Source organism: Nautilia sp. PV-1, assembly GCF_004006315.1.
Taxonomy (GTDB): domain Bacteria; phylum Campylobacterota; class Campylobacteria; order Campylobacterales; family Nautiliaceae; genus Nautilia; species Nautilia profundicola_A.
On record NZ_CP026530.1, the window covers coordinates 1,600,001 to 1,656,654 of the forward strand.

The 56,654-nt window shown below is 32.1% G+C and carries 72 protein-coding genes and 1 pseudogene (2 of these 73 running past the window's edge); 1 reads left to right on the plus strand and 72 read right to left on the minus strand.

The features are described 5' to 3' along the window. The 33 genes from secY to C3L23_RS08510 form a co-directional block, all read right to left on the minus strand. Window positions 1–1,184 carry the 5' portion of a preprotein translocase subunit SecY gene (gene secY / locus C3L23_RS08350; protein WP_127681703.1) on the minus strand. The gene continues 76 nt to the left of window position 1, outside the view, so only the first 1,184 of its 1,260 coding nucleotides appear in the window; its start codon is at window positions 1,182–1,184; the stop codon falls past the left edge of the window. 4 nt (window positions 1,185–1,188) lie between these two features. Next, window positions 1,189–1,581 (minus strand): 50S ribosomal protein L15, encoded by a 393-nt coding sequence (gene rplO, locus C3L23_RS08355; protein WP_127681705.1) that lies wholly within the window; start codon window positions 1,579–1,581, stop codon window positions 1,189–1,191. 2 nt (window positions 1,582–1,583) lie between these two features. Continuing rightward, window positions 1,584–2,060, minus strand: a complete 477-nt coding sequence (rpsE, locus tag C3L23_RS08360; protein ID WP_127681707.1) for a 30S ribosomal protein S5 — start codon at window positions 2,058–2,060, stop codon at window positions 1,584–1,586. Between the two features lie 9 nt (window positions 2,061–2,069). Next, window positions 2,070–2,435: a 50S ribosomal protein L18 gene (gene rplR, locus C3L23_RS08365; RefSeq protein ID WP_127681709.1), complete on the minus strand. Its 366-nt coding sequence runs from the start codon at window positions 2,433–2,435 to the stop codon at window positions 2,070–2,072. 9 nt (window positions 2,436–2,444) lie between these two features. Then, entirely contained in the window at window positions 2,445–2,981 is a 537-nt protein-coding gene (gene rplF, locus C3L23_RS08370) for a 50S ribosomal protein L6 (RefSeq protein WP_127681711.1), read from the minus strand. Window positions 2,982–2,992: 11 nt separating this feature from the next. Further along, complete coding sequence (gene rpsH, locus C3L23_RS08375) at window positions 2,993–3,388, minus strand: 30S ribosomal protein S8 (protein ID WP_127681713.1); 396 nt, start codon at window positions 3,386–3,388, stop codon at window positions 2,993–2,995. Between the two features lie 12 nt (window positions 3,389–3,400). Next, entirely contained in the window at window positions 3,401–3,586 is a 186-nt protein-coding gene (locus tag C3L23_RS08380) for a type Z 30S ribosomal protein S14 (RefSeq protein WP_007475795.1), read from the minus strand. A gap of 1 nt (window position 3,587) precedes the next feature. After that, window positions 3,588–4,133 (minus strand): 50S ribosomal protein L5, encoded by a 546-nt coding sequence (gene rplE / locus C3L23_RS08385; RefSeq protein ID WP_127681715.1) that lies wholly within the window; start codon window positions 4,131–4,133, stop codon window positions 3,588–3,590. A 4-nt stretch (window positions 4,134–4,137) separates the two neighbouring features. After that, complete coding sequence (gene rplX, locus C3L23_RS08390) at window positions 4,138–4,389, minus strand: 50S ribosomal protein L24 (protein WP_127681717.1); 252 nt, start codon at window positions 4,387–4,389, stop codon at window positions 4,138–4,140. Further along, on the minus strand, window positions 4,389–4,757 hold the full coding sequence (gene rplN, locus C3L23_RS08395) for a 50S ribosomal protein L14 (RefSeq protein WP_127681719.1): 369 nt from the start codon (window positions 4,755–4,757) through the stop codon (window positions 4,389–4,391). The genes rplX and rplN overlap by 1 nt, the downstream gene beginning before the upstream one ends. Before the next feature lie 2 nt (window positions 4,758–4,759). Then, a complete protein-coding gene (rpsQ, locus tag C3L23_RS08400; protein WP_127681721.1) occupies window positions 4,760–5,005 on the minus strand; it encodes a 30S ribosomal protein S17 in 246 nt (81 codons plus the stop codon). Further along, complete coding sequence (rpmC, locus tag C3L23_RS08405; protein WP_127681723.1) at window positions 5,005–5,211, minus strand: 50S ribosomal protein L29; 207 nt, start codon at window positions 5,209–5,211, stop codon at window positions 5,005–5,007. Before rpmC ends, rpsQ begins: the two co-directional genes overlap by 1 nt. After that, window positions 5,198–5,623 carry a 50S ribosomal protein L16 gene (gene rplP, locus C3L23_RS08410; protein WP_127681725.1) on the minus strand — a complete coding sequence of 142 codons (426 nt, stop codon included), beginning with the start codon at window positions 5,621–5,623 and terminating at the stop codon, window positions 5,198–5,200. Before rplP ends, rpmC begins: the two co-directional genes overlap by 14 nt. Beyond that, window positions 5,601–6,323 (minus strand): 30S ribosomal protein S3, encoded by a 723-nt coding sequence (rpsC, locus tag C3L23_RS08415; RefSeq protein WP_127681727.1) that lies wholly within the window; start codon window positions 6,321–6,323, stop codon window positions 5,601–5,603. Before rpsC ends, rplP begins: the two co-directional genes overlap by 23 nt. Next, a complete protein-coding gene (gene rplV, locus C3L23_RS08420; RefSeq protein WP_012663770.1) occupies window positions 6,323–6,643 on the minus strand; it encodes a 50S ribosomal protein L22 in 321 nt (106 codons plus the stop codon). The genes rpsC and rplV overlap by 1 nt, the downstream gene beginning before the upstream one ends. A gap of 9 nt (window positions 6,644–6,652) precedes the next feature. Continuing rightward, window positions 6,653–6,934: a 30S ribosomal protein S19 gene (gene rpsS, locus C3L23_RS08425; RefSeq protein ID WP_015902442.1), complete on the minus strand. Its 282-nt coding sequence runs from the start codon at window positions 6,932–6,934 to the stop codon at window positions 6,653–6,655. A 9-nt stretch (window positions 6,935–6,943) separates the two neighbouring features. Then, entirely contained in the window at window positions 6,944–7,768 is an 825-nt protein-coding gene (gene rplB, locus C3L23_RS08430) for a 50S ribosomal protein L2 (RefSeq protein WP_127681729.1), read from the minus strand. 9 nt (window positions 7,769–7,777) lie between these two features. Then, complete coding sequence (locus tag C3L23_RS08435) at window positions 7,778–8,059, minus strand: 50S ribosomal protein L23 (protein ID WP_127681731.1); 282 nt, start codon at window positions 8,057–8,059, stop codon at window positions 7,778–7,780. Window positions 8,060–8,062: 3 nt separating this feature from the next. Beyond that, window positions 8,063–8,644 (minus strand): 50S ribosomal protein L4, encoded by a 582-nt coding sequence (gene rplD / locus C3L23_RS08440; protein ID WP_127681733.1) that lies wholly within the window; start codon window positions 8,642–8,644, stop codon window positions 8,063–8,065. Then, window positions 8,641–9,216, minus strand: a complete 576-nt coding sequence (gene rplC, locus C3L23_RS08445; RefSeq protein WP_127681735.1) for a 50S ribosomal protein L3 — start codon at window positions 9,214–9,216, stop codon at window positions 8,641–8,643. Before rplC ends, rplD begins: the two co-directional genes overlap by 4 nt. A gap of 10 nt (window positions 9,217–9,226) precedes the next feature. Then, window positions 9,227–9,535: a 30S ribosomal protein S10 gene (gene rpsJ, locus C3L23_RS08450; protein ID WP_012663777.1), complete on the minus strand. Its 309-nt coding sequence runs from the start codon at window positions 9,533–9,535 to the stop codon at window positions 9,227–9,229. 124 nt (window positions 9,536–9,659) lie between these two features. Beyond that, on the minus strand, window positions 9,660–10,325 hold the full coding sequence (locus C3L23_RS08455) for a TIGR00730 family Rossman fold protein (RefSeq protein WP_127681737.1): 666 nt from the start codon (window positions 10,323–10,325) through the stop codon (window positions 9,660–9,662). Next, complete coding sequence (locus C3L23_RS08460; protein WP_168175732.1) at window positions 10,318–10,782, minus strand: PIN domain-containing protein; 465 nt, start codon at window positions 10,780–10,782, stop codon at window positions 10,318–10,320. Before C3L23_RS08460 ends, C3L23_RS08455 begins: the two co-directional genes overlap by 8 nt. Then, on the minus strand, window positions 10,724–10,993 hold the full coding sequence (locus C3L23_RS08465; RefSeq protein WP_127681741.1) for a hypothetical protein: 270 nt from the start codon (window positions 10,991–10,993) through the stop codon (window positions 10,724–10,726). Before C3L23_RS08465 ends, C3L23_RS08460 begins: the two co-directional genes overlap by 59 nt. A gap of 118 nt (window positions 10,994–11,111) precedes the next feature. Beyond that, window positions 11,112–12,191 (minus strand): ABC transporter permease, encoded by a 1,080-nt coding sequence (locus tag C3L23_RS08470; RefSeq protein WP_127681743.1) that lies wholly within the window; start codon window positions 12,189–12,191, stop codon window positions 11,112–11,114. Beyond that, a complete protein-coding gene (locus C3L23_RS08475; protein ID WP_127681745.1) occupies window positions 12,188–13,291 on the minus strand; it encodes an ABC transporter permease in 1,104 nt (367 codons plus the stop codon). Before C3L23_RS08475 ends, C3L23_RS08470 begins: the two co-directional genes overlap by 4 nt. Beyond that, window positions 13,288–14,886: an ATP-binding cassette domain-containing protein gene (locus C3L23_RS08480; RefSeq protein ID WP_127681747.1), complete on the minus strand. Its 1,599-nt coding sequence runs from the start codon at window positions 14,884–14,886 to the stop codon at window positions 13,288–13,290. Before C3L23_RS08480 ends, C3L23_RS08475 begins: the two co-directional genes overlap by 4 nt. Window positions 14,887–14,977: 91 nt before the next feature. Further along, complete coding sequence (locus tag C3L23_RS08485; protein ID WP_127681749.1) at window positions 14,978–16,087, minus strand: HlyD family secretion protein; 1,110 nt, start codon at window positions 16,085–16,087, stop codon at window positions 14,978–14,980. Further along, a complete protein-coding gene (locus C3L23_RS08490; RefSeq protein WP_127681751.1) occupies window positions 16,077–17,411 on the minus strand; it encodes a TolC family protein in 1,335 nt (444 codons plus the stop codon). The genes C3L23_RS08485 and C3L23_RS08490 overlap by 11 nt, the downstream gene beginning before the upstream one ends. Next, window positions 17,408–18,934 carry a DHA2 family efflux MFS transporter permease subunit gene (locus tag C3L23_RS08495; protein WP_127681753.1) on the minus strand — a complete coding sequence of 509 codons (1,527 nt, stop codon included), beginning with the start codon at window positions 18,932–18,934 and terminating at the stop codon, window positions 17,408–17,410. The genes C3L23_RS08490 and C3L23_RS08495 overlap by 4 nt, the downstream gene beginning before the upstream one ends. Then, window positions 18,924–19,280, minus strand: a complete 357-nt coding sequence (locus tag C3L23_RS08500) for a four helix bundle protein (RefSeq protein WP_127681755.1) — start codon at window positions 19,278–19,280, stop codon at window positions 18,924–18,926. Before C3L23_RS08500 ends, C3L23_RS08495 begins: the two co-directional genes overlap by 11 nt. A gap of 2 nt (window positions 19,281–19,282) precedes the next feature. Next, window positions 19,283–20,404 carry an HlyD family secretion protein gene (locus C3L23_RS08505; protein WP_127681757.1) on the minus strand — a complete coding sequence of 374 codons (1,122 nt, stop codon included), beginning with the start codon at window positions 20,402–20,404 and terminating at the stop codon, window positions 19,283–19,285. A 78-nt stretch (window positions 20,405–20,482) separates the two neighbouring features. Next, window positions 20,483–22,630, minus strand: coding sequence for an STT3 domain-containing protein (locus tag C3L23_RS08510; protein WP_127681759.1), 2,148 nt, complete (start codon window positions 22,628–22,630; stop codon window positions 20,483–20,485). Between the two features lie 55 nt (window positions 22,631–22,685). Here C3L23_RS08510 and C3L23_RS08515 point away from each other — a divergent pair, with 55 nt between their 5' ends. Continuing rightward, window positions 22,686–23,615: an exopolysaccharide biosynthesis polyprenyl glycosylphosphotransferase gene (locus tag C3L23_RS08515; protein WP_246831061.1), complete on the plus strand. Its 930-nt coding sequence runs from the start codon at window positions 22,686–22,688 to the stop codon at window positions 23,613–23,615. Here C3L23_RS08515 and C3L23_RS08520 read toward each other — a convergent pair. From C3L23_RS08520 to panD, 39 genes and pseudogenes are all read right to left on the minus strand, one after another. Further along, on the minus strand, window positions 23,612–24,358 hold the full coding sequence (locus C3L23_RS08520) for a glycosyltransferase family 2 protein (RefSeq protein ID WP_127681763.1): 747 nt from the start codon (window positions 24,356–24,358) through the stop codon (window positions 23,612–23,614). The two genes, C3L23_RS08515 and C3L23_RS08520, sit on opposite strands and share 4 nt — an antisense overlap. Further along, complete coding sequence (locus C3L23_RS08525; protein WP_127681765.1) at window positions 24,348–25,331, minus strand: glycosyltransferase family 9 protein; 984 nt, start codon at window positions 25,329–25,331, stop codon at window positions 24,348–24,350. The genes C3L23_RS08520 and C3L23_RS08525 overlap by 11 nt, the downstream gene beginning before the upstream one ends. Continuing rightward, entirely contained in the window at window positions 25,328–26,257 is a 930-nt protein-coding gene (locus C3L23_RS08530) for a D-glucuronyl C5-epimerase family protein (RefSeq protein ID WP_127681767.1), read from the minus strand. The genes C3L23_RS08525 and C3L23_RS08530 overlap by 4 nt, the downstream gene beginning before the upstream one ends. After that, window positions 26,250–26,798 (minus strand): glycosyltransferase family 4 protein, encoded by a 549-nt coding sequence (locus C3L23_RS08535; RefSeq protein WP_127681769.1) that lies wholly within the window; start codon window positions 26,796–26,798, stop codon window positions 26,250–26,252. Before C3L23_RS08535 ends, C3L23_RS08530 begins: the two co-directional genes overlap by 8 nt. After that, complete coding sequence (locus C3L23_RS08540) at window positions 26,773–27,315, minus strand: glycosyltransferase family 4 protein (protein ID WP_127681771.1); 543 nt, start codon at window positions 27,313–27,315, stop codon at window positions 26,773–26,775. Before C3L23_RS08540 ends, C3L23_RS08535 begins: the two co-directional genes overlap by 26 nt. A gap of 35 nt (window positions 27,316–27,350) precedes the next feature. Then, window positions 27,351–28,220 (minus strand): glycosyltransferase, encoded by an 870-nt coding sequence (locus tag C3L23_RS08545; RefSeq protein ID WP_127681773.1) that lies wholly within the window; start codon window positions 28,218–28,220, stop codon window positions 27,351–27,353. Continuing rightward, window positions 28,213–29,535, minus strand: coding sequence for an MOP flippase family protein (locus C3L23_RS08550; RefSeq protein WP_127681775.1), 1,323 nt, complete (start codon window positions 29,533–29,535; stop codon window positions 28,213–28,215). Before C3L23_RS08550 ends, C3L23_RS08545 begins: the two co-directional genes overlap by 8 nt. A gap of 7 nt (window positions 29,536–29,542) precedes the next feature. Next, a complete protein-coding gene (gene rffA, locus C3L23_RS08555) occupies window positions 29,543–30,673 on the minus strand; it encodes a dTDP-4-amino-4,6-dideoxygalactose transaminase (protein ID WP_127681777.1) in 1,131 nt (376 codons plus the stop codon). Next, on the minus strand, window positions 30,670–31,323 hold the full coding sequence (locus tag C3L23_RS08560) for an RraA family protein (protein ID WP_127681779.1): 654 nt from the start codon (window positions 31,321–31,323) through the stop codon (window positions 30,670–30,672). Before C3L23_RS08560 ends, rffA begins: the two co-directional genes overlap by 4 nt. Further along, window positions 31,320–32,066 carry a hypothetical protein gene (locus C3L23_RS08565; RefSeq protein WP_127681781.1) on the minus strand — a complete coding sequence of 249 codons (747 nt, stop codon included), beginning with the start codon at window positions 32,064–32,066 and terminating at the stop codon, window positions 31,320–31,322. Before C3L23_RS08565 ends, C3L23_RS08560 begins: the two co-directional genes overlap by 4 nt. After that, window positions 32,050–33,174 (minus strand): ATP-grasp domain-containing protein, encoded by a 1,125-nt coding sequence (locus C3L23_RS08570; RefSeq protein ID WP_127681783.1) that lies wholly within the window; start codon window positions 33,172–33,174, stop codon window positions 32,050–32,052. The genes C3L23_RS08565 and C3L23_RS08570 overlap by 17 nt, the downstream gene beginning before the upstream one ends. A 66-nt stretch (window positions 33,175–33,240) precedes the next feature. After that, entirely contained in the window at window positions 33,241–34,983 is a 1,743-nt protein-coding gene (locus C3L23_RS08575; protein WP_127681785.1) for a P-loop NTPase fold protein, read from the minus strand. Between the two features lies 1 nt (window position 34,984). Continuing rightward, window positions 34,985–35,974 (minus strand): TDP-N-acetylfucosamine:lipid II N-acetylfucosaminyltransferase, encoded by a 990-nt coding sequence (locus tag C3L23_RS08580; protein ID WP_168175734.1) that lies wholly within the window; start codon window positions 35,972–35,974, stop codon window positions 34,985–34,987. Between the two features lie 11 nt (window positions 35,975–35,985). Further along, window positions 35,986–37,002: a dTDP-glucose 4,6-dehydratase gene (gene rfbB, locus C3L23_RS08585; protein ID WP_127681789.1), complete on the minus strand. Its 1,017-nt coding sequence runs from the start codon at window positions 37,000–37,002 to the stop codon at window positions 35,986–35,988. Continuing rightward, window positions 36,999–37,871 carry a glucose-1-phosphate thymidylyltransferase RfbA gene (gene rfbA / locus C3L23_RS08590; protein WP_127681791.1) on the minus strand — a complete coding sequence of 291 codons (873 nt, stop codon included), beginning with the start codon at window positions 37,869–37,871 and terminating at the stop codon, window positions 36,999–37,001. Before rfbA ends, rfbB begins: the two co-directional genes overlap by 4 nt. Continuing rightward, window positions 37,872–38,921, minus strand: a complete 1,050-nt coding sequence (locus C3L23_RS08595) for an NAD-dependent epimerase (RefSeq protein WP_127681793.1) — start codon at window positions 38,919–38,921, stop codon at window positions 37,872–37,874. After that, window positions 38,918–39,211, minus strand: coding sequence for a nucleotidyltransferase domain-containing protein (locus C3L23_RS08600; RefSeq protein WP_127681795.1), 294 nt, complete (start codon window positions 39,209–39,211; stop codon window positions 38,918–38,920). The genes C3L23_RS08595 and C3L23_RS08600 overlap by 4 nt, the downstream gene beginning before the upstream one ends. Next, the gene (locus C3L23_RS08605; RefSeq protein ID WP_127681797.1) at window positions 39,174–39,647 is read right to left on the minus strand and encodes a hypothetical protein; all 474 of its coding nucleotides are present in this window, start codon (window positions 39,645–39,647) and stop codon (window positions 39,174–39,176) included. Before C3L23_RS08605 ends, C3L23_RS08600 begins: the two co-directional genes overlap by 38 nt. Before the next feature lie 19 nt (window positions 39,648–39,666). Beyond that, on the minus strand, window positions 39,667–40,860 hold the full coding sequence (locus tag C3L23_RS08610) for a nucleotide sugar dehydrogenase (protein WP_127681799.1): 1,194 nt from the start codon (window positions 40,858–40,860) through the stop codon (window positions 39,667–39,669). Window positions 40,861–40,888: 28 nt separating this feature from the next. Further along, window positions 40,889–41,260, minus strand: coding sequence for a four helix bundle protein (locus C3L23_RS08615; protein ID WP_127681801.1), 372 nt, complete (start codon window positions 41,258–41,260; stop codon window positions 40,889–40,891). A 40-nt stretch (window positions 41,261–41,300) separates the two neighbouring features. Continuing rightward, window positions 41,301–41,537, minus strand: coding sequence for a DUF655 domain-containing protein (locus C3L23_RS08620; protein WP_127681803.1), 237 nt, complete (start codon window positions 41,535–41,537; stop codon window positions 41,301–41,303). Window positions 41,538–41,588: 51 nt separating this feature from the next. Then, window positions 41,589–42,773 carry an ATP-binding protein gene (locus tag C3L23_RS08625; RefSeq protein ID WP_127681804.1) on the minus strand — a complete coding sequence of 395 codons (1,185 nt, stop codon included), beginning with the start codon at window positions 42,771–42,773 and terminating at the stop codon, window positions 41,589–41,591. Window positions 42,774–42,835: 62 nt separating this feature from the next. Next, entirely contained in the window at window positions 42,836–43,852 is a 1,017-nt protein-coding gene (gene galE / locus C3L23_RS08630) for a UDP-glucose 4-epimerase GalE (protein WP_127681806.1), read from the minus strand. 78 nt (window positions 43,853–43,930) lie between these two features. Continuing rightward, a complete protein-coding gene (locus C3L23_RS09725) occupies window positions 43,931–44,245 on the minus strand; it encodes a type II toxin-antitoxin system PemK/MazF family toxin (RefSeq protein ID WP_371264363.1) in 315 nt (104 codons plus the stop codon). A gap of 21 nt (window positions 44,246–44,266) precedes the next feature. Beyond that, window positions 44,267–45,712 (minus strand): annotated as a pseudogene (gene cysN / locus C3L23_RS08635) (sulfate adenylyltransferase subunit CysN); the annotation flags it as partial. A gap of 76 nt (window positions 45,713–45,788) precedes the next feature. After that, the gene (gene cysD / locus C3L23_RS08640; protein ID WP_127681810.1) at window positions 45,789–46,700 is read right to left on the minus strand and encodes a sulfate adenylyltransferase subunit CysD; all 912 of its coding nucleotides are present in this window, start codon (window positions 46,698–46,700) and stop codon (window positions 45,789–45,791) included. After that, window positions 46,690–47,298, minus strand: a complete 609-nt coding sequence (gene cysC / locus C3L23_RS08645) for an adenylyl-sulfate kinase (RefSeq protein ID WP_127681812.1) — start codon at window positions 47,296–47,298, stop codon at window positions 46,690–46,692. Before cysC ends, cysD begins: the two co-directional genes overlap by 11 nt. Further along, window positions 47,299–48,162, minus strand: a complete 864-nt coding sequence (gene cysQ / locus C3L23_RS08650; RefSeq protein ID WP_127681814.1) for a 3'(2'),5'-bisphosphate nucleotidase CysQ — start codon at window positions 48,160–48,162, stop codon at window positions 47,299–47,301. Window positions 48,163–48,242: 80 nt separating this feature from the next. Continuing rightward, window positions 48,243–48,614 (minus strand): hypothetical protein, encoded by a 372-nt coding sequence (locus C3L23_RS08655; protein WP_246831062.1) that lies wholly within the window; start codon window positions 48,612–48,614, stop codon window positions 48,243–48,245. Between the two features lie 80 nt (window positions 48,615–48,694). Then, window positions 48,695–49,135 carry a Sua5/YciO/YrdC/YwlC family protein gene (locus C3L23_RS08660; protein ID WP_127681816.1) on the minus strand — a complete coding sequence of 147 codons (441 nt, stop codon included), beginning with the start codon at window positions 49,133–49,135 and terminating at the stop codon, window positions 48,695–48,697. Beyond that, window positions 49,122–49,544, minus strand: a complete 423-nt coding sequence (locus tag C3L23_RS08665; protein WP_127681818.1) for a flagellar export protein FliJ — start codon at window positions 49,542–49,544, stop codon at window positions 49,122–49,124. Before C3L23_RS08665 ends, C3L23_RS08660 begins: the two co-directional genes overlap by 14 nt. Then, window positions 49,541–50,782 carry an adenylosuccinate synthase gene (locus C3L23_RS08670; protein WP_127681819.1) on the minus strand — a complete coding sequence of 414 codons (1,242 nt, stop codon included), beginning with the start codon at window positions 50,780–50,782 and terminating at the stop codon, window positions 49,541–49,543. Before C3L23_RS08670 ends, C3L23_RS08665 begins: the two co-directional genes overlap by 4 nt. Beyond that, on the minus strand, window positions 50,775–51,590 hold the full coding sequence (locus tag C3L23_RS08675; protein ID WP_127681821.1) for an ATP phosphoribosyltransferase regulatory subunit: 816 nt from the start codon (window positions 51,588–51,590) through the stop codon (window positions 50,775–50,777). Before C3L23_RS08675 ends, C3L23_RS08670 begins: the two co-directional genes overlap by 8 nt. Beyond that, on the minus strand, window positions 51,587–52,684 hold the full coding sequence (locus C3L23_RS08680; RefSeq protein WP_127681823.1) for an alanine--glyoxylate aminotransferase family protein: 1,098 nt from the start codon (window positions 52,682–52,684) through the stop codon (window positions 51,587–51,589). Before C3L23_RS08680 ends, C3L23_RS08675 begins: the two co-directional genes overlap by 4 nt. Next, window positions 52,681–54,537, minus strand: coding sequence for a transketolase (gene tkt / locus C3L23_RS08685; protein WP_127681825.1), 1,857 nt, complete (start codon window positions 54,535–54,537; stop codon window positions 52,681–52,683). The genes C3L23_RS08680 and tkt overlap by 4 nt, the downstream gene beginning before the upstream one ends. A 19-nt stretch (window positions 54,538–54,556) precedes the next feature. After that, on the minus strand, window positions 54,557–55,396 hold the full coding sequence (locus tag C3L23_RS08690) for a polyprenyl synthetase family protein (RefSeq protein ID WP_127681827.1): 840 nt from the start codon (window positions 55,394–55,396) through the stop codon (window positions 54,557–54,559). A gap of 3 nt (window positions 55,397–55,399) precedes the next feature. Next, window positions 55,400–56,299 carry a hypothetical protein gene (locus C3L23_RS08695; protein WP_127681829.1) on the minus strand — a complete coding sequence of 300 codons (900 nt, stop codon included), beginning with the start codon at window positions 56,297–56,299 and terminating at the stop codon, window positions 55,400–55,402. Next, window positions 56,296–56,583, minus strand: coding sequence for a YbaB/EbfC family nucleoid-associated protein (locus C3L23_RS08700; protein WP_127681831.1), 288 nt, complete (start codon window positions 56,581–56,583; stop codon window positions 56,296–56,298). The genes C3L23_RS08695 and C3L23_RS08700 overlap by 4 nt, the downstream gene beginning before the upstream one ends. Next, window positions 56,583–56,654: the end of an aspartate 1-decarboxylase gene (panD, locus tag C3L23_RS08705; protein ID WP_127681832.1), read on the minus strand. Its footprint extends 303 nt past the window's final position; only the last 72 of its 375 coding nucleotides appear in the window; the start codon falls outside the window, past its right edge — the gene reads right to left on this strand; it ends in the stop codon at window positions 56,583–56,585. The genes C3L23_RS08700 and panD overlap by 1 nt, the downstream gene beginning before the upstream one ends.

Below are 56,654 nucleotides of genomic sequence, written 5' to 3' on the forward strand. Positions count from 1 at the left end.
GCAACTTGGACAACGATAAGTACAGCTGTACCACCAAAATAAAAATTAATACCTATAAGTTTTACAAGCAGCCAAGGCATTACTGTAATTGCACCTAAGTACAGCGCACCCCAGAATGTAAGTCTGCTTGCAACTTCATTCAAAAATTTAGCAGTTTGTTCTCCAGGTCTGATCCCAGGTATAAATCCGCCCTGTTTTTTTAAGTTTTCCGCGATTTCTTTTGCATTAAATACAATAGAAGCATAAAAATAAGCAAAAAATATAACGAAAGCAAACAATAATACATGGTATAAATATCCGTTTGGATTTAAATAATCTCTAATTGTTACTAATACCGGATTGGATACTCCACTTAAAACAGTTAGAGGAAACATTAATATCGCACTAGCAAAAATTGGAGGAATAACACCACTCAAGTTTACTTTAATAGGAATATAATTCATAACTCTTTTAAATTTATTTTGCATTAATACTTTTTTCTGATATGAAATCGGTACTCTTCTCTCAGCAAGTTCAACATATATAATAAACGCTATTGTTCCTACTACGATTAACAGAATAAAGATCAGCCCTATAACAGACAATTCTCCTACGTCTACGAGGTTAAGGGTGCCTACAATCGCTGCCGGAATTCTACTCACTATTCCTGCAAAGATAATTAAACTGATACCGTTACCTACACCTCTTTCAGTAATCTGTTCACCGATCCATACAAGAAGCATTGTACCGCCCATCATAGAAAATGCGGTTAATATTACAAATGTAGATGTGTCGATCATAACTGCAGATTCACCTGCTTTGCCTGTTAAAGATGTAAGACCGATTGCAATACCGATAGCCTGTACAAAAGCAATTGCTACCGTAGAATATTTAACTATTTGCATATATTTTTGAAAGCCTTGAGAATCTTTTTTCATCTCGCCAAGTTTTGGGAATGTTGCTGCAAGAAGCTCCATAATAATTGACGCAGTAATGTATGGCATAACACCAAGAGCAATAATACTCATTCTGCTCACAGCATTACCACTGAACATATTAAGTAAACCTAATGCATCGTGCTGATGTCCTGAAAAAAAGTCTTTAATTACATCTATATTTACCCCTGGTACCGGGACATATGCTAGAACTCTATAAATGAGAAGGAAACCAAGGGTAATTAAGATTTTTTTTGCTATCGGATTCATACCCTTACTTTCCAGATGTAGTTATGTTAGCATCTTTTATTTTATCTTTAAGCTCTTTAGCTTTTGTTCCAATAAGTTTTACTTTTTTTGCTTTAATTTTTACAATGTTAGCTAAAGCTTCCATTGTAATTTCTTCAAGTTCTACAATTGCAGGAAACTTGTCCACGTTAATCGCCTGAGGTTTTACCACTCTACTTTTAAATCCAACTTTTGGAAGTCTTCTTTGAAGCGGCTGTTGACCACCTTCAAATCCTCTTTTTTGTGAATAACCAGTTCTTGATTTCTGACCTTTTTGTCCTCTGCTACTAGTTTTTCCGTATCCTGAACCTGCTCCACGTCCTACTCTTTTTGTTTTATGAGTAGAACCGCATGCCGGTTTTAAATTATTTAACGCCATGATTACGCCTTTTTGCTTTTAATCATTTTTAGAGCTTCTACTGTAGCTCTAACTAAGTTGTGAGGCTCGTTTGAACCTAATGATTTAGAAAGAATATCTTTAATACCTACAAGTTCAAGTACCGGTCTCACCGCACCACCGGCGATTAGCCCTGTACCCTCACTTGCCGGTTTAAGTAAAATTTTAGATGCATTATATTTAGCTTGTACGTCATGATTAATTGTATTACCGTGAATACCGTTAATTTCAACTAAGTTTTTAAATGCATCGTCAATTGCTTTTTTGATAGCATCAGGAACTTCTTTAGCTTTACCAGTTCCGATTCCAACAATACCTTTTTTGTTTCCAACAACTACCAAAGCGTTAAATCTGAATCTTCTACCACCTTTAACAACTTTAGTAATTCTTCCAATGTTAACAACTACTTCTTCAAAATCTTCTCTGTTATAATCTCTAATTACTTGAGCTTTTTTAGCCATTTGCCTTCCTTATAATTTTATACCGTTTTCTCTAAGAGTATCTGCAAACGCTGCAACTACACCGTGATATTTGTATCCATTTCTGTCAAATCTAACAGCATCAATATCAGCTGCTTTTAATTTTTCAGCAAAAATTTTAGCCGCTTCTTTTGCACCGTTAATGTTTGACGGTAATTTGTTTTCTAAATGAGCAGTATTTAAAAATGCCAATGTGTTACCAGCAACATCATCAATAGCTTGAATAACTAAGTATCTGTTTGATTTAAAAATAGTTACTCTAGGCATATCAGCAGTACCGCTGATTCTACCTCTTACTCTTCTTTTTCTTTTTAATCTTCTTAAATCTCTTTTAGCTAATGCTTTACTTCTTCTCATCTCTCACCCTTATTTTTTAGCTGTTTTACCAGCTTTTCTGATAATATGTTCATCAACATATTTAACACCTTTACCTTTGTAAGGCTCAGGTTTTCTAAAGCTTCTGATTTCTGAAGCAACTTGACCAACTTGTTGTTTATCGCTACCTTTTACTGTAATAATATTTTTTTCAACAGTAATAGTAATTCCTTTAGGAATTTCATAATTTATAGGGTGTGAATATCCAAGTTGTAATTCTAAAATATTACCTTTTACAGCTGCTCTGTAACCAACACCGTTGATTTCAAGTTTTTTCTCAAATCCTTGAGTTAATCCGATAACAGCATTATTAGCTAAAGCTCTTACAGTTCCCCACATAGCTTTTGCGAATTTAGTTTCTTCTACCGGTTCAAAAGTTAATTCATCACCGTTAATATTAACTTTTACAACACCTTTAGTGTCGATTTCTTTTGAATCTTGGCCTTTTTTAATAATTAATTTATTCCCTTCAAGTTTAGCTTCAAGGCCGGAAGCTAACTTTACGGGTTGTTTACCTATTCTACTCATAAATTATCTCCTTACCAAATACTACAGATTACTTCGCCGCCTACTTTTTCTTTGTAATCTTCGTCATTAGGTAAAACGCCTTTGCTAGTTGATACTACTAGAGTACCGTATCCGTTTTTAAATCTTTTAATGTCTTCGTATCCTTTATAAACCCTTCTACCAGGTTTAGACACTTTTTTAACTTCTCTGATAACAGAGTTGCCGTTTTCATCATATTTTAAAGTCACGTTGATGAATTTTTTGTTACCATCTTCAATTACTTTAAAACTTTCAATATAACCTTTTTCTTCAAAAACTTTCAATACCGCTTCCATAAGTTTAGAGTGATTAAGTTTAGTCACTTCTAAACCTCTCATAGCGGCATTTCTGATTCTTGTTAATCCGTCTGCAATAATATCGTTCATCATCTTGGCATCCTTTTACCAACTTGCTTTTTTAACACCAGGGAGTAATCCCTCGTTTGCCATTTTTCTTAGACAAATTCTACAAATACCAAAATCTCTGTAAACAGAGTGAACTCTACCACAGATAGAGCATCTTGTATATGCTCTTACTTTGAATTTTGGTTTTCTTTTAGCTTTAGCTATCATACTTTTTTTCGCCATATTACTTTCCTTTTGTGAATGGGAATCCGATAAGTTCTAGCATTCTTTCAGCCAGTCTATCGTCTTCAGTTGTTGTGGAAATATTAATATTCATACCATGTACTCTGATAATACTGTCGTAATCAACTTCAGTAAACACTAACTGTTCTGTAAGACCGAAGTTAAAGTTACCTCTTCCGTCAAAACCGTCTCTTTTTACACCTTTAAAGTCTCTAACTCTCGGTAGTGCGATTGAGATAAGTTTTTGAAGGAAATTCCACATCATTTCACCTCTAAGTGTTACTTTAACACCTACAGGCATACCTTCTCTTACTTTAAATCCTGCAACTGATTTTTTAGCAGGTGTAATTACCGCTTTTTGACCAGTAATAATTGTTAATGTATCAGCTACGCTTTGAAGGAATTTTTTATCTTTGCTTCCTTCACCAACACCAGCACTAACAACGATTTTTTCAATGTTAGGAATCAGCATAGGGTTTTTAATATCAAACTCTTCTGCAAGTTTTGCCCTAACTTCGTCTTTATATTTTTTTTGTACTTCAAACATCTTCTCAGCCTTCTACTTTTTTTACATTTGAGATGTGAATTGGTCTTTCAACATATTCAAATCCACCTTTTGGATTTTGCTCAGTAGGCTTAACAGCCTTTTTAACTACGTTCACACCTTTAACAAGTACTTTTGAATCTTTAACAAGTACTTTTAAAACTTCACCAGTTTTTCCTCTGTCATCTCCTGCGATAACTTTTACGCTGTCGCCTTTTTTAATTTTGAATTTAGGAGGTAAATTTTTTCTAGCACCCATTATAGCACCTCCGGAGCAAGTGATGTAATTTTTTGGAAACCTTCGTATCTAACTTCTCTCGCGATTGGTCCGAAAATACGAGTTCCTACAGGTTCTTTTTTAGCATCAATGATAACTGCCGCGTTATCATCGAATCTGATTAGCGAACCGTTTTCTCTTTGAACTTCTTTTTTAGTTCTAACGATTACCGCTTTTACAACTTGACCTTTTTTAATTTTACCGTTTGGAAGGGCTTTTTTTACAGAAGCGACAATAATGTCACCTACTGAAGCATATCTTCTTTTAGACCCTCCCAAAACTTTAATACACATGATTTCTTTAGCACCGCTGTTATCAGCAACTTTTAATCTTGTAAATGGTTGAATCATTCTTATTCTCCTCTCTCAAGAATATCTTTAAGAACGAAAGATTTTCTTTTAGAAATTGGTCTGTGTTCAATTGCGGTAACAACATCGCCAACGTTAGCCGCATTTTCTTCATCATGAACAAGGTATTTTTTAAATTTTTTAACAATTTTATGATATTTAGGATGTAAAACTTTTCTTTCAACCAATACGTTGATAGTTTTATCTCCAGTTTTTTTGATAACTTTTCCAGTAATAATTCTTTTAGGCATTAGTTACCCCTTTTTGCTCTCATCGCAGTTTTAATTCTTGCGATGTCTTTTCTAATTTTTCTAACAAGAGATGTGTCTTGTAGCTGCATAGTTTTTAATTTCATTCTTGTTTCAAAAAGCTCCATTTTTTTCTCTTTTAAAAGATCCTGAAGCTCTTTTTCAGTTTTTTCAATAAGTTCCGCTACGTTAAGTTTAGTATAGCTCATTTTCACTCTCCATGCTTACAATTTTTGTTTTGAACGGCAATTTAGCAGCTGCAAGAGTTAATGCCCTAACGGCAGTTTCATTATTAACACCAGTAATTTCGAAAATAATTCTTCCGGGTTTAATATTCATAACCCACTCTTCAACACTACCTTTACCTTTACCCATTCTCACACCAACAGGTTTTGCTGTTAGAGGTTTGTCTGGGAATACTCTAATCCAGATTTTACCTGTTCTTTTCATAGTTCTTGAAAGCGCAACCCTTCCCGCTTCAATTTGTCTTGAGTTGATTCTTCCAAGTTCTACGGCTTTAAGACCGTATGTTCCGAATGACAGAGTACTACCTCTGTAGGCTTTACCTCTGTTTCTACCTTTTTGTTGTTTTCTGTATTTAGTTCTTTTTGGCATTAACATTTCTGCGTCCTTTTCTTCTTCTTGGAGCTTTTCTTTCTGGCGCTTGAGTATCGTCAGAATTCATTTTTCTTTGAAGAACTTCACCTTTGAATATCCATACTTTAACACCGATAATACCATATGTAGTTAAAGCTTCAGCAAAACCGTAATCAATTTTTGCTCTTAATGTATGAAGAGGAACTCTTCCCTCAAGATACCATTCAGTTCTAGCCATTTCAGCACCGTTAAGTCTTCCTGCAACCTGAACTTTAATACCTTTTGCACCAGATTTAAGTGCTGATTGAATAACTTTTTTCATAGCTCTTCTGAATGCTACCCTTCTTTCTATCTGAGTAGCAACGTTTTCAGCTGCAAGCTGAGCTGAAATTTGAGGTTTTCTTTCTTCTTTAATGTTAAGAATAAGTTCTTTTCCGCCAATTCTTTTTTGAAGTTCAGCTTTAAGAGCTTCTATTTCGCTTCCGCCTTTACCAATGATGATACCAGGTTTTGCTGCAAAAATAGTAATTCTGATTTTTTTAGCTGTTCTTTCAATAATAATATCACTTACACCTGCGTAATAAAGTTTCTTTTTAAGAAATTTTCTTAGTTCATAATCACCTAATACGTTTTCAGGCATTGTATTATAGTTAATGAACCATCTACTTCTCCAGTTTTTGTTTATCCCTAGTCTTAGTCCGATTGGATTCGTTTTTTGACCCATTAGCTTTCCTTTTCAACTTCTACAAAAATGTGTGCTGTAGGTTTTTGGATTCTGCTCGCCATACCTCTAGCTCTTGGTCTGAATCTTTTTAGATACGGACCTCTGTCGATTCTGCATGAAGTAATAACTACTTCATTTGCATCATATCCGCCGTTTGCAACCGCACTTGCAACAACTTTAGCGATAACTCTTGCCGCTTTATTAGGCATAAATTCTAATTTAGCAAGTGCTTCTTCAGCATTCATACCTTGAATTTCTTTAGCAATCAATCTTGCTTTAGTTGGGGATAGTCTTATAAATTTTAATACTGCTTTACTCATCACCTATCCTTACTTACCAATTTTCTTTTGAACAGAACCTTTATGTCCTCTAAAAGTTCTGGTAGGTGCAAATTCACCTAATTTAAATCCAACGTGTCTTTCAGTAACATATACCGGAACGAAATCTCTTCCGTTGTGTACGTTAATTGTAAGCCCGATCATATCAGGCGTAATAGTACTTCTTCTTGACCAAGTTTTAATTGGTTTAGGATTTTTTTCTTCTTTTGCTTTAAGAACTTTTTTCATTAAATGGTCATCTACAAAAGGACCTTTTTTTAAACTTCTAGCCATGAGCTATCCTTATTTCTTTCTTCTTGAGATGATATATTTATCAGATTGTTTTTTCTTTCTAGTTTTGTAACCTTTAGTCGGCATACCCCAAGGTGTAACAGGATGGTTACCTTTACTTCTACCTTCACCCCCACCGTGTGGATGGTCAACCGGGTTCATTGCAATACCTCTTGTCTGAGGTCTGATACCTAGGTGTCTGCTTCTACCAGCTTTACCGATTGTAATATTTTGGAAATCAGCGTTTCCAACAGTACCGATAGTCGCCATACATTCACCAAGAATATATCTCATCTCACCGCTTGGTAATCTTAAGATAACGTATTTACCCTCACGTCCCATGATTTGGCAGCTGTTTCCGGCACTTCTTGCGATTTGTCCGCCTTTACCAGGCTTCATTTCAACATTGTGCACAACAGTACCAACAGGTATGTTTTTAAGTTTCATTGCGTTACCAGGTTTAATATCAAGTCCGGCTTCAGCTGCTAAAACAGTGTCACCTATTTTTAAACCTTCAGGCTGAATGATATATCTTTTGTCTCCATCAACATAGCTGATAAGACAAATTCTACAGTTTCTGTACGGATCGTATTCTACTGTTACAACTTTACCAGGTACTCCGAATTTATTTCTTTTAAAATCAATGATTCTGTAAAGTTTTTTTGCTCCAGCTTCTCTATGTCTAGATGTAATTCTTCCGTGATTGTTTCTACCCGCTTTTTGCGGAAGTTTAATTAATAATTTTTTTACCGTCGGTTTTGAAGTTATGTCACTGTTATCAAGTGTTGTCATAAATCTTCTTGACGGTGTATATGGTTTATAACTCTTTACTGCCATCTTCTATCCTTATACACTTAGGCTTTCAAGTTTTGCATCTTCAGGTAATTTAACATAGAATTTTTTATAATCCGGTCTTTTACCTTCGATTCCTCTAAATCTTTTCACTTTACCTTTTTGTTTAAGTGAATTTACTTTTAGCGGAGTTACTCCGAAATATTCCTTAAAAATCTCTTTAAGTTGATTTTTAGTCACTTTTGGTGTAGTTTGAACTACTAGCACACCCTGCTCTTGAAGGTTAAGTGCTTTTTCTGTATACACAATTGATTTAATATCTGTAATATCCGCCATCGCTTAGCCCTTTATAACTTTTTCGTAAGCCGCTTTATCAAAAATAATGCTGTGGAATACACTCGCATAATAAGCGTTTAATTCTTCTGGTGTAATAATATACACGTTTGGAATATTTCTAAATGCTAAAAATGTTTTTTCATCCATTTCGTCAACTACGATTAAGTAATCTCTTTGGTTTACTTCATTTAGCCATTTAACAGCGTCTTTTGTTTTACCGCTTTCGATTTTAATTGCATCTACAACGAAAAGTTTTCCGTTTTCAGCTTTTTCATTAAGTGCGTATTTAAGCGCAACTCTTTTTTGTTTTTTATTTAATTTTTGAGACCAGTCTCTTTCGTTTCTTGGCCCGTGAGCTACACCACCACCTACGAATTGAGGTGCTCTGATACTACCTTGTCTAGCTCTACCTAGACCTTTTTGTCTGAAAGGTTTTTTTCCACCACCGCTTACTTCGCCTCTAGTTTTTGTATGCGCAGTTCCCGCTCTTTGATTAGCAAGGTATGCTTTTACATACAAATAAAGGTTATGCGGATTGATGTTTTGAAAATCCTCAGGTAATTGCTTAATTACTTCTATACTCATTTCACAATCCTTACTTTTCCTAAACTTCCGTTAGCTCCAGGAACACTTCCTTTAATTACAAGTACACCCATGTTTTCGTCGTACTCTAATACTTCTGCGTTAACAGTAATGTTTTTGTTACCGTAATGCCCAGGCATTTTTCTACCAGGCATAACTCTACCAGGCCATTCACAGTTACCGATTGATCCCGGTGCTCTGTGAAATCTTGAACCGTGTCCGCCAGGTCCACCTGCGAATCCGTGTCTTTTTACAACACCTTGGAAACCTCTACCTTTGCTTTTGAAAGTAAGTTTTACTTTTTTAGCTTCTTTAAGTGGTTCAACACTTAGGTCTCCAGGTTCAGTGTTTGCAACTTTTAATTCAACGAATCTGTTGAATTCTTTGCTTAATCCGTATTTTTTCTGCATACCTTCAATCGGTTTATTGATTTTTTTACCGTTTGCGTATGCAACTAACGCTTTGTCATCTTTTATTTCACAAACTTTAGCCGGAACTACTTTTAATAAAGTTACCGGAATACTTGGGATTCCTACCGTCCTACTCATTCCTATTTTTTCAACTATAAATTCCATTCAATTCTCCTTAACTTAATGCCCTAACTTCTACATCAACCTCTGGTGCCAACTCTAGCTTCATAAGTTGATCAACAGTTTCAGGCGATGCGTTCACAACATCAACAATTCTTCTGTGAATTCTGATTTCAAATTGCTCTCTTGAATCTTTGTTAATGTGAGGTGATCTTAATACCGTATATCTTCTGATTTTTGTAGGTAGAGGAATTGGTCCCTTTACTTCCGCTCCAGTTCTTTTAATAGCATCTGTAATAATGCTAACAGCTTTATCAAGCACTCTATGGTCATATGCTTGAAGTTTGATTCTGATTTTCTCCATAGCCTTCCTTTTTAAAGATCTCGTGGTTTTTCCACGCTTTTGTGGACTGAAATTATAAATGATTTTAATTGTAAATGCAAGATTTTTGGGAGTGTTTTTTCCTTAAAAAAAGGAAAAAGAAAGGTTATTTATTTTTTAGAATCTCCGAAATAGGAGCATTTTGAAAAATATAATCAACAGCCTCTTCCACATCGTCAGTAAGTAAATAAAGATTTTTGTCTTCCGGAGAGATATATTTCATTTCAAGCATTTTTTCATAAAAATCCAAAAGAGGTTTATAAAATTCGCTTCCGAAAAAAACTATCGGAATCTGACTCATTCTCTTTGTCTGAACGAGTGTAAGCACTTCGCTTAGCTCGTCAAGCGTTCCAAAACCTCCCGGCATCATTACCGTTGCAACGCTGTATTTTAGGAATGTTACTTTCCTTGTAAAGAAATATTTAAATTTCAAAGGAATTTTTACATACGGATTTGTATGCTGTTCATGAGGCAGTTCGATATTTAAACCTATACTGATTTTCGCACCTTTATTTGCGGCTTCCATAATCCCGGGTCCCCCGCCTGTAATAATCGCATATCCCTTATCACTTAGGCCTTTTGAAATTTCCGTAGCCTTTTCATAATAATAGTGCCCCGGTTTCTCTCTTGCACTACCGAATATGGAAACTGCAGGAGGAATATCTTCAAGCTCGTCAAACGCATCAGTAAAATCGCTTATTACCCTGAATATTCTCCAAACGTCTTTGTTTATGTTTCTGTTATCCAGAAATTCTTTTTGTATATCACGCATTTTTTTCCTTTAAGAAGCTATCATAATCCATAATCTCAATTCCGCAGTTTACAAATTTTTTATCGTTTGTAATCAACCATTTACACCCATAGTTTTTAGCACAAAAACATTGCATTGCATCTTCTAAATCGGCATTATTTTTCTTGCAGTATTCTATACTTTCTATTATCGTCTTTTTCCCAAAAGCAACAATATTCCATTCTTCCAAAACTTTTTCAAAAAAAGTCAAAAGTTCCGGAATTCCTCTTAACACATAATAAACTGTAGATATCATGTCTTCGCTTATAAAAATCTCATATTCTTTTTCAATTAATTTTACTATTAATTTCTTCGCTTTTAAATGATTTTTTCTGCTTGTATCAATAAAATCGATAATTATATTAGTATCTAAAAAGATTTTATTCATAATATTTTTCTCTTTTTTTTCTTTTAATATCCTGAACGTCCATATCTCCAAATTCTCCGTTGGCAATTCCCGCAAATTTTAAAATACCCTCAATATTTTCTTTTTTGCTCTTTGATAATAAATCTTTCACTTTTTCCGCCGCTTTAGGCGATATGAAGACACCTTTTACCTCATCTGTTTTTTTATCAATTATTTCCACCATTTCCATATTTTGATATTTACTGAAATTTTTCGTAAATTCCCTGACTCCGACTCTCAGCATAGCTGTTCCTTTAATTAATATCCGATATCAGACATTATATGCTAATTACATTCTTATGTCAAATACCATCCGCTAAAAAATCATCAGATTTTTTAGCAATAATTATCCATTCTCAATTCTAAAACAGTCTTCCCATTTTTTTGAATCCAATATAAAACAAAACAACGCCTATAATAATTTCACCGGCAAAATAAGGAAGCAAATTGATAAAATCCGTTCCCCTGAAAAATATAGATTCCGTACCTTCTATAAAATATCTCACCGGAGAAAAAATAGTCAACGTCTGCAAAAACTGATTCATTGAATTTATAGGCGTCCATGCACCGCTTAAAAAGAGTAGCGGCAGCATTACAAGCATACTGACCTGCGACACCTGCATGACACTGTTTGAATATGCAGCTATTACAAGGGCGATGCCTCCGAGAGAAAGGGCGAAAAAGAAACTTAAAACAAAAAACGCCAAAAGGTTTCCGTTAATAGGCACGTCAAAAATACCGAACACGACAATTCCGACGCTTATTACTATACCCACCATTAGCAGTGCGATTTGCGAGAGTACTTTGGCCAGAATAATAACATTGCCGCTAACCGGCATCAAAAGCATAATATCCCATGTCCCAGCCTCTTTTTCTTTTACAAATACAACGGCAATAAGTATCAAAGCCAGCATGGTTATAACGCTCATAAGCTCACTCAGACTCATAAACCATTCTGAATTAGAGTTTTGGTTAAAGAGTTTATGTATTTTTACGTTAAGCGGCATTTTGGTATTGAGCATGGCGTAAAGTATCTGGTTGAGATATATAAGCGTAACCTGTGCCTGGGCTGAAGCCGTGGCGTCTATTAATACGTTTATCTGTGCGGTTTTATGCGAAACAAAATCTTTTTCAAAATTTTTGTCGAATATAATCCCGACCATTATACGTCTGTTGAATATCGCTCTTTTTAAGTCTTTTTCGTTTAAAAACATTTTTGGTTTTTGAAATTCCGGCTGATGAAAATGCGAAATAATCTTTTCCGGAATGACGCTCCCCGAACGGTTGACATACCCAATGCTGACATTTTGCGGTTTAATCTCAATGCCTTTGCCTGCCGTATAAATATCAAACGTAAACATATAAAGTACAAAAAACACCAAACCTATATTTCTTAAAAAAAGCAGTATTTCCTTTTTAAATACGGCCCAGAATCCTTTCATTTTATCGCCTTTTTAAGAAGCGCAGAACCTATCGCTATCAGACCAATGCCGTAAAAAAAGAGAATAATCAGATATTTTATATTAACGGCCGATTCAAATCCCCTGCCGACCAGAAACGTGTCATACACTATGTGATTGTAATACATTACCGGGAAAATATGCGCTTCTATGTAACTCTCCCCCGTCATTGACGAAATAGGCATCATTATGCCCGAATACAAAAATCCCGGAATTACAGTAATGATTACAGAAAGAACAAGCGCACTGACCTGTGTTTTCGTAATAATGGAAACCAGAAGCCCGATACCGACACTAACGAGTATATACAGCTCGCTTGCCAGTATATAAAGCATAAAACTCCCCTTAAAAGGAACCTTAAACCAGTAAACCGCCCATAAAAACAGTATTATGATGTTAACGGAATGCAAAACAAAAGGCGGTGTAAGTTTGGCTATTAAAAATTCGCTTTTTTTAATAGATGTCGAATAAAAATTGAATATCGTTCCGAGTTCTTTTTCTTTTACGATCAGCAAAGCCGCCAAAATCGAAGGCGCTATCAACAGTGCCAAGCCTATAACTCCTGGAATAATAGCGTTTTCATCCCTCATCGATTCGTTGAACAGGTTTCTCTGATTAACCTTAAACGGCATTTTAATCCCGTTTTTTTCTAAAACACTTAAAAATACGCCGTTTACATATCCGTCAAGGGTTGTAGCCCTCAAAGGGAAAGAGCCGTCTATAAAAACCCCGACTTCAGAATTTTTGGAATGAATCAAATTTCTTTGAAAATTATGAGGAATTATTATAAAAAGATCCGCCTTATTCTGTTTTATGAGTTTCAACGCCTGATTATCAGAAATATTAAGCAGTTTCGAATCGAAATATTTCGAATTCGAAAAAGCCCTTACTATTTCAGTTGAAAGTTTCGTATTGTCCCTGTCTATAAGCACGGTCCTTGCGTGAGTTATTTCGAGTTTAAGCCCGTAGCCGAATAAAAATATAATAAGACTCGGCATAAAATAAACCAAAAATATCATTTTCGAACGGATAAGATCAATAAACTCTTTTTTTAAATACGCTTTAACCACTCCTAGTTTCATGCCTTGCCTTCGTAATATTTTATAAATATATCTTCAAATGAAAGTCCCGGGAATTTTTTGTGTAAATTCTCAACGCTGTCATCGATGATTTTTTTACCTCTTTTAAGCACAACCACCCTGTCGCAGTATTCCGCTTCGCTCATATAATGGGTTGTAATTAAAATGGAAATTTTCCATTTATTTTTAAGTTCTCTCAAAAGCTTCCAAAACGTAGCTCTTGCTATCGTATCGACACCGCTTGTAGGCTCATCCAAAAACAGTACCACCGGATCGTGAAGAAGAGCAACAGCCACCGAAAACCTCTGATTGATCCCAAGAGGCACGTCTTTTGGAAATTCGTTCAGATAGTCTTTAAATCCCAAAAGATTGGCAAAAAATTCTTTTTTTTCTTTTATTTCTTTATTAGAAAGAGCATGCATTTTTCCGAAATAATCAATGTTTTCAGATATGGTTAAATCGTCATAAAGAGCAAACCTCTGGGAGACGTATCCGATTTTGCTTTTAAGTTTAATCCTGTCTTTGTATGAATGTATTTTTTCTCCTAAAAGATAAAGCTCTCCCTCGTCTATCGGATAAAGCCCCAGAAGCATTTTCATAAATGTTGTCTTCCCGGCTCCGTTTGCACCTAAAAGTCCTAAAATTTCCCCGCTTTTAAGCTCCAGATCAATATGGTCGTCGGCAATAAACGAACCGAATTTTTTAGTGAGCCCTATCGCTTTTACAACTGTTTCCGGCATTTCCATACTTCTCGGTTCAAGATCTATCTTAATGGACTTTTTACCTTTTTTTATGGCATTAACAAAAAACAACCCTTCAAGAGTCGGTTTTTTATGTTTGTAAGGCAACGGTTTTAGGGAATATGTGGTGGAATTAAAACTCATACACCCCTCACAGTCTATTTCCCCTTCGTAAGTATACTCTTCTATGCTTTTTACAAGCTCCTCATTAGTCCCTGCCGCAATAACTTCTCCTTCGTCAAAAAGCATAACCCTGTCCATAAGTGCGGCTTCTTGCATATATGCGGTAGATATAAGCGCTATAATGTTTTCTTTTTTTCTTATATCATCCACTATATTCCAAAGCTCCCGCCTGCTTATAGGATCCACCCCCGTTGTGGGCTCATCCAAAATAAGAAGTTTGGGTCTGTTTAAAAGTGTGAGGATAAGAGAGAGTTTCTGTCTCATCCCGCCGCTTAAATTTCCGGCAAGCCTGTCCTGAAATTCGTAAAGACCCGCCATTTTTAAAAGTCTCGTTTCATATTCCTCGTCTTTTGTCACCCCTCTTAAACTTCTGAAAAAATCAAAATGCTCTTTTACGCTTAAAAGATCATATAAAACAAGTCCGAGTCCCTGGGGCATAAGTCCTATATGGGTTTTGAGGTTTTCGGCCTCTTTAGGAGAATGGTACGCCACACCGTTATAAACAATTTCGCCTTCAAAACTTTTGACCCCCGCAATAGCGTGTAAAAGCGAACTTTTCCCCGCTCCGTCCGCTCCAATTAAACCGATAATTTCACCCTCTTTTACTTTAAAACTTATGTTTTTAACAGCTGTGACGTTTTTGTATTTTACGGTTACGTTCTTAACTATTAGCATAGTGGTATATTTGTTATTAGTGTATTTGTATATTTGTCATTGGTATAATGGTTTTTTATTTTTAACTTTTCACTTTTCATTTTTCACTTCTTTACAGTTCCGGCAGTTCATTAAGTGATTTAGGCAAACTGCCGTTACCGATAAGTATCACACCCGTAGCCGGAAGTCCGAGTTTTAAATATTTGCACGGTTTTAAAGGTTTTAACCTAACTTCATATACTCTTGTGATCCTGTCACTTCTTACCGCAACGTCTTTAGGTGTGAATTCCGCTTTTTTGGCAATTTTACTTACAACCGCAGGAATTGGTTTATTCGGAAACGAATCCAAAAATATCTCTGCCTTGTCTCCCACTTTTACTTTTCCGTTGTTTATCTCATCAATAAATACGCTTAAATAAAAACTTTCGGGATCAATCACAGACACAACCGGCATACCTGCTCCGAGCACTTCTCCGACATTAGCTATTTTACTGTCAACATATCCGTTTACCGGAGATTTAATAGTTAGATCGTTTATAACGGTTTTAAGTTCTGCTTCTTTTGCTTTGAGAGCATTAATGGAATTTTGCATTGCGGTTATATTTGCTTTTGAAGCAAGTGCGGTATTTAGATCCTTTTTTGAAATTTCAACAGCTATACTCAAAGCTTTTTTCTTTTCTAAAAGGGCTTTGAGTTTATTGATATCAGTTTTAGTTTTAAGTTTCGCCATTTCAAGTTCATGTGGTTTTGCAAGATGTCTGTCAACAAGAGAATATATTCTTTTTTCGTCTTTTTCATCCTGTGCTATTACGGCTTTTAAAGAGTTTATCTGAGGTAACAGCACATTTAGTTCTTTTTGTTTTGCATTTATAGCAAGTTTTGCTTTTTTTATAAGATTGTTAATTTTCTCTTTCGTATAATTAAATTCATTTTCTTTAGCTTTTATTTCATACTTTAAAGCTTCAAGTTTATCTCTGTATTCCTTAGAGTCAAGAACGGCAAGCGTCTGATCCTTTGCAACTTCATCACCGGTATCAACATTTAAAACAAGAACCCGTCCGGGATATTTCGTATTAATATTAATCAAATCACCGTCAATTTTTCCAACCGCTTCTATTAAATAAGGAGGCACTTTTTTCGGATTTAATTTTTTATATATCAAATATCCCGAGATTGCCACAAGTATCAGTATTATTGCCGGGACGATTTTTTTAGAATTCATAATCTCCTCCGTTAATTTTCAGTTTTATATCCAAAAAGAATATTTTCGCAATAATTGCCTCTTTTTTAGCTCTTGCAGTAGCAAGTTTAGCTATTGCGTCATTTAAATCACTGCTGTCCGCAAGACCTTCGTCAAATTTCGCTTTTATATATTCATAATAACTTTCTCTTGCTTTTATCTCTTCTTTTGCAGCATTAAGCTGTGTATAAAGTGCCCTTAAAGTCTGTTTATCGTTTTTATAATCCGTTTTAATTTTGTTCATATAATCATTATAAAAAATCATTTCGGCGTTTTTTGCAAGCTTTGCGGCTTCCAAATCGGCTTTTTTCGCTCCGCCGTCAAAAATATTGAATTTTATTCCAAGAGCTATATATGATTTATCCGTATTTTGATAATCGTTTCTGCTAAGAGCCAGGTTGTCCCCCTCTTTTTTCAGTCCGGCTTCTACTCCTATTTGAGGGTAATATTTTGATTTAGCCAGTTTTATATCGGTATCCGAAATTCTTAATGCTTCTTTTATGGCTTTTACGTCAGGTCTGTTTTTAAAATCAGGCTTATACAAAGTTTTTTGTATATTCACACCGTCTATATCTTTTATTTTTTTATTTAGAAGATAGCTTAACATGTTTATTAAAGAAAGCTTTTGAGACCGGGTTTCTTTTATGGATGCAGTTATTTCATAATATTTTGCATTAATCTCATCTACGCTCGATTTATTTATAAGACCCTCTTTATAAAACCCCATAGCTTTTTCTTTTGCGATTATCAATGCGTCTTTAGCCTTTTGAAGGGCGTAAAGCTTTGCTTTAAGAGCATATATGTCAGAATATATTTCCGCCGCGTTTAAAATAAGCTCTCTTTTAACATTCTGAAGAGTAAGTTTTTCTTTTATAAGTTCAAGTTTGGCTTTGTTTATCATATTACTCAACGCAAAACCAGTAAATAAAGGATATGAATATTTGATAACACCCATAAAATGATTTTTATCCGCCATAGGAAGCTCACTGTTAAAAGTCTGATATACTAAATGTACACCGTCCGGAGCAACTGCAACAGGCTGAACGGTTGTCAGTTTCATAACCGGTCTGTCAAACATATGTACTGCATTATATTCGGCATCAAGACTTCCGAAATTTTTTGCCTGTACGGCTTTTAGTTTCTGCTCGTATATTTTTACTTTTTGAGCTTCCATTTTATATTTTAATGAATTAGTTATATCTTTTTGTATATCACTAAAACTTTCTGCATTTAAAAATAAAGAAAATAACAAAAGTAAAAACAATTTCTTTAATTCTCCATTCTCAATTCTCAATTCTCCATTCATATCGTTCCTTTCACTTTTCTTTTTTTCACAAACAACAGGGCAAAAACAAACAAACTTCCTACAAATCCCCAAAATCCTGCATCAAGCCAGACGTATTTATACCCGTAATTGGCACTCATAAACGATTCGAGCATTCTGAATATCTCTATTCCGGCTTTTCCGAAATAACTCTCAAGTGCAGAAACAAAATCACTGACTATATGGTGATTCTGAATACTTACCATCCCGTCAAACTCTTTATTGCTGTAATATACTAAATTGTTAGTAGCAATAGCAGTTCCGAAACTGCCTCCTATAAATCTTACATAATCCATAGTCATAATACCCTGCTCTATTTTTCCGTTAGAGTTATTCATAACAAGCACGGTAATCGGAGCAAAGAAAAGACCCATTGCTATTCCAAAAGGCATCGTTTTAAGCACAGCTTCATAAAACGGCGTATAATAATTAAGAGTCGGAAAAAGCACAAACGAACTGTAAAGGTATATTACAGCCCCCACAATCAGTACAGGCACGGGAGAGAATTTATCACTTAAAGCCCCGGCTATCATACTAAACACACCTATCCATATACCAAATCCCAAAACACCGAGCCCTGTCTGAATGGAACTCAGCCCTTTAATATGCTCATAAAACATCGGAATCAGATAAAAATACTGATACATTGAAAATCCAAGCAGTACAAAATATATAAGAATTCCCAGAGAATAATTAGGATTTTTAAACAATGTATAATCAAACAGCGACTCTTTAGAATAATATTCGCTCATAATAAAAAATAACGTGCCGAAAAACGTAGCAAAAGCAAGATATACAATTAAAGAAGAATTAAACCATCCATACTGCTGCCCTTTGCTAAGCAGTATCAAAAGTGCCACAGTTGCAACAGTTAAAAACGCGACGGATATGAAATTCAGCTTTTCATCTTTTCTTTCATCCCTGTCCGGAAGAAGGAGTGAACCGAATATAACCAGAACAATACCGATAGGAACATTTACAAAAAATACCGCCCTCCAGCTGAACCATTCCGTCAGATACCCTCCGAGTGTCGGACCTATCGCCGGTGCAAAGGCAACTCCAAGGGCAAATATACCCATGGCAATCCCTCTTTTTTCAGGCGGGAAAAAGCCAAAAAGCATCGCCTGGGCCGTAACCATTATAAGCGCTTCGGCAAACCCCTGAATCACCCTGGCGACTATTATAAAAGAAAGCGAATTTGATATACCGCATAAAAAAGAAGCCACCGTAAAAACACCCACGGCTGTTATGTATATCCACTTGTTTCCGAATTTTTTAATCATCCACTCAACAAGCAAAAGCCCAACCGCAGCGGCAATCATATACGCGGTAATTACCCACTGCACACCGTACATATCGGTTGAGAGCGGCCCCTTAAGACGAGGCACGATAATATCTACGACAGTAGTGTCAAGTACCGCCATGAAAGCACCGACAACAACTAACAACACCCATGTTGTTAAATTGAGAATTGAGAATTGAGAATTGAGAATTTTAGTTTGCATTTTTAACAATTCTGACTAAAATTTTTGTTACTTCTTCTAAAAGCGCTAAAACTTGCTCAGTTTTTTGCTTAGGCAAATAATCACTAGCAATTAATAAATCCGGCCAATACTTAGTTTCCCTTGCCTCCTTTAAAGCAATAGACATTTTATTTCTAAAATCCTTTTTACTGATACCGTCTAACGCTTCAACAACATTTGCTCCAATAGATGTACCGCTTCTAAGCAACTGTTTTGAGAGTACAAATTCTTTTTTTTCATTTAAATACTTATACACTTTTATTATTTTGAGAGAAAGTTCAAACGTTTTGTCTTTAATAATATTTGTTTTTAATTCTCCATTCTCCATTCTCAATTCTCCATTCTTTTAATCTCAACTTCTCCTCCCATTCCTACAAGCACGCCTTGAGGAACTTTATTAAATTTTATTCTTACATAAAATCTCTGAGCTAATTTTGTAAATTCCCCGCTGCTGATATCCCTTGGGACAAGTGCAAAAGTTGCGGCGCTTGCAGGCAGGATTTTACTTACATATCCTTCAAAATCCTTATCCAGCGCGTCTATATGGATTTTAACTTTACATCCCGGCTTGATACCTTTCATTTTTGTTTCTTCCAACAAATCCAAAACATATAAATCTTTAGGATTTACAACACTTAAAACCTTTGTTCCGGCATCTACAACCTCATCGTTATTTGCAAATTTTTTAGCAACCCTGCCATTTATAGGAGAATAAATATATGAATTTTTTATATTTTGATTTACCAGTCCTAATTTGTCATTTAAGGCTTTTAACTGATTTTGCTGAGCTTCTATTGATTTTTGAAGTCTTAAAAGCTCTTTTTTATTGTTTTGTACAAGTTTAATTTTCAGATCAAGCGTTTTGTTATTCAACATCAACGCTTCAAGTTTTCTCTCTTCTGCTTTAATCTGATCTTTTAACGAATCAAAAGCCACTTTTACGGTATCGTATTTTTCTTTTGAAACTTTATGTTCCATGTACAATCTTTTAAATTTTTTATAGTCGTTTTTTAATTTTTGCAGTTTGTATTTCATTGCGTCAATAGAAAATGCCATGGCTTCTATGTTTTTTTGCAATTTGTCTTTTTCATTATTCAAAAGATTTAAATTAGTATTTATATCGTTAGAAAGTTTTTCTTTTTGTATAACGGTCGCTTTTATTTTGTCTTCTAAAGCATTAATGTTATTTTGCAGTTCTTTTTTTTGAAATATAAGCTCTTTTGTTTCAAGCTTAGCAAGAAGCTGTCCTTTTTTAACATTATCGCCCTCGTTGACATATATTCTTTCTATTTTTCCCGGAAGTTTAAAGCTCAAAAAAGTAAGAGAATCCGATTTCACAAATACGGCGTTGCTTTCGGCATAATTTTTGTTAAAAACTATATATTTATACAATCCAAAGACACCTGCAAGTATCAAAATAATAAAAGTAAAAAGTGCTATTTTCTTTTTCATAAACTAACCTTTTCGAGTAATTTAGAGAATTTTAGCAGAGTTGTGTTGATATGTCAATAAAAGAGAAGGGAGAATATTTTATTTTTTTAATTTATATATTCTCACAAAAGGGTTTTCTATTACCGGTTCGAATAAATTCTTGTCATAATTTCCTAAAAAGAACATCTGAACATATGTGGAATTAAATATATTTTTATCTACTATCAGAAGTTTATTTAAAGGTTTATACCATACGATATAAATATTAGAATCAGGATTAAAGCTTTGTTTTAAAAGCCTGAATTTGCCTGTTTTGTCATAGGTACTTATGTAAAACGTATTAATCGGAGCCATTTTATCGCCTATATGAAGCATGCCTCTCATATCCATCCACATACCATTTGCAAACTGGACTCCTTTATTATTGCCGCCTAAAACACTTGAAGGAATAATAAACGGCTGTTTCACTTTCCCGGTATTTAAATCAATATAGCTAAACACTGCAATGGTAGGATAGATATCCGCCATTCTAAACGGCAGATAAAAATAAATATCCCTTGTTTTTTTTGGAAGTTTGAAATTAGGATTGTTTAAAGCGTTTAAGAAATCATTAACGTCTTTATACCCGTATTTTTTCATCATATCAGGCAGGAAGCCTTTTGTTTTAAATTTTTTACCGAGTTCTCTGGCAACTTCTACTTTATCCGTATATTCTACATCTAGTCTTGCAATATTAGCTGCAGCCACCTGATTCCTGGTAAGAGCAAAACTTACAGGGAAATTTACCTCCCCGCTGTGTTTACCTCCGTCAATAAGAGTTTTGGTTCCCGCATAATACCTGATAGGATATCCGTAATCCCACCATGTTACCGTATAATCTTCCCTTGAAGCTATTTTTGAAAGTTTATCTAACGCAGCAACTTCCTGTTTCAAAAACGTAGTAGGAGTTTTATATACCAGTACATGGCTGATATTTGCATACAACGATCCTAGCAAAAACAATGTAATAACAATATATTTAGATACCTTTGCTATTTTATCGTCAATAAACAGTCTTGAAATATATTCAGCTGTTAAAAGAGCCAAATACGCAAATCCAAGAGCAAAAAACGGTACCGCGTAAATTGTAAAACGAAGACCGAGTTTGTGAGCCAACAAACCTATAACTACAGAAGGAAGCGAAATCGCCATTACCGGATATCTGATAATCATAAGCAGATACCCTATGCCCGAAAGTATAAACAGCGACCAGCTGCCGCTTACCCTATGAGCAACTACAGTATATGATATATGTGACGCTTCTCTTATGGTTTTAGCAACATTATAAAAATGCAATCCGCCTAAATCTTTATTCGACCTGTTAAAATAAGCCAAAAATTTCCCAATAAGAAGGTCAAAAGTACCACTGAAAGCCAACAAAATCAATCCAAGTATAAATAAAAACCATATATTTTTTTTAGTAAAAAAAACTTCTTTTTTTAACACAGCAATATACAAAACAATAAATATAAGTAAGTTTATATAATAAGGAAATTTTGAAAGAGTTATCATTACTATTGTTAAAAACAAAAATGACTGTTTTTCTCTTTTGAAAAAGTACGCATATACAAAGGCGAAAGCCACAATAGCAAGCAATACAGTCCTACAGCCTGGATACCAGCCTTCATAAAAAACAACAATAAGTGGAACTATCCACATCATTTTTTTATTATCATTAACAAAAAACTCAACCAGCCCCCAAAATACAAACACAAGCAGAGGTATTACGAGCATATCCGTATCATAATACCCAATCATAGAACGGTTATAATAACTCCATACTATTCCGCCGATCATTGCAGCTATAAATCCTAATATATCGTTTTTCAGACTTCTGCCTATCAAAAACAGCGGGATCACCACCAGCGAACCGAAAACAGTTGGAAGCCAAAGAATAACCTGATCAAGCGTCAAAAACGGGAAAATTTTCACAAATAACGCCGTAATAATACTCGGCAGTGAATGATAAGGGTTAAGATCGCCAATGATATGCGAATGATTTAAAAATTCCTTAGCACCTGCCGCATAAGAATAACCGTCCACATTATTTATCATAAGAGTACCATGCCACAGAAACTCTTTAATATGACTCGCCCAGTTATAATAATAAAGTCTTACAACAATTGAAAAAATATAAGCCGTCAATATCATAAAAAACGCTATTTTATTTGAAAATCTAATTTCCTGAATATTTAAATTTTCTTTCATTCTACCCCTTTTTTTAAATATTTGTTATTATAGCAATAATTTACATATCTAAAGGATGATATTGATAATTTTAGGAGATAAATACAAGCTTAATAAAATTGAATTAAATCAGATTCAAAAAAAATACAGCCCTAATCATATTTCATTAGAAAACAAATCAACTGAACAAATTATTAAAGAATTATCAAAATTATGCAAAAACCAAAAATATAAACTAATTATTTTGAATACCAAAGCCAATATACCGGATGAACTTATAAAATATCTAACTTCACTAGAGTTGAAAGGCATTAAATTCCTTACAATAGAACATTTCCTCGAAAAATATTTAGGCAAAGTATATATCCCGAGAGACGGCAGCAATATTGATTTTTTAGATCAAATCAAATCATATAAACAAAAACAACTTTTAATAAAAAGAATCATAGATTTTTCTATATCCATTCCTCTTGGAATAATTTCTATGCCGATTATGCTTTACGCTGCTTACAGAATCAAAAAAGAATCTCCCGAGGGACCTGTAATATTTAAACAAAAAAGAATAGGTTTAAACGGCAAAGAATTCGTATGTTATAAATTCAGAAGCATGGTACCGGATGCGGAAAAAGGCAAACCAAAATTTGCCAGCAAAGACGATCCTAGAGTATTTAAATGGGGGGCATTTATGAGAAAAACCCGTATTGACGAACTTCCCCAGCTCTGGAATGTCATAAAAGGAGATATGCACCTAATCGGTCCGAGACCAGAGAGAAAATACTGGATTGACATATTTGAAAAAAACATTCCTTATTATAATTTAAGACATATAGTCAAACCCGGTATTACGGGATGGGCACAGGTATGTTATCCATATGGAGCTAATGAAGAAGACGCCTATCAGAAACTGCTTTACGACCTCTACTATATCAAAAACTGGTCATTTTGGCTGGAAATGAAAACTATTTTCAAAACTATATTAGTAATGTTCGGTAAAAAAGGAATTTAATATTTTTTCAACCCATAATACGCATAATTCATAAAATAATACATACTCTGAAATATATTTAATTTTTCCACTTCTCTGTAAATTTTCCATTGATACATCGCGGCTTTTAATTTATTGGAAGAAACGGAATTTTTTCTTATTCTGTAAATTGCAAGTGGTTCTGTTATGCCTTTAGTTGACTTGATTTGCTTTAAAATTTTAAGCCAAAGCCCATAATCTTGCCTTTTTAAAATATTCGGCATATACATTTTTCCTATTTTATTCGTATCGTATATTGCAGTCAAACATCCAATGAAATTAGTTTTTAAAAGAGAACTATAATCAGCTAATACAGGAGGAATAAATACTCCCAAATCATTATCTTCTTCATCTATTAATCTATAAGCGCTATATGTAAAACTCAAATCATTTTCTTTCATAAATAATAACTGCTTTTCAAGTTTTTCAGGAAGCCATATATCATCGGCATCCAAAAAAGCTATAAATCTTCCTTTTGCTTGCTCAATTGCCATATTTCTTGCAATTGCAGGACCAGAGTTTTTTTTCAGTTTTATCAGTTTAATACGTTTTTCTTTTTGCATATAATTTTCAATGATTTCATTAGAATTATCTGGACTACAGTCATCCACGATAATCATTTCCCAATTTTCACACGTCTGATTTATAATCGATTCTATGGTTTTCGCTATAAATTTTTCGGAATTATATGATGGGGTTATTATTGAAACTAAATCATTTTGCATTGTTTAAAACTTCAGAATTTTTTAATATAAAATCATATACGTAGTCCACAGATAAATTTTTCAAACATTCTAAATTTTTACATTTTTTAAATCTGTCTGTTCCATAACAAGGCTGACATTCAAGCCCTAATTTAATAACATGAGCTTTTTTACTATAAGGCTTGGCTTTATAATCTTTTGCGGGTCCAAATATAGTGAAAATTTCTATATTTTCAAAACAGGAAGCTATATGCCCAAGTCCGGAATCAGTATTTATAAAAACATCGCAAACTGAGATTTCTTTCGCCAATCTATTAAACGGTAAATTTAATAATAATTTTGAATTCGTCATTTCAGCTACTTCTTGGCTTTCATTCTGTTCATCGGGACCGGAGAAAATTATTGTTTCAATATTACCGAAATTTGATTTTATTTTATTAATTAATTTTATAAATTTACTTTTTTCCCATCTCTTTTTTTCAAATTGTTTATTAGAACCTATATGAAATCCTATTTTTATATCTTTATTGAATAATTTTTTTTCATTAACCCCACAAATAAAAGGTTTTATTTTCTTTTCTTTACAACCTACTAACATCAAATTGTTTTCAACTCTGTGCAGTTTTTCTATATATTGGACTGTTCGTGTGTAAAATAAATTTTTAAATTTTTTATATTCTCCCACTCTTTCCTTTGCTCCGATTAAAAACGAAAACAAACCTCCTTTTAAAGAAGACGTTCCGCTTGTTACAAATGAAATATCATATTTATTTTTTCTTAAAAAGTAAACAGTCTTAATTATATTTTTTATATTAAAATCTGAAGTATAAATATTTTTAACAAAATCACAATTTTTTATAGGATTTATCGCAAATTTTTGAAAAACTACAAAATCTATTTCAGCTTTTGGATACTTTTCTTTAATTTTTTTTAATGCAGGAGTGAACATTATCATATCACCCATTCCATATGTATGAATAATCAATATTTTCATATTTTTGCCTTAATTTTATTCATTAAAGCCCTTAACGCGTACAATTTATTTTCTTGATAGCTTTTAAATTTTGAATAATATACATCAAATTCATCGTTAAATTCTCTTAAAACTTTTAACTGTTTTACAACTAATCTATGATAAAAGCCACTTGCCACATTGCCGTCTAAAGAATACAAAGACCAATAACCTAAATCATATAAAGATAAAATATTTAAAAGATTATTTATATTTTCATCAAATAAGCGCGTAAAACCACTATCAACTTTACTCAATTCACAAATACCTAAAACAGCTGAAATATATCCATTCAAAACACCGTTTAATTTTTTTGTAGGATATTCCTCATAAACAAACCCTTTTATACCTTTTTTCACAAAATTCCTTTTTACACCGTTACTATTTATGCCAACTTCCAAAAACTCACATGCTTTTATTGCCGAATACAGGTATTTATTTTCATTTGTATAATAATACGCTCTTATTAAGGAAGAGATGGCTAACCCTTGAGCCAATGCGGAAACCCAAGGGGAATTCATGTCTTTATATTTTGGATTTTTATGTTTAATTTTCCAACTTCCATCTTTTTCTTGATTTTTCAATAACCAGTCACAATGTTTTAAAGCTTTTTTTAACCAGATTTCACTTTCAGTCTTTCTCCATGCAATCCAGCAAGCTAAAGAATATTGAGCAATTTCCAATGCATGCATATGATATTTACCATCATAACCTAAAAACAAATAAATACCTTCGTCACTAAATTGACCTTTATATAACATTACCTTCTTTGAAATATCATAAAAATACAAAAATTTGTCTTTTTTAAGATTTTTTGATGATTCTAACGGATACAAAATATGCCAGTAATCCTCTACTTTATCTGTAAAATATTGCAAAACAGTCACTAATTTACCATGACTAAACATTTAAAACCTCATAATATATTTCAGTTATTCGTTTTATTTGTTTTTCTAATTTAAATATTTCTTTTGCCCTTTGTATATTTTTTTCTTTAATAAAAGAAATTTTGTTATTATCGTATTTTGACACTTCTAATATAGCTTTTTTTAATGCTTGAACATCGTTAGGAGGAACAATTATATTTCCATAACCAGTATCTATAATCTCTCTAACACCTCCCACATCACTGCCGATTAAAATTTTCCCTTTTGCAAGACCTTCTATTAAAACCGTTGGCAATGCATCAGCTTCAATAGATGTATGAATAACCACGTCTATTGAATTATAATAATTTTTAATATCATCAATAAAACCTTTAAATATTACCTTATCGGTAATTAACGTTTTGATCAATTCATTATATTTTTTATCGCTGCCTTCTCTCCCAACAAGTTCAAATACACATTTATTGCAATTTATATTATTTACAGCTTTTAAATAAACATCAACACCTTTATTTTTCAAAAAACTCCCCACAATACTAGAAAAAATCATCATCAACTCCATTATATACAACTTCAATTAATTTTTCATTTACACCATGATCAATCCAGTTTTTTTTAACCGCATTTGAAACAACAATAATTTTATCTGAACATAATGCAACATATTTATGTAATAATTTGAATATAAAACCTTCTCTTATCTCATGAGAATGAGCAATAAATTTAATTCCGAATAATTTAGCCCAAAATGCAAAATAAATATTTGAAGTCAATGAATTTGAATGTATCAAATTAATTTTTTCTTTTTTCATATTGTATACTTTTTTACCACTAATCACAAAAAGTTTCAAAGCTTTTAATAATGCTTTTAATCCTCTTTGAAGTTTCATTTGATATTGAGTGTCAAAAACTATCAATTTACACTCGTTACATTTTAAAGTTTCTACAAATTTAGTGTTTTTCGTATACACATAAACATCAAATTTACTCTTATCCAATCCTCTAATAAGTCTTTGTAATACTATCTCCCCACCGCTATATGCATCCATCACATTTATGTATGCTATTTTAATTTTCATAAATTACCCCATTCGCTTATATAAAACAATTATTTTCATTTAATTTTACTTGAATTTGGCTTTAAAATATTTTTTAAAAAATATTTTAAGTTTATATAAATATACAATATAACTATATTTATATTTTTTTTAGGTAAAAACAAAAAAAACTTTTTTAAATTTATTTTTTTCCCTTTAATAAGAAACAATTTGAACAATTGAAATTTTTTTTGATCTATATTCATCAAATGTTTATATTTTTTATAAAATAAAAAATATCCTTTTATTTTTAATTTAGATGAAGAAATTCTTTGCATATTATTGTTTTTATTAATTATCATCAAAGGTCTTTTAACTTTTTGAGCGTAAGGTTTTATTTGTAATAACCTAATCCACATATCGTAATCCTGAGCGGAAGGCAATTTTTCATCATATTTTCCAGCTTTAATTAAATTTTCCTTAGTAGTTAAAACCTGATTTCCCGTAAAATTGACATATAACATATCATTCAATGTCAATATATTTTTAAATTTAGCAAAATCTTTTTTCAACTTCTTATAGCCATCATCAAAATAAACTTGTGAAAACACATACGCATATTTATCATTATAAGATTCTACCAATCTTTTAACTCTATCAGGCAACATTTCATCATCATCATCTAATCCGGTGATATAATAACCGTTGGCTAAATCTATTCCTTTATTCCTTGCCACATTTGCTCCGGATTGAACAGATAATCTATAATAAATAATCGGATAATCAAAACTTTTAACTACCTCATAAGTATTATCATCTGAACAATCATCTACAACAATAAGCTCTATATTTTTATATGTTTGTTTAATAACGCTATTTATCGCTTTTTTTAATAATTGACTTCTGTTATGAGTAACTATAATTACTGAAACTAACTTATCATCCAATTAACAATCCTTTAATTTTAAAAATAATAACTCCTATAATAAAACTGATTATTAAAGGTTTAATTATACAAATCAAATATTCTATTAACTTTGCTCCGCATAATTTTTTAATTAAAAAATACCAAGCAGGCATTATAAGAACTATCTGTAAAACAATCCAAGCAAATGCAACTCCCATAATTCCCCTTGATGTTCCTATATAAATAGTAATCGGTATTAATAAAAACAATCCTATATTCCAATACATCTCATATTGTGGTTTTCCTTTTGCCAAAACTAAAGACCCTATAGGATTACCTATAGAACGTATTAAAGCATATATACTAAGTAATTGAAATAAAATATCGCCTTTTAGCCACTCTTTACCTAAAAAAAGCAAAATAATTTCTTTAGAAAAAATTATCATTAATATATAAATGGGAAAATTAATTATTGACAAATAATAAACTGTTTTTAAGTATATTTCTTTTAATTTTTCAGTATTATTTTGTATTTTAGCCATAGTAGGAAAAGTTACTCTTGTTACAATCGGATTTATAATCTGTGCCGGTCTCATAATCAACTGTTTAACGATGGTATATAAACCCAATGTTTCACTCCCTAATAATTTCCCTATAATTATAATATCAAACTGAGAATTAAAATAATTAATTATTCCATTTCCAATCTGATAAATACCAAAAATTATAAATTCTTTAACTTCTTTTAAATTAAAATAAATTTTTGGTTTATGATATTTTAATCCAAAAAAAACATATCCTAATGATTTAAGACTAATCACTAAAATAGTAGGATAAATTAAAGCATATATTCTAAATCCATTTATAGCTAAAATTATTGCCAAAATAAAACCAGAAAAAACTGCAAAAATATCTATTTTTGCAACAATATTAAACTTTAATTCTTTTTCAAAAAGAACTAAAAACTGTTTTCCAAAAGCTTGAATAATTATCACTATACTAACCAAAGGTATTAAGGTAGATAATAATTTCTGATTGTAAAATTTAGCTATCATTGGTGACAACAAAACAATTATTATAAAAATTAAACATGCAATAATAATATTTAACCAATATAAAGTAGATAATTGATTTTGAGTAACTTTTTGTTTATGAATAATAGCACTGCTTACACCCAAATCAGACAACATCCGACTAAATCCTATAACAACCATAATAATAGCCATAATTCCAAAATCAGATTTTTCTAAATATCTTGCTAAAATAGATATTTGTAACAATTGAACACCAGCACTGATTACAGTAGACAATGTTGTCCATTTTATTCCTCTTATTGCTTTTTCTCTTAAGTTCATAATTTAATTATTTAAAAAATTTTTTTATTTTATCAATTATTTTATTTAACTCATTAGTTTTTAAACCATAATACATAGGAAGCCTAAGTAATCTTTCGCTTTCTTTTGTAGTCCATTTATCAATTCCGTTAAATCGACCGAATTTTTTACCTGCTGGGGCTGAATGTAAAGGTATATAATGAAAAACAGTCATTATATTATTTTTCTTTAAATACTCTATAAGTTTTGTTCTTACTTCTAAATTTTCCACCTTAATATAAAACATATGAGCGTTGTGAATACATTCTTTTGGAATAGTAGGTAATTCTATATATCCTTTTTCTTCTAACTCTTTTAATCCGTTATAATAAATTTGCCAACTTTTAAGTCTATTTTTATTTATTTCATCAGCTTTTTCAAGTTGTCCCCAAAGATATGCGGCACTTAAATCATTCAACAAATAACTGCTGCCAATATCTACCCAAGTATATTTATCAACCATTCCTCTAAAAAACTGACTTCTATTTGTGCCTTTTTCTCTTATTATTTCAGCTCTTTCGCTAAATCTTTCATCATTAATAATCAAAAGTCCGCCTTCTCCACCGCTTGTATAATTTTTTGTTTCATGAAAACTATAACATCCTATATGTCCTATTGTTCCAAGAGGTTTACCTTTATAACTGCTCATCATCCCTTGTGCGGCATCTTCTATTACAAACAAATTATACTTATCTGCTATTTCCATTATTTTATCCATCTCACATCCAACACCTGCATAATGCACTGGAATAATAGCCTTTGTTTTTTCAGTTATAGCAGCTTCAATTTTTTCTTCATCTATATTCATAGTATCTGGACGAATATCTACAAACACAATTTTTGCACCTCTTAATACAAAAGCATTAGCGGTTGAGACGAAAGTGTATGATGGCATTATTATTTCATCTCCTGGTCTTATATCTATCAATATTGCCGCCATTTCAAGTGCCGCTGTGCAAGATGGAGTTAGCAGGGCTTTTTTACAATTTAATTTTTCTTCAAACCAACTTTGACATTTTTTACCAAAATATCCGTCACCGCTTATTTTATCGCTTTTCATAGCTTCTAAAACATATTTATCTTCATTGCCTGTATACGGTGGTTTGTTGAATGGAATCATTTACTGTCTCTTTCATATAAATATTTTTTTAAACAAACTGTTTCAAAAGTACTACATTTTTTCCTATCTATACAATCAAACCAAATATCTTCTTGTTCCTCTATAAATTCTAATTTTTTTAAAAATTCATTATTGTGATATTCTTTAGGAATAATTACAACACCGGTATCATCACATACGGCTATTCCACCATCAAATTTATTTTTTTCTTTAAAAATTCTTTCTTTTTGTTCATTAGTTAATTCTACTTTTTTGTTAATATACCCTTCAGGAGAAAAACCGTTACACCATATTTTCCAATTTTCTTTTATTAATCTCGGAGCATCCCTTAATAATCCGTTTGTTACAATTGCTTCCGCTTGTTTGTATAACAATAAATATTTTGAAACTAAATCTCCGAAAACAGCTTTGCCAAAATTATCAAAAACTTGAATAAATACTATATCTCCTTCTTTTACATTTTGTATTTGTTCATGCACATCCCAATTAGTTCCATTAAAAGCATATACCCAAAATACATTTCCAACTGCAAAATGACCTCTGTTAACAGCTTTTACATTTTTTATAGCTCCTGATTTACCTAAACAATCAGCAACTTCCGTAGAAGAAACTCTATTTCTTTTTATAAAATCAATAATTTTTTCTTTCATTTTAGTTCCTTTAAGAATTTTTTAAAATTATTTTCTAATATATTTTTCTTATAACTTTCATCAAAATTTTTTAAAAATTCATTATAATTTGTTAAAGCACTTTTTACACTAAAATCAGGGGAATCGGAACCAAATAATAATTTTTCTTTATTAAATTTTATAAAATTGTAAAAATTTAATGCTACTGAAGTATTATTTAAATAATTTATTGTTAATGATAAATCATAATAAATATTTTTTAAATCCCTTGTAAACAACATATATTCTAATATTCTATGTCCTCCGCTATGAGCTAATAAAATATTAATATCAAAAAATTTCTTTGCAATCTCTATAGAAAGTTCTAAATTAATATGATATTTCAAATCTGAACCATAATAAAAATTGTCGATAATTATAAAATTTAATAAATTTTTATTTTTTAAATTTTGTAAAAATAATTTTAATTTATTTATTGAATCATAAGTTAATTTTGATAACCGTGGATGTATTTTTACTCCAAATTTGATATCACAGTTTTTTAAATCATTAATTAAAGATTCATCAATAAACTCAAAATTTATTGCTATGACACTATTGTTAAAATTTTCATTAAAATTTGTTATCATATTTCTTCTAAAAAATTCTAATTCATCATTTGTATTTAATATTAAAATAAAACCTTTCAATAGTTTAATTTGTTCAAAAAATAAATGCATATCATCTAATTTTAAATGCAAATGAGAATCATATATATTCAACATAAACTTCTTTCCTTATTTGATCCACTATATTTCTTAATTTATTTAATTTTTCTTCATAAACAATAAAATAACCAACCCGACTTCTATCATCTTCGGGAATTTTAATTATTTCTCCTTCATTTAATTCAATTTCAAAATCTAATATATTTCTATTATTTTTTAAAAAATCAATACCATTAATTCTTTTAACCTTACCGCTTGAAAAATCAAAAAAACCAAGCATAGCAACTTTATTTGTATTTTTTATATCAAAATTAAAATTTTCAGTTTTAGAAAACAATACAGTTTCTATTAATATTTTATAAATATCTATACCTGTTAATAAAGGAACAATGTGGGATGATATTTTAGTTCCTCCCCCTCTAATTGCGGCTTCAATCAAATAAAAATTTCCATCTTTATATTTATATTCAACATGTGTAATACCAAAAGGAACATTTTTAAAAATTTCATTATTAATTTCAATTAATTTTTGTATATCGAAATCTAAAACTTCATTAGAATATATTAATTCTTTAGCTATAAAAGGTTTATTATTATAATGTTGCTTTTTAGAAATTGCTAAGGTAATATGATCTCCCTTATATTTTTTAAATCCTTCAACTGTTAATTCAATTCCATCAATATATTCTTCAACCAACACTCTATCGTCACTCGAAAATTCTAATGCCTTAATATAAGCCGATTCTACTGAAAAAATTTCATTAACAATACTAATGCCTCTACTGGATTGGCTATTTAATGGCTTAATTATAATAGATTCATTTAATTTTAAAAAAAAATCTTTTATCTCTTTTATAGAATTACATATTTTATATTTTGGATGATATAATTCATTAATATTAATATGTTTTCTCATTAAATATTTATTAGTAAATAATTCTGCAATATCAGTTCCAACTCCCATTAAGTTTAATTTTTCTGTAATATAAGCAACTGTATTTACAGCAATATCTGTTTGATCACTTATGACCGCATCTATATTATATTTTTTTGCAATTTCTAAATTCTTTTCTTTATCTAAAATATCAGCAACAATCCCAATATCTGCATAACTAAATCCTGGTGAATTTTTATATAAATTAGTATTTACAACAAAAAATCCCATTTCTTTTATTTTTTTTATTAAAGGGACTTGCCATTTTCCTCCACCGATTACTAAAATTTTTTCACATTAATCCTTTTTAATTCTTTCTTGAATTCCTATAACATTAAATATTTTTTCAACTTTAAATTTATAACTTTCATTTTCCTCTTCTAATTCTTCTAACACTTTTAAAATATTTTTTATAGCACTTCTAAAATAAATATCATCTCTTTTTTTTGCTTTTAAAAATCGAATAATTACTTCTACAAAAGCTGGATTAGATATTATACATTCTTTATATTTACTTTTTGATATATTATTTAAAATATATTGATCTTTTTCGCCCCAACCGTTTATAACTTTTTCTAATAGTTCTTTTAATCCTTTGCAAGTAGTATTTTGAATTAAAGTTTCTAGTTTTTTGTCATAAACATAATTTAATAAATCTGGATAATGTTTTCTTATCAAATCTATATTAGATTCTTCATGAATTGAAATAGATTTTTCTTGATTTACTATCTTATCGATATATTTTTTGATGGTTTTTTCTATTTTTTCACTATCAAATTTATCATATTTTTCTACAAAATTTACAAAAAAATGATACTCACTTAAACTTAAAATTTCACTAACATTTTCTTTTTCTAAAATAGGCTTAATGTCTTTAATAAAATCCTCAATAGTATATGAAAAATCTAAATGTAATCTATTCCAATTATTCATTATTTTATCTTTATCCTGATTAATTTGATTTTCTAAAGATAATTTTTCCAAATCTTCTTTTAATTCATTTCTTATATCTCTTTCATTTTCTAATTGTTGCCAGATTAAATTTTCTATATCTTCATTAGCAAAATCAACTAAATATTCTATTTGTTCTTTTTGAATGTCTGTCAATATTGTATCTTCTTCATTACTATCATTACCGGCTGAATTCATAAAATTTTTAATTCGAATATTATCTTGTATTTTTTTTAATTCATAATATTCTTGTGATGTTAGATTATATTTTTTCTTTAGATATAAAATACTAAATAAGAGATAAATGAAGTCTTTTTGAATTTTCTCTGTTATATTACTTATTATATCTTTATAAAAATTAGCTTTTTCAATTAATTGTTTTATAAGTCTTAAATTATTAATTTGATAATCATAAAAATAATCTAAAATAATATTTTTATTAAATTTCGTATCAATATGATTTTCTATAAAATCCTTTATATCATTTTTAAATAAAAATTCATAATCTACTATTTTTTCTTTATACAAAGAAAAAGTATCTAATTCTTTTTCAGTATTTTGAATTTTATGAATTTTTTTCAACTCTTCTTCATTTAATATCATTAATATTTTGCAATTTTTTTGTTCTTTTAAATTCGAAATAAACCCCATTAAATCTTTTATTTTAATGTTTGAAGAAAGTCTTTCAAAATCATCAAAGCATATAATTACATTCTTAAAATCATTTACAGTTAATAATGATAATCCGGCACTTAATATTCCACCGCCTAATGAGATATTTATATCTTGTTCTTTAAAAACCATACCTTTTATATTCTTTACTTTATCTTGGATTTTCGAAATAATTTTTGTCGTTTTTGATATTTGTAAAATTATGTCTGTTTTGATATCGTTTAAAGAATTATGACCAAATAAAGAAACATAAGCAATTTTTTTATCTTTTAATTTATTTTTATATCTTTCTAAAAATATATTTTGCCAAAAATAAGTTTTACCACTTCCCCATTCTCCATTTATAGCAATAACTACAGGGAAATTGTCTTTTATAAAAATTTCGTATAATTTTTCTTCTAATTGAGATATTTTCATATCACGACCTAAATATTTCTTCTAATTGTTTTTTAAGATTTTCTTCAGAAAAATGTATTTTTATTTTTTCAATATTTTCCTTTTTTGTTTTTTCATCTAATAAAGATAATTTAATATTTTCAACGTCAAATACTTTTATCCCTAATTCATTAAACATCTGCCAAGGAGTAATATCACTCTTCATATAAACTTTTTTTCCTAAACCTAAAAGAGTTATTATATTTCCCATTGCCTGCTGTCTATTATGAGCAAATATTGCAATATCAATATTGTTTAAAAATTCCAAATATTTATCAAATTGCATAAAATCAGTAAGAGGTATAAATTTATCTTTAAAAATTTTTTTACCTTCTTTTATTACTTTTTCTGCATAAACTATATCTCCATAAGATAAAGGAGCATATATTTTTATGTTTTCATCTCTATATTTTGAAAGTTTTTCTAATATTTCAAAATGATTATTTGTAGGATCTGCAGAATTTCCTATTTGAATAATGATATTTCTATTTAATTTTTTTTCAACATCAAAAGAAACATCTTTATAAAGATTGCTCGGATACATAAAACATTTATAATAATTACCTTCTGCTTTATACCATTTTTTAACTAATTCATAATCACCTTCAATATAAGTAATAAAATTTCCCATTTTTTTAATTACTTGCTTCTTTACCCAAGATTGTTTTTCTGGAAAATAAAAATCTCCACCCCACATTATCCAATAACTTTTTTTTAATAACCAAGGATTTAAATAAAGTATTTTTAAAAAATGTCGATTCCATAATCCATGAATTATTATTTTATCGGCTTTATAAAGATATCTTAATAAACTAAATACTTTAGTTTTTTTATCTATCCATATGATATTTTGATATTCTTGTATTTCATATTGAGTATTTTTTCTTCCTATGAAAATAAATAAATGTTCTTTAGAATCAAAATGTTTATTAACAAATTCAATAAAAGGTGGTATAAATTTATCTAATACCATTATATGAACGATCATTTATATTTCTCCAAATACCACTTAATAGTTTTCACTATACCGCTTTCAAAATTCTCATCCGCTTTCCATCCGAGCTCGTTTTCTATCTTTGTGGCGTCTATTGCGTATCTTCTATCATGACCCGGTCTGTCTTCTACGAAAGTTATTAACTCTTTATAACTTCTGCTTTTTCTGGGACGAAGTTCATCTAATATCTCACAAATTTTAGTAGCTATATAAATATTTGTTCTTTCGTTTCTTCCGCCGATATTATATGTCTCCCCTGCTCCACCTTTGTGATATGCCAAATCAATTCCTTTACAGTGGTCAAGAACATAAAGCCAGTCTCTTATGTTTTTACCGTCTCCATAGATTGGAATAGGATTTCCAGCAAGTGCATTTCTTATTATTGTAGGAATCAGTTTTTCATCATGCTGTTTTGGTCCGTAGTTGTTAGAGCAGTTTGTAATAACCGTATCCATTCCGAATGTGTGGTAATAACTTCTTACTATCATATCACTGCTTGCTTTACTTGCACTGTATGGTGAATTAGGAGCATAAGGAGTTTCTTCCGTGAATAATACATTAGGATCATCCGGCAATGTCCCGTATACTTCATCAGTTGAAATATGATGAAATCTGCAACCTTTATATTCATCTTTGTATTTAAAAGGCTTTTCCATCCAGTAGTTTTTCGCAACGTCAAGCAATGTATACGTTCCGTCAACGTTTGTTCTGACAAACACTCCCGGATTTTTAATAGAATTATCCACATGTGATTCAGCGGCAAAGTGAATAACTCCTCTTATATCGTATTCTTTAAAGATATATTCCACAAGCTCTCTATTGCAAATATCACCTTTAATGAATTTATATCTCGGATTGTTTTCCACTTCTTTTAAGTTTTCAAGATTACCGGCATATGTTAATAAGTCTAAATTAATTATATTGTATTCGAGATACTTTTCTAAAAAATATGGAATAAAATTACTTCCTATAAAACCGGCACCACCTGTAATTAAAATATTTTTCAATTTTTCTCCTCTACTAAATTTATCAAATATTTTCCATATGTAGTTTTTATTAAAGGTTTGGCTAAATTTATTACATCTTCTTTACTTATCCATCCGTTTTTATATGCTATTTCCTCAATACATGCTATCATATATCCTTGCCTATGTTCAATCGTTCTTACAAATTCACTTGCTTCAAGCAAACTTTCATGTGTTCCAGTATCAAGCCAAGTAAACCCTCTTCCCAAAAGTTTTACTTTTAATTCACCTTTTTTTAAATATTCTTGATTAACTGAAGTAATTTCAAGTTCTCCTCTTTTAGACGGTTTTACTTTTTTTGCTATTTCTATTACTTTATTATCATAAAAATATAGCCCTGTTACTGCGAAATTGGATTTTGGTTTTGTTGGTTTTTCTTCTATACTTAACACATTTCCTTTTTCATCAAATTCTACTACACCAAATCTTTCTGGGTCTTGTACCTGATATCCAAATACAAACGCACCTTTTTTTAAACTTGCTGCTTCTTTAAGAAGAGGCGTAAATCCTTGCCCATAAAAAATATTGTCTCCTAAAATCAAACATACATTATCTTTACCTATAAAATCTTCTCCGATTATAAATGCTTCAGCCAAACCATTTGGTTTCTTTTGAATAGAATAAGAAATATTAATACCCCATTGATGCCCTCTTTTTAACAATCTTTGAAAATTATCCATATCTTCTTCTGTTGTTATAATTAAGATATCTTTAATACCGGCAAGCATTAATACACTTAACGGATAATATATCATCGGCTTATTATAAATAGGTAACAGTTGTTTAGAAAGAGCTTTTGTTATCGGATACAGCCTGGTACCGCTCCCCCCTGCTAATATTATACCTTTCATTCATTTTCCTTTACAATAAAATTCTTTATACCACTCAACAAACTTTCTAATCCCATCTTTTACGTCAGTATACGGCTTATATCCAAAATCTTTTTCAAGATCAGTAGTATCCGCCCATGTACTCGGTACGTCACCGGGTTGCATCGGAAGAAGGTTCTTTTTAGCTTTTTTACCAAGAGATTCTTCTATCGCTTCTATAAAATCCATAAGTTTAACTGGGCTTCCGTTTCCGATATTGTAAACCTTATAAGGAGCAATACTTTCACTGGCTCTTCCGTTCCACTCAGGATTTGATTTCGGAGGATTATCAATCACTCTTACCACACCTTCTACTATATCGTCAATATAAGTAAAATCTCTTTGCATTTCTCCATAGTTATACACATCAATCGGCTTATTTTCAAGTATGTTTTTTACAAATTTAAAAAGCGCCATATCCGGTCTTCCCCACGGCCCGTAAACGGTAAAAAATCTAAGTCCTGTAGTAGGAATATTATAAAGATACGAATAAGTGTGAGCCATTAATTCATTTGATTTTTTTGTAGCCGCATAAAGGCTTATCGGATGATCTACATTGTCATCTGTTGAAAAGGGCTGTTTTTTATTAAGTCCGTATACACTGGAACTGCTTGCATAACACAAGTGATTTATATCATTAAATCGTGATGCTTCCAATAAATTCATAAATCCCACAATATTACTGTTAATATAAGAATACGGATTTTCAATAGAATATCTTACTCCAGCCTGTGCAGCAAGGTGACAAACTTTATTAAATTTTTCTTCTTTAAAAAGTTTATCTACACCGGCCTTATCTTCAAGATTTAGTTTTATAAACCTGTAATTGGTGTATTTGTTACTGGTTATTAGTTTATTGTATTCTATTTCTTCTCTTTTTATTCCTGTCTCTTCCAGTCTGCCGTATTTGAGGTTTACGTCGTAATAGTCGTTGATATTATCAAGTCCGATTACTTCATCACCTCTTTCAATTAGTCTTTTTGCCAAATGAAAGCCTATAAATCCTGCTGTTCCTGTGATGAGAATTTTCATATTTTAATACCTTTTAACGCTTCTTTTTCTATTAAATTATTAAAATCTTTATGTATGACAATATCTACATTTCTAAAAAGAGCATCTTTTAAATTGATTTTCGCTTTTATTCGTTTTTCATAAATGTTTTCATAATTTTGAGGAATTACAAATATATCAACATCTCCGCCTTTTTTACTCAAATCAGTTCTGCTTCCGAATATATAAATATCACTTTTACCAAAAATTTTATTAATCGTATTTTTGATAATTTTAATTTCTTCCGAATTTAACCTGATTTGCGTATTCATATTTTTCCTCAACTTTTTTAACTATTTTCTCAAATATTTCTATACTGTCTAACATTTGATTTATTGCATTAACTACAGACTCAATTTCTTCAGGATAATCGTGAGAAAGGGAATTTCTGATTTCTCTCAATTTTTTCCATTCATAAATGCTGTTGATTATTCCCTCTTTTTCTATATATTGCAAAATATCTATATAACTTTTATCAGTTAAATCATATTCCAGTTTTTCCAATATTTCTTTAAATACTTTTTCACCTAATAAAGATTGAATTTTACTAAACCTATATGCCAATGCATCTAAAGATTTTACATCGTACGACTTAATGTCCTCATATTTTGAGATATCAATGTTTCCATATTTTTCATTAAATTCATCTCTGATATTTTTCAAAATTTCAAGACTTTCATTTAATACTTTTATATGAAATTCTATCACTAATTATCCTTTTTCTTTATCAGTCTCTTGAATAAATATCTCTCGTATAAACTTTATCTTTTACTTTTTGAAGGTTTTCATCAATTCTGTTTGCAAGTATCACATCTGATTTTTTGGTAAATTCTTCAAAATCACTCACAAATTCAACCCCTTCAATTTCATCACCTTTTGCCATCGGCTCATATATTACAAGTTTTACGAACGGTTTTAGCATTTCCATTACGTCAAATATGGCAGAGCTTCTGAAATTATCACTTCCGGCTTTCATTATAAGTCTGTATACTCCTACAGTACCGGTTGATGGCTGATTGTTGATGGTTGATAGTTTATCAAGCACCCTTTTGGCGATAAACTCTTTTCTTGTTGTATTGCTATCCACAATTGCTTCCATTAATTTTTGAGGAATGTTTTCTATTGTATAATTTGCTACAAGCTGTTTAGTATCTTTTGGCAGGCAATATCCTCCGTATCCGAAGCTTGGATTATTGTAATGGTTACCAATTCTAGGGTCAAGACATACGCCTTCGATTATATCTTTGGTATTAAGATTTTTCATTTCCGCAAAAGTATCTAACTCGTTAAAAAATGAAACCCTCATAGCCAGATATGTATTGGCAAACAATTTAACTGCTTCCGCTTCAGTATTGTTAGTAAACAACAGTGGAATTGTTTCTTTAAAAGCTCCGTCTCTGAGTAAATTTGCAAATATTTCGGCTTTCGTTGATTTTTCTCCTACAATAATTCTGCTTGGATAAAGGCTGTCAAAAAGGGCTTTTCCTTCTCTTAAAAATTCTGGTACGAAGAAAATATTTGGATAATTAAACTCTTTTTTAATTCTCTCAGTATATCCGATTGGAATAGTAGACCTTATAACAATTGTGGCTTTCGGATTTATTTCAATCACGTCTTTTATTACGCTTTCTATTGATTTGGTATTGAAATAATTGGTTACCGGGTCATAATCCGTAGGAGTTGCAACCACCACATATTCAGCACCTTCATATGCTTCTTTTTTATCAGTCGTAGCTTTAAGATTCAAATTTTTTGTCTGGAAAAATTCCGTAATTTCCTTATCTTCAATAGGACTGATTCTTTTATTTATAAGTTCCACTTTTTCAGGAATGATATCAAGTGCCACAACTTCATTATTCTGAGCTAATAAAACCGCATTACTAAGCCCTACGTATCCTGTTCCTCCTATCGCTATTTTCATAAAAATTCCTTTGAATTTAGTTTATTAGTTATTTGTTATTGGTATCATTTTTATTTTTTATGCTTTTTATAAAACCGTTTAGTCTTTTTCCTAAAATTTCCAAACTTTTTATAATATGGTCATATTCATTTTTTTCAATTAAACTTCTCTTATACAGTAAATGAATCCAATGTTTTGATTCCCACAACGACCCTCTTGCATTATAATAAAATTTTACACTATCTTTATAATGAAACCTTCCATAACCCTCTGCAATATTTGCACCGATTGAATCAATGGAACGAATTACCTGAGATCCGATATTATATTTTAAATCATTACTTAAATCCATGTAAATTTGCCAAATTTTATCACTTAATTTCAGAGATAATTTATATACTTCCAGTTTTCCTAATTCCAATATTTTCTCCTAATATACAAATAACCAATATACCAGTCTGCTATTTAACCTCTATTTCATCTTTGATTTTATCAAACGTTTTTTTGCCTATTCCTTTTACTTTCATAATGTCTTCTATTTTTTGAAACGGATGTTTTTTACGGTATTCCATAATAGCTAAGGCTTTTGTATGACCTATACCTTTTAAAGAGTGTAATTCTTGCATTGTTGCCGTATTAATATTGACTTTTGCAAACAAACTTATTACAAATAAAAACAAAATTAAAAACTTTCTCATCCCCGCCCCTTTTAATTTTTATAATTATACCAAACATAAAATTATTAAAATTTAATACAAAAACCCAAAAAGATAAAGAGGAATTTTATTCTCATTACCTGTTTCTATATCATCTACAGCTAAATAAGCATTTTCAATATCTTTAATCTGCTTTTGAGTTTTATTTTTTCCGCCTATTTCAAATATGAATTTATCATCAATAATATAGTCACCCTGTTTTGAATATCTGATTTTATAAGAATTTAATTGAGAAATAAAAAAACTCTCTCTAATTGAACCTTTGTTTTGCTTAGAACACAATGCATTAAAAAGATTTGGATTATCAAGAAGTATTTTATCCGGCTTTTGAAATATTGCATTTCCTTTTTTATTGTAATAAAGAAGATGAATAAGTTTACCTTTATGCAGTGCTTCAATGTAGTTATAAAGTGTCCTTACGTTTATTCCTATCTCTTTTGATAAAGCCGTAACGTTAAAACTTCCCGGAGGGTTTTCGCAAAGGGTTACAAGAAGTTTTTTTAAAATATGAATGTTTTTGATATCAATATTGAATAAATATAATAAATCACTCTCAATCGTTTTATTAATTACTTCTATCAGCTTTAATACAAAACTCTCTTCACTACTCTGTAAAAAAAACGGATAAGCACCGTAAGTCAGATATTCTTCAAAATATTTAAGAGGTTTTATTTTAGAAATTATGTTAAACGCTATTTCTTCATGATTTTCAAGCAGCTCTTTAAGTGAGAAACTTTCAAACTTTTCATTTGTTTTAAGTTCCAAAAACTCCCTGAAAGACAATACTGGAACATCATAAATAACAGCCCGTCTGCTTAAATCTGTATTGCTCATGGCAATTGCTGATGAACCTGAAAATATAACCTTTATATCAAAAAAATCATATATTGTTTTTAATTCTTTTTCAAAATTATTTTTATAATGTATTTCATCAAACGCAATGATTTTAATATCTCTTTTATGTGCTTCTTCCGCTATATCAAGAAGAGTATATTCTTCTGCAATTGGATTATCGAGAGAAATATATAATTTTTCCTTTAAAGGAATGGATAAAGAATTTAAATATTGATGAATAATAGTAGTTTTACCCACACCCTTTGCACCTTTTAGACCAATCATTTTTTCATTAAAATTTATTTTATTAAAGACACTTCTTCTGTATTCAGGTGTATTTGAAGAAAGAAAAAGCAATGAATAGTATTTAATTCTGTCAAACATAGTTATCCCTTGCAGTATAATACAAGGAAATTATACAAAAGTTTGTAGTATAATGCAAACTATTACAATTTCTTCTCCCACTCATATGCCGTTTTGCATATAGTCTCCAAATCGTCGTATTTTGGTTGCCATTTCATTTTTTCTTTTATTTTCGAACTGTCCGCTATAAGCATAGCCGGATCACCTGCTCTTCTCGGTGCTGTTTCTACCTTAAAATCAACTCCGCTTACTTTTTTAACGGTATCAACCACTTCTTTTACGCTTGCTCCACTGCCGTATCCGATATTAAAAATATCACTCTCGTTTTCATCAAGATAATCAACCGCTTTTATATGTGCATCCGCCAGATCCATTACATGTATATAGTCCCTGATACATGTCCCGTCAGGCGTAGGATAATCCGTACCGAATATATACATTCCGTCTCTTTTTCCTACAGCACATTCGCTTGCTACTTTAATCAGATGCGTTGCATTTTTCGTTTTTTGTCCTATACTGAGGTCCGGCGCAGCTCCCGCTACGTTAAAATATCTGAAAATCACATATTTAAATTCAGAATTCGCCTTTGCCGCATCCTGTATTATTTTCTCACTGAACAGTTTGCTCTGTCCGTATGGATTTATAGGTTTTGTTTCAAACTTTTCATTAATTTTACATTCTCCATTATCAATTCTCAATTCATCAAATTTCGGCTCTCCGTATACAGCGGCTGTAGAAGAAAATATAAATTTTTTAACACCGCTTTCGTTTGCAATACGGACTAAATTAGCAGTGTTTGCGGTATTGTTCAGATAATATTTAAGAGGTTTTTCAACGCTTTCAGGCACAATCAGACTTGCCGCGAAATGTATTACAGCGTCAAACTTTTCTTTTTTAAAAATTTCTTCAACTTTATTCCAGTTGCTTAAATCTTCTTTTATAAATTGAAATTTCCTTATTTTTGCCAGCTCTTCAATAGTGGAATCAAACCCTGTAACCAGACTGTCTAACACACTCACTTCATAATCACTGTTTTCCAAAAGCATCTTTACTACATGACTGCCTATATAACCCGCCCCGCCCGTTATTAATATTTTCAATGAATATCCTTTATACATATTGCTTACATATTGCTAGCGTATTAAAATTATATTATAATATTATTACAAAACTTGACATCAAGTCCGCTCCCTCTTTTGAGGGTTAATTAATTTATTTAAATCTTCCTTAATTTTATCAAATTCTTTTTGTGACAACCTACATACGAAATATTTCAGCCTTTTTGCATCAAACAGTCTTATTTGAGAAAGCAGTGCCGTATTTATTTTGTTTTTGAATTTAATTTGAGTATAAAACATTCCCTCTTTTAATGAATTAGTCAGAGGAATGCCTAAAAACGTTTCATTTCCGAATTTTTTATATACTAAAACAGGCCTTAAAAACTCACTGCCTTTACCGTTTTGCTCAAAACCAACATTTTTACCCATATGCACAAAAAATATTTCTCTTTCTTTAAATTTTAACAGTATTTTCTTATTTATTTTTTGTTTTAATTCACACCATTGATAATATTTAAAACTTTCAGCGTTTATTTTCATTGATTCACCCACAATCATTCCGGCTGCAACTGTATTGTTTGTAATTTTATCTATTAAAATAAATGCCCCTGTGTTTTTATTGTCCTCATAAAAATCAAACGCCACTTTTTCGCTCAAATCTATCTGCACTCTTGCTATATCATTAAGTTCAATTGTTTTAGCTTCAAGCTTCTCCCATGTATTTACATCTTTTTTAAATAAAATTTTACTTATCGTTGCATTAGTTTCTTTGGTATAAAGTTTAATATAATACTCCCTATTTTTATACGGTTCTTCATCCATCCATACAATAAAAGCCTCAAAAGAATCGTTAAACCTCGATTCAATTTCATTTTCTTTTACAATCAGGTCTCCTCTACTGATATCAATTTCGTCATTAAGTGTTAATGTGACTGCCATAGGAGCAAAAGCGAAGTCAGTCGATAAACTATAGTCGTTAGATGGCAGCAGTTTTTCATTCCATTTACCGTTATCTATAATTTCTTTAATTGTAGATGTTTTTTGAGAAGGATAAACTTTTATTTTATCCCCCACATTTATTTCTCCACTGGATATAGTACCGCAAAAGCCTCTGAAGTCAAGATTCGGTCTGTTTACATATTGGATTGGAAATCTGAAAGGAGGTTTTAGGTTTTTGGTATTAGGTGTCAGATTAACGGAATCTAAATATGGAAGTAATGGAAGTCCTTTATACCAAGGCATGTTTTTTGAGTTTTCTACTACATTATCCCCTTTAAGCGCACTTATCGGAATAAAATCTATTTTTGCCTGATATTTTTTATATGGAAGGGATTCTCTGAGTTTTTCAAACATTTTTAGGTAGTCGTTAACTATTTTGTCATAAACTTCTTTAGAATAATCAACAAGATCCATTTTATTAATAGCCACTACTATATTTCTGATACCAAGAAGGGTTACCAAAAACGAGTGTCTTCTAGTTTGTGTAAGTACACCTTTTCTTGCATCTATTAATATTACGGCAAGATCTGCCGTTGATGCGCCTGTAACCATGTTTCTTGTATACTGTTCGTGTCCAGGAGTGTCGGCAATAATAAATTTTCTTTTATCTGTTGCAAAGAATCTGTATGCAACGTCTATAGTAATACCCTGTTCCCTTTCACTTTGAAGTCCGTCTATCAAAAGAGCAAAGTCGATTTCTTCGTTTTCAACCGTTCCGTATTTTTTAGTTTCGTTTTTTACAGCCGCAAGCTGGTCTTCGAAAATCATTTTACTGTCGTATAAAAGTCTACCGATTAGTGTCGATTTCCCGTCATCCACACTTCCGCATGTTATGAATCTCAGCATCTCTTTGTTTTCATGTTCTTTGAGGTAATTTTCTATATTGTTCTTAATCTCCTCCATTCTTATTCCTTTAAAAATCTATTTTTCTTTTTTCTTTTCTCTATTGTCTATCGTCTATTGTCTATTTGTCTATTGACTAAAAATACCCTTCTATTTTCTTTTTTTCCATACTACCTTCCTGGTCTTTGTCTATAAGTCTTCCCTGTCGTTCACTTGTTTTGCTAAGAAGCATTTCTTCTATTATTTTTGGAAGTGTATCGGCGTCTGAATTAATAGCCCCGGTTAAAGGATAACATCCAAGTGTTCTGAATCTAACTTTTTCCATTTTGGCTTTTTTTCTAAGCTCTTCCGGCATTCTGTCATCATCAACCATAATTTTTGCACCTTCATATTCAACTACCGGTCTTTCTTTTGCAAAATAAAGTGGCACAATCGGAATATTTTCAAGATATATATATTGCCAAATATCAAGTTCAGTCCAGTTGCTTATAGGAAACACCCTGACACTCTCGCCTTTATGGATATGAGTATTATATAAATTCCAAAGTTCCGGCCTTTGATTTTTAGGGTCCCATCTGTGGTTTTTATCACGGAAACTGAATATTCTCTCTTTCGCCCTACTCTTTTCCTCATCTCTTCTCGCTCCGCCTATTACTGCATCATATCCTCCTGCATTAAGAGCCTGTTTTAGTGCCTGGGTTTTCATAATATCTGTATGAACCTTACTGCCGTGTATAAAAGGATTGATATTCATTTCAATTCCTTCGGGATTCGTATGAACCACTAAATCAAGTCCTAATTCTTTTGCTCTTTTATCTCTAAATTCAATCATTTCCTTGAATTTCCAAAGAGTATCAACATGTAAAAATTTAAAAGGAGGTTTTCCCGGATAAAACGCTTTCATAGCCAAATGCAGCATAACCGAGCTGTCTTTTCCTATGCTGTACATCATAACCGGATTACTAAAATTAGCAGCCACTTCTCTTAAAATATATATACTTTCAGCCTCAAGCTGTTTTAAATGCGTTAGCCTCTTTTTATCTATCATCCTTTTTCCTTATATATTTGTTTTTTATTAAATATTCAATCACTATATCACTTGCTTCATCTACGCTAATATCTACATTTTTTATATGTATTTCAGGATTTATAGGTGACTCATACGGTGAATCTATACCGGTAAAATTTTTAATTTCTCCATTTCTTACTTTTTTATACAGTCCTTTAGGGTCTCTTCTTTCACATTCTTCAATAGGAGTATCAACAAATATTTCTATAAACTCTCCATCTTCTACCAAATTTCCTACAAAATCTCTATCTTTTCTAAAAGGTGAAATAAAAGCCGTTAATACTATTAGTCCGGCATCAACGAAAAGTTTGGCGACTTCCCCTATTCTTCTAATGTTTTCAACTCTGTCTTCTTCACTAAACCCTAAGTCTTTATTCAGACCGTGTCTAATATTGTCTCCGTCAAGCAAATAAGTATAATTTCCATTATTATAAAGTTTTTCTTCAACGGCATTTGCAATAGTGCTTTTACCGCTGCCTGACAGTCCGGTAAACCATAAAATACAAGGCTTTTGTTTTGTAAGCCTGCTTCTTTTTTCTTTTGTTATTTTCGTATCGTGCCAGACAATATTTTTCATTTACACCACCACAAAATATGGATTTAAAAGGTTTTCTTTGTTGTATATGAGAGGTGTTGGGTACTTGGTGTTAGGTGTTTGGTCTTGGGTGTTGGATTTTGGGTATTGGGTATTATTATCTAAGACCTTTGACCATATACCTTCATCATAAATATAAGTCATCTTACCCGCCTCTCTTACAATAGCGTCTGCAGCCGCAGTATCCCATTCCATGGTAGGAGCAATCCTCGGATATATATCCGCGCTTCCGTCTGCCACCATACAAAGTTTTAGACTACTGCCTTTAGATACAAGATTTAAGGTTTCAGGTGTTAGGTATTGGCTTAATTCATTAATGAATTTTTTAGTTTCGTCATTCATATGGGACTTGCTTGCTACAATTTTTAATTCTTCTTTATTTTTTAATATGTTTAATCTCTCTTTTAATGACTTTAGCGATTTTTTTATTTCTATTTTTTCTCCATTTTTATAAGCTCCCTTACCTTTTTGGGCATAATACATTATATCTGTTACCGGAGCATAAACAACACCCAAAACAGGCTCACCATTATGGATAAGAGCAATATTTACCGTAAACTCTCCGTTTTTTTTAATAAATTCTTTTGTCCCGTCAAGAGGATCCACACACCAGTAATATTCCCAGTTTTTTCTTATATCATAAGGTATTTCTTTACCTTCTTCACTTAGTATAGGGAATTTACTGATTTTTTCTAACCCTTCTACTATTATCTCATGAGATTTTTTATCAGCAAGTGTAAGGGGAGATTTATCGTCTTTAAACTCTATTTCAAAACCATTTTTATAAATATTTAATATTTCTTCTCCAGCTTGTTTAGCTATATTTATTAAATAAAAAATTTTCATTATTGCCCGTTATTAATATTTTCAATGAATATCCTTTTTCCTAAATAAAAAATTATATCAAACGCCGTTTATTAAAATAATTAATTTAATCTATCAATATTTTTAATCATAATCAGTATATTGTTTTTTTTATCTTTAAACAAAATTTTTTGACCGTCCGTTTTACAGAAAAATCCTTTCGGACATTTATAGTCTAAAATTTTATCAAAAAAGTCGCTCGGATAACCTTTTGGCAGATATTCTTTAATAAATTTTTCTTTATCCATACATCTGCCGTTAAGACATACAAACGAATTTTTCAGCGTTATTACCACAGGCACGTTTCCGGCCTTGTAAATTGTCAGTTTCTTATATCCGAATCCTTTTTCCAAAAAACCTTCGTCCGCAGCTTTAAATTTCGGTGTTTTTATTACGGCGTATATGGGTGTGGTTTTAGTCGCACAACCGGACATCACAGTGAAAAGTGAAAAACAGAAAGTAAAAAATATGACTTTTTTTATAATTCTCAATTCTAAATTCTCCATTCTCAATTTTACCTTATTCTCTTAATTCTATCTCTTGATAACTTAAAAATAGATGAGGCTTTCCCCTCGAACAGTCCTCTTGAATCTTCCACAATAATATCAACCTGTTCTCTTGCCCAAATTAAGTCAAACTTTTTTCCATGCTGATTCGCCGAAGTCGAATACATCCATTTGAATTTCCTTAAAAATTCCAGATGTCTCTCATCCTTAACCACCCTGTAACTCTCGCCGTTCGGAAAAATAAATGTTGTTTTTTTTGCTCTTCTTATCATTTTTTTATATTTATCCGGAACTCTTGCAAACTCTTTAAGAGTCTTTAAACTGTCCACTTCTCTTAATACAGGCTGGTGCAGAGGCCTGTTTTTAATTTTGTTAAGTTCTGCCCTGTTTTGCGATAAAAAACCAACCGTAGTATCCGTCTGAGTCAGATAGACTTTATTCGGATTCATTATTTTTCCTTAGCAAAATAGCAATTTCGTCCAAATCCCTTGATTCTTTGAGCTTTTGCTCCCTAAGCAGCTTTTTTATCTCCTCCGCCTTGAGATATTTCATTTTTTCATATTCTATATTTGCTTTTTTAAGCTCTTCCAAAAGCTCTTTTTTCCTGCTTTCCAAAACCATTATCTGATTTTTGAGTTTCTGTATTTCCTCCCTTAAAATATGTTGCTGATGTTTTATTTGATTAAGAAGTGCAAAATTTCCTTCTTTTGGAAAAGTAAAAGAAAGAAGAGTTTTGTTGTGCTCTTCTATTGTTGAATTTAGTTTTTGGATTGTTGAGTTTAGTTTTTGAAGATTTCTTTCTATTTTATCGACCGCCTGTTTTTTTACTTTAACAACACTGTCGAATCTGGTTTTCATCTGATTACCGTTGCATTTCTTTCCGCGCCGGTTGAAACGTATTTTATTTTTGTGTCGATATTTTCTTCAATAAATTCAATATATTTCTGAGCGTTTTCAGGTAAATCTTCCCATTTTGTCACTCGGGCACTGCCGTTCCATCCGTCAAGCTCCACATAAACGGGTTTTACCTCATCAAGTTCACTTGGGAAATAGTCTATTTTTTTGCCGTCTATTTCATATCCTACGCATACTTTTACTTTATCAAAACCGTCTAATACGTCAAGTTTCATAATAGCCACTTCGTCACAGCCGTTTAATGTAACAGCGTATCTTGCGGCCACAACGTCAAACCATCCGCATCTTCTGGGTCTTCCTGTAGTTGTTCCGTATTCTCCGCCCTGTTCTCTGATTTTGTCTCCGGCTTCACCGAAATCTTCAGTAGGAAAAGGTCCGTTTCCGACTCTCGTAGTATATGCTTTTGCTATTCCTATTACTTTATTGAGATTTTTAGGAGCAATACCGCTGCCTGTAAGGGCACCGCTTGCAATTGTATTGGAGCTTGTAACATACGGATAAGTTCCGTGGTCTATATCCAAAAGCGTAGCCTGCGCACCTTCAAGGAGCATATTTTTATCCATATTGTCCCAAAGATAATTTGTAGTGTTTACAATAAGTTCTCCCAGCTCGTCCTGCCATTCCTGAAGTTCCGCCCTTAAATCCTCGGCGCTCGGGATTTTAACACCAAGATAATCGAAATAACCTTTATTCATTTCATAATAATGAGTAAGTTTATCTATGAGTTTGTCTATATTTTTAAGTTCGCCCATTCTTACGCCGACTCTTGCTATTTTATCCGCATACGCAGGTCCTATTCCTCTGCCGGTAGTGCCTATTGCGTTTTTGCCTCTTAATTTTTCCCTTGCCTGGTCTATGGCTATGTGATGATCAAGGATCATATGGGCTTTATCTGAAACCAAAAGCTTTTTTTTAATATCATGTCCGAAACTGTTTATCTCTTTAATAAGCTGTTTAGGATAAACAACTACGCCGTTTCCAATAACATTTGTGGCATTAGGATTTAATACACCGCTCGGAAGCAGGTGAAGCGCGTATTTTTTGCCGTTAACCACAACCGTATGCCCCGCGTTATGTCCTCCCTGACTTCGTATTACGATATCATAGTTTTTTGCAACCAGATCAACTATTTTCCCCTTACCTTCATCACCCCACTGAAGTCCGACAATCAAATCAACCATTTATATCCTTTAATAAATTATCCGTATATATTGAAAAACCTACGCTTTTTTCACCTTCGACTATATATTCTCCGCCTTTTGCGTAAACCGTGTTATTTTTAATAAATCTATAAAACACACCTGTATAATATCTGAGATTTGCTACATATAACGGTGCAATTATAGCATTTTCAAAGTTAACGGCTATGTTTTTTAGCTCTTTTAAATGCACTGCTATTTCCTCAGGAAACACACTAAGATCATTTAAATCCTTGATCGTATGCACAGAGGCCAGTTTTTTCAGCCATTCTTCATCGAATTTATAAAGTCTCATCTTTTTTATATCTTCAAGTTCAAGCCCTGTAAGCTCAGCCGCCATTTGAGGTATTTTTATATGTGAAAGCTGAAGCGTGTAGTTTTTACCCAGTCTTTCGAAAATAAGATTGTTTGTTTTTAACGTATCAACCAGATCTCCGCCAAGGCTTTCAGCGCCTATCTGATACATTTCGCTGCTGGGAGCTCTGAATACCGGCTGTATATAAAACCACTTTTTTGCTTCGCTTTTTAATCTTTTAATTACAAGTCTGATAACGTCAATTGAACTGTCTCCCCTTAAAGCAAGACTTCTGTTTTTAGAATCGGTAAATCTGATAAGTTCTTTTTCATCAAGCGCTTCTAACTGGTGATAAGAAAAAAACGGCGTAATAATTTCTTCGTATTCAAGCGTTTCGAAAACTTCCGCCGCTATATTTTCTATTTCCCTTTTTATTTTGGCTTCTTTGCCAAAATATAATTTGGCTCCCTGAGGTATGTCGTGTTTTAATATCATAGTTTCTCTTTAGTGTAAACTTTCACAGCCGTTGCGTCATATTCTCTGATTCCGAGCTCATCCAGAGCAAGCTCTAAAGAATTTAGAATATATTCCATTTTGTAATCTTCTATAATACCCATGTTGTTTATTCTGAACAGTCTGCCTTTCATATGGTCCTGTCCGCCTGCTACGTTTATTTCATATTTCGTTTTAAGAATCTTTCTGATTTCCTCAGCTTTTTCACTGTAAACCGCAGCCATTGATCTTGCCGGATTTTGAGGAAAAATACTTAAACCTAATGCTTCTATTGAAGCAATTAGGGCATTATGTCTTTTTGCGGTATTTTCATAATGTTTTTCAAGCCCTATCTCTTCTAATTTTTTAAGAACTTCGTTTAACGCTATAATAAGCCCCGTTGCCGGAGTAAACGCGGTAGTTCCCTCGCTTTGTTTTTTTATTTCGTTTGCAAGGTTGAAATAAAAGCCTTTTCCGCTTCCGATTCTGTTCATTGCCGCTTCGCTGATTCCAAGCATACTGAGCCCCGGAGGCAGCATAAACGCTTTTTGGCTTCCTCCGACTACGATATCTATATTGCTAGTATCCAGATCTTCCACTCCAAGAGCGGTAATACCGTCGGCAACCACTATAATATCCGGATTTATAAGCTTGATTTCCGCCGCTATTTCTTCTACAGGGTGTCTTAGTCCACCGGCGCTCTCGCTTATCTGAATAAAAAACGTATCAATAGAACTGTCTTCTTTTATTGCAGCAATTACATCGTCAACGGCTGCCGGTGTATCCCAGTCATATTTTATTTCGCTGAACTCTATACCGTGGGCTTTAGCTATTTTACCCCATCTTTCACCAAACTTGCCGGCGTTTATCGTAAGGGCTTTGCTTTTTACCGTATTGATTAGAGCAGCTTCCATGGCTCCAGTTCCGGAAGAGCTTAAAAATACATTGTATGGCAGTTTGGTAATATTTTTAAATCTGCTCAGCGTATCAAGCAGTATTTCTTTAAATTCAGGCGTTCTGTGATGAATTGTGTCTTTTAAATAAGTCTCCCTCACAAAATAGGGAATTTCAACTGGTCCCGGAGTCGCTAATATCATTTTTCAATCCTTTTTATAATTGCATCTGCGTCAAATCCGAAATGTTTATATACTTCGCTTCCTTTTCCGCTTGCACCGAATGTATCCATTCCGATTACTTCATCCGCATATTTATACCATTCAAACCCTCTGTTTGCTTCTATTGCTATCACTCTTCCTTTGAAAAGAGATTTTTTAAATTCATCTGACTGCTCGTCTAACAAATCAAAACACGGAACGCTTACAACTCTTGCTTCAAGCCTCTTAGCGACTTCTACGGCAAGATTTACTTCACTTCCGCTTGCAACAAGCGTAATATCGGCGTTTCCTTCTCTTAAAACATATGCGCCTTTGCTTAAATCTATATCTTTTGGAGTAATATTTCTAAGTCCCTGTCTGCTTAGCGCAAACACTACCGGAGCATCGATATTTAAAGCCGCTTTCCATGAATTTACGTTTTCATTCGCATCTGCCGGTCTGAATACATACAGATTCGGAACGGCTCTTAGAGACGTAATATGTTCAACCGGTTCGTGAGTAGGCCCGTCTTCGCCTACAACTATGCTGTCATGTGTGAATATCCAGTAGTTTTTATGGCTGCTGAGAGCCGCAATTCTAAGAGCACCTCTTAAATAATCGCTGAATACCAAAAACGTAGCCGCAAAAGGCAGGAAGCCGTACGCGCTGAACGCATTCGTAATAGCCGCCATTGCATGCTCTCTGATTCCGAAATGAATATTTCTTCCGTGAGGAAAATCGTCTTCGCCTTTAAGGGTTGTGTTGTTTGAAGGTGCCAGATCCGCACTTCCACCCAAGAAACTAGGCACTGCTTTTGCTATGGCGTTTAAAATTTCTCCGTTGCTTTTTCTGGTGGCTATACTTGCGCCTTCTTCGAACTCAGGCCACTCTATTTTGCTGAAGTCTTTTTCAAAAAACGCTTTAATTTCACCTAAATTAGCTTGTTTATTGAATTCTGCTTCTAAAAGCTCCCCTCTTTCTTTTACACATCTGAATCTGACTAATACATCATCAGGAACTACAAAAGTTTTTTCAGGATCAAAGCCTGCCGCTTCTTTTGATTTTTTAATTACATCCTCGCCTAAAGGCGCCCCATGAGTTTTTTCACTTCCTTCAAGTCCTACCGCTCCTCTTGCTATTACGGTTTTTGCGATAATTAAAGTAGGCCTTCCGTCACTGTTTTTTGCTTCTTTGAGTTTATTTTCAATATCTTCATAATCGTGTCCGTTCATTTCAAGAACTCTGAATCCCTGGGATTCGAATCTTTCTCTTACATCTTCTTCAAAAGCGATAGTCACTTCACCTTCGATTGATATGTTGTTGCTGTCGTATATAATAATCAGATCTTCAAGTTTATGTTTTCCGGCCAAAGAACACGCTTCGTATGAAATACCCTCTTCCAGGTCTCCGTCACCGCAGAAACACCATACTTTATGATCTATTTCCGGAAATTTTTTAGAAACAAATTTTTTAGCCATTGCAAAACCTACGGCATTTGCCACACCTTGCCCTAAAGGCCCGGTTGTTACTTCAATACCCGGTGTGTGTCCGTATTCCGGATGTCCCGGAGTTTTGCTTCCTAGCTGTCTGAAGTTTTTAAGATCTTCAAGACTCAAGTCATATCCCCAAAGATGTAAAAGAGAATAAATAAGAGGTGTAGCATGTCCTCCCGAAAACACAACCCTGTCTCTGTTTACAAAATCCGGATTATGAGGTGTAACGTTAACAATTTCGCTAAAAACCGTCATAACGTCAGCTAATCCCAAAGCTGCACCCGGATGCCCTGAATTTGCCTTTTGCACCATATCAGCTGCCAAAAACCTTATCGTATCCGCCATTTTTTTTCTAAGTTCCATTATGTCTGCTCCTTGTTTTCTATTGTTTTTTGTGTCGGTATAAATATTTGCTTAAAACTTTGTTTAATTCGTTTTTTAACTCTTCGTCAAATACGTTTAACTCATTTTCCAGCTCTGCTGCCAATGCATCCGCTTCTTTATGCGTTTCTTTTTCTCCAAGCAGTGTCACAAAAGTGTTTTTGTTTTCATCCACTCCTGTTGTTTTACCCGTTTCTTCACTCTCTAAAAGATCTAAAAGGTCATCCTGAATCTGGAAAAGAAGCCCAAGCTTTAAACCGAAATCGTAAAGCCTGTCGGCTAAATCGTTTTTATTTACGATTAAAGCTCCCATTTTAAGAGAAGCTGCGATAAGTTTGCCGGTTTTATTTAAATGCAAAAATTTAAGCTCTTCAAGATTTAATTTTTTATTTTCATAATAACAGTCTATTGCCTGACCGAGCACCATTCCGGCAGGACCCGCATTTTGAGCCAGAACTTTTATAAGTTCGACTTTAACGTCACTACTGAATGGCGCTTTGCTTAACACTTCAAACGCGTAAGTGTTCAGTGCGTCTCCCGCTAAAAGAGCAGTCACTTCGTCATAAGTTACGTGAAGCGTAGGATGTCCCCGTCTCAAATCCGCATTATCCATACTCGGAAGATCGTCGTGAATTAAAGAGTACGTATGTATAAGCTCCAGCGCAAAAGCCGCATATTTTGCGTTTTCCACAAGTAAAGGCTCATATGCGTTTACTACGGATAGTAAAAGTTTAGGCCTGAATCTTTTACCTCCGGCTAAAAGCATCTCATTTAAAGCTTTTTCATAATAAGGGTGAAAACTCTCCGCTTTTATCAAATTTTTTTTTATAAATTCTTCCATTTCCTACCTTAATGGTATTGTAGCTGTTATACCCTGCTGTAATAATGAAATTGTAACATTTTTGTAGGTTGAAAGCGCTTTTTTAAGCTCTTCAAAAGTTTTAATTTCCATGCCGTTTACTTTAATAATTTTAGCTCCGGGTCTTATAAAGTATATCTGCTGCAGTTTTTTCGGAAGAGACGTTATTTCAAGGTTTTTATTTACTTTAATTCTAAAATGCTCCAAAGGTGTATATTCATATGTTTTCTTTCTGATTTTTAAACTGTATTTTTTAGAATTTATTACGATTTTAACCGTTTTTCCGATTGTGTTTTGCAGAATATATTTTGAAAAGAGTGCGGGAGTCGCTCTTTTACCGTTTATATATGTAATTTTTTCATTCAGTTTTATTCCTTTAATATAAAAAGGATCAAAACTGACGATATTCATATCTTCATCAACTTCTATACCGATATCTCCCCAGTAACCGTATTTCACAAAATGTTTTACCATATCGCCTTTTATAAACCCGTTGCCCGTGCCGACACCTATAGCCCTGCAGAACATATCGGTTATTACACTGTTTTTTTCCGATTCGACGCTTAATTTGGCAGGAATAAAATACACTTCGTCTTTTGCAAAATTACCTACGTAAATTTCATTGTGTTTTATACTGGCAGCCCACCATCCCAGTTTTGGAGAAGTAAAAAAGCTTATATATCTTTTGTTTTTATGTTTTATAACGCATATTCCGGTAAAAGGATCGTACCGGAAGCAATCTTTTTTATTAAAAGTTACACTTTTGTCTTTGGCAACAGGAATAAGGGTTTTAATATAAGAATATTTTTTATAGCACGGTCTGAAGTCAGGATAGGCAAAAGCAAAAAGAAAAAAAGGAATAATTAAAAAAAACAGTTTTTTCATTGCCCTAAATTCAAACCTCCAAACATATTCATAGCCTGAGATTTTTTATCTTCAACGGCCATTTTTATCGCGTCGTTAACGGCGCTCATTAATAAAATCTGAAGAGATTCTTTGTCTTCAAGCAGTGAATCGTCGATTTTTATATCTATAACTTCAAATTTGCCGTTAACAGTAACTTCGACCAATCCGCCGCCGCTGGTTGCGGTATATGTTTTATTATCGGCTTCTTGCATCTGTTCCTGAAGTTTTTGAAGCATTTCATTCAAATCTAAATTTCCAAGCATTACCCCTCCTGCAAATATGTGGTTTTTTCGATTATATCATTATTATCATTTACAATCAATACAGAAGGCTT

Coding starts and splice junctions, on each gene's coding strand:
- rplO (WP_127681705.1), bottom strand. CDS start 1,581: ATGGCGTTAAATAATTTAAAACCGGCATGCGGTTCTACTCATAAAACA.
- rpsE (WP_127681707.1), bottom strand. CDS start 2,060: ATGGCTAAAAAAGCTCAAGTAATTAGAGATTATAACAGAGAAGATTTT.
- rplR (WP_127681709.1), bottom strand. CDS start 2,435: ATGAGAAGAAGTAAAGCATTAGCTAAAAGAGATTTAAGAAGATTAAAA.
- rplF (WP_127681711.1), bottom strand. CDS start 2,981: ATGAGTAGAATAGGTAAACAACCCGTAAAGTTAGCTTCCGGCCTTGAA.
- rpsH (WP_127681713.1), bottom strand. CDS start 3,388: ATGATGAACGATATTATTGCAGACGGATTAACAAGAATCAGAAATGCC.
- C3L23_RS08380 (WP_007475795.1), bottom strand. CDS start 3,586: ATGGCGAAAAAAAGTATGATAGCTAAAGCTAAAAGAAAACCAAAATTC.
- rplE (WP_127681715.1), bottom strand. CDS start 4,133: ATGTTTGAAGTACAAAAAAAATATAAAGACGAAGTTAGGGCAAAACTT.
- rplX (WP_127681717.1), bottom strand. CDS start 4,389: ATGGGTGCTAGAAAAAATTTACCTCCTAAATTCAAAATTAAAAAAGGC.
- rplN (WP_127681719.1), bottom strand. CDS start 4,757: ATGATTCAACCATTTACAAGATTAAAAGTTGCTGATAACAGCGGTGCT.
- rpsQ (WP_127681721.1), bottom strand. CDS start 5,005: ATGCCTAAAAGAATTATTACTGGAAAAGTTATCAAAAAAACTGGAGAT.
- rpmC (WP_127681723.1), bottom strand. CDS start 5,211: ATGAGCTATACTAAACTTAACGTAGCGGAACTTATTGAAAAAACTGAA.
- rplP (WP_127681725.1), bottom strand. CDS start 5,623: ATGTTAATGCCAAAAAGAACTAAATACAGAAAACAACAAAAAGGTAGA.
- rpsC (WP_127681727.1), bottom strand. CDS start 6,323: ATGGGTCAAAAAACGAATCCAATCGGACTAAGACTAGGGATAAACAAA.
- rplV (WP_012663770.1), bottom strand. CDS start 6,643: ATGAGTAAAGCAGTATTAAAATTTATAAGACTATCCCCAACTAAAGCA.
- rpsS (WP_015902442.1), bottom strand. CDS start 6,934: ATGGCTAGAAGTTTAAAAAAAGGTCCTTTTGTAGATGACCATTTAATG.
- rplB (WP_127681729.1), bottom strand. CDS start 7,768: ATGGCAGTAAAGAGTTATAAACCATATACACCGTCAAGAAGATTTATG.
- C3L23_RS08435 (WP_127681731.1), bottom strand. CDS start 8,059: ATGGCGGATATTACAGATATTAAATCAATTGTGTATACAGAAAAAGCA.
- rplD (WP_127681733.1), bottom strand. CDS start 8,644: ATGAGTATAGAAGTAATTAAGCAATTACCTGAGGATTTTCAAAACATC.
- rplC (WP_127681735.1), bottom strand. CDS start 9,216: ATGGAATTTATAGTTGAAAAAATAGGAATGAGTAGGACGGTAGGAATC.
- rpsJ (WP_012663777.1), bottom strand. CDS start 9,535: ATGGAGAAAATCAGAATCAAACTTCAAGCATATGACCATAGAGTGCTT.
- C3L23_RS08455 (WP_127681737.1), bottom strand. CDS start 10,325: ATGCGTGATATACAAAAAGAATTTCTGGATAACAGAAACATAAACAAA.
- C3L23_RS08465 (WP_127681741.1), bottom strand. CDS start 10,993: ATGCTGAGAGTCGGAGTCAGGGAATTTACGAAAAATTTCAGTAAATAT.
- C3L23_RS08470 (WP_127681743.1), bottom strand. CDS start 12,191: ATGAAAGGATTCTGGGCCGTATTTAAAAAGGAAATACTGCTTTTTTTA.
- C3L23_RS08475 (WP_127681745.1), bottom strand. CDS start 13,291: ATGAAACTAGGAGTGGTTAAAGCGTATTTAAAAAAAGAGTTTATTGAT.
- C3L23_RS08480 (WP_127681747.1), bottom strand. CDS start 14,886: ATGCTAATAGTTAAGAACGTAACCGTAAAATACAAAAACGTCACAGCT.
- C3L23_RS08485 (WP_127681749.1), bottom strand. CDS start 16,087: ATGAATTCTAAAAAAATCGTCCCGGCAATAATACTGATACTTGTGGCA.
- C3L23_RS08490 (WP_127681751.1), bottom strand. CDS start 17,411: ATGAATGGAGAATTGAGAATTGAGAATGGAGAATTAAAGAAATTGTTT.
- C3L23_RS08495 (WP_127681753.1), bottom strand. CDS start 18,934: ATGCAAACTAAAATTCTCAATTCTCAATTCTCAATTCTCAATTTAACA.
- C3L23_RS08500 (WP_127681755.1), bottom strand. CDS start 19,280: ATGGAGAATGGAGAATTAAAAACAAATATTATTAAAGACAAAACGTTT.
- C3L23_RS08505 (WP_127681757.1), bottom strand. CDS start 20,404: ATGAAAAAGAAAATAGCACTTTTTACTTTTATTATTTTGATACTTGCA.
- C3L23_RS08510 (WP_127681759.1), bottom strand. CDS start 22,630: ATGAAAGAAAATTTAAATATTCAGGAAATTAGATTTTCAAATAAAATA.
- C3L23_RS08515 (WP_246831061.1), top strand. CDS start 22,686: ATGATATTGATAATTTTAGGAGATAAATACAAGCTTAATAAAATTGAA.
- C3L23_RS08520 (WP_127681763.1), bottom strand. CDS start 24,358: ATGCAAAATGATTTAGTTTCAATAATAACCCCATCATATAATTCCGAA.
- C3L23_RS08525 (WP_127681765.1), bottom strand. CDS start 25,331: ATGAAAATATTGATTATTCATACATATGGAATGGGTGATATGATAATG.
- C3L23_RS08530 (WP_127681767.1), bottom strand. CDS start 26,257: ATGTTTAGTCATGGTAAATTAGTGACTGTTTTGCAATATTTTACAGAT.
- C3L23_RS08535 (WP_127681769.1), bottom strand. CDS start 26,798: ATGGAGTTGATGATGATTTTTTCTAGTATTGTGGGGAGTTTTTTGAAA.
- C3L23_RS08540 (WP_127681771.1), bottom strand. CDS start 27,315: ATGAAAATTAAAATAGCATACATAAATGTGATGGATGCATATAGCGGT.
- C3L23_RS08550 (WP_127681775.1), bottom strand. CDS start 29,535: ATGAACTTAAGAGAAAAAGCAATAAGAGGAATAAAATGGACAACATTG.
- rffA (WP_127681777.1), bottom strand. CDS start 30,673: ATGATTCCATTCAACAAACCACCGTATACAGGCAATGAAGATAAATAT.
- C3L23_RS08560 (WP_127681779.1), bottom strand. CDS start 31,323: ATGAAAGAAAAAATTATTGATTTTATAAAAAGAAATAGAGTTTCTTCT.
- C3L23_RS08565 (WP_127681781.1), bottom strand. CDS start 32,066: ATGTTGAATATATATGATTCTCATTTGCATTTAAAATTAGATGATATG.
- C3L23_RS08570 (WP_127681783.1), bottom strand. CDS start 33,174: ATGGGATTTTTTGTTGTAAATACTAATTTATATAAAAATTCACCAGGA.
- C3L23_RS08575 (WP_127681785.1), bottom strand. CDS start 34,983: ATGAAAATATCTCAATTAGAAGAAAAATTATACGAAATTTTTATAAAA.
- C3L23_RS08580 (WP_168175734.1), bottom strand. CDS start 35,974: ATGGTATTAGATAAATTTATACCACCTTTTATTGAATTTGTTAATAAA.
- rfbA (WP_127681791.1), bottom strand. CDS start 37,871: ATGAAAGGTATAATATTAGCAGGGGGGAGCGGTACCAGGCTGTATCCG.
- C3L23_RS08595 (WP_127681793.1), bottom strand. CDS start 38,921: ATGAAAATTCTCATCACAGGAACAGCAGGATTTATAGGCTTTCATTTG.
- C3L23_RS08600 (WP_127681795.1), bottom strand. CDS start 39,211: ATGAATACGCAAATCAGGTTAAATTCGGAAGAAATTAAAATTATCAAA.
- C3L23_RS08610 (WP_127681799.1), bottom strand. CDS start 40,860: ATGAAAATAGCGATAGGAGGAACAGGATACGTAGGGCTTAGTAATGCG.
- C3L23_RS08620 (WP_127681803.1), bottom strand. CDS start 41,537: ATGAGAAAGTTTTTAATTTTGTTTTTATTTGTAATAAGTTTGTTTGCA.
- C3L23_RS08625 (WP_127681804.1), bottom strand. CDS start 42,773: ATGTTTGACAGAATTAAATACTATTCATTGCTTTTTCTTTCTTCAAAT.
- cysD (WP_127681810.1), bottom strand. CDS start 46,700: ATGATAGATAAAAAGAGGCTAACGCATTTAAAACAGCTTGAGGCTGAA.
- cysC (WP_127681812.1), bottom strand. CDS start 47,298: ATGAAAAATATTGTCTGGCACGATACGAAAATAACAAAAGAAAAAAGA.
- cysQ (WP_127681814.1), bottom strand. CDS start 48,162: ATGAAAATTTTTTATTTAATAAATATAGCTAAACAAGCTGGAGAAGAA.
- C3L23_RS08655 (WP_246831062.1), bottom strand. CDS start 48,614: ATGTCCGGTTGTGCGACTAAAACCACACCCATATACGCCGTAATAAAA.
- C3L23_RS08660 (WP_127681816.1), bottom strand. CDS start 49,135: ATGAATCCGAATAAAGTCTATCTGACTCAGACGGATACTACGGTTGGT.
- C3L23_RS08665 (WP_127681818.1), bottom strand. CDS start 49,544: ATGAAAACCAGATTCGACAGTGTTGTTAAAGTAAAAAAACAGGCGGTC.
- C3L23_RS08670 (WP_127681819.1), bottom strand. CDS start 50,782: ATGGTTGATTTGATTGTCGGACTTCAGTGGGGTGATGAAGGTAAGGGG.
- C3L23_RS08675 (WP_127681821.1), bottom strand. CDS start 51,590: ATGATATTAAAACACGACATACCTCAGGGAGCCAAATTATATTTTGGC.
- C3L23_RS08680 (WP_127681823.1), bottom strand. CDS start 52,684: ATGATATTAGCGACTCCGGGACCAGTTGAAATTCCCTATTTTGTGAGG.
- tkt (WP_127681825.1), bottom strand. CDS start 54,537: ATGGAACTTAGAAAAAAAATGGCGGATACGATAAGGTTTTTGGCAGCT.
- C3L23_RS08690 (WP_127681827.1), bottom strand. CDS start 55,396: ATGGAAGAATTTATAAAAAAAAATTTGATAAAAGCGGAGAGTTTTCAC.
- C3L23_RS08695 (WP_127681829.1), bottom strand. CDS start 56,299: ATGAAAAAACTGTTTTTTTTAATTATTCCTTTTTTTCTTTTTGCTTTT.
- C3L23_RS08700 (WP_127681831.1), bottom strand. CDS start 56,583: ATGCTTGGAAATTTAGATTTGAATGAAATGCTTCAAAAACTTCAGGAA.